A 57,671-nucleotide genomic window follows, 5' to 3' on the forward strand; every position below is an offset into this window, starting at 1 on the left:
CCTCTATATTAAAATCACTCGGTGGAGCACAAGGTATCACAATTGATCCTAGCATGGCTGCTCAACAAGGTGGTGAAGTACTCGCAAGTACTTTAGCTGCTCAATTTGATCAGTTAGGAGTTATCATTATTGCAATTTCGATGATGGGAATCTTACAGATAGATAAAGTCAACGGTATGCTAGCTTTTATTCTTACAAGACCGGTCACTGTAGTATCGTACATAGGTGGGAAAATAATTGCTAATTACATATTTGTTGCTTGTTCTGTAGTGATAGGTTACTTGATTTCGTATGTGTATGTTAATTTGTTGTTTACAAATGTTAACTTTGTGGACGCGATAATAGCTTCGTTGTTTTATTTGTTATGGGTTCTGTTTATGGTATCCTTCATTACGATGGTAAGTACTATTTTTAATAGCCAAGGCATTATTGCATTAATTTCAATTGTAATTCTACTAGGCTGTAGAATTGTACTAGGTTTGAGTTCTGTTACAGATTTTATGAATCCAGCAAGTATGAGTAAACATGCCATGGAAGTATTAATTACAGGAGCAGTGAATCCCAGTGTAATATGGAATGTTTTAGTGGTACTTATATGGATTGTACTAACAATCATTGTAACGATCTTTTGGATTTCTGGTAAAAGATTTAATAATGAATAATGACATTCTTGTGAAGGTGATAGCAGCATAATCAAAAACTCATGTCAACAGACATGGGTTTTTCTTTTTTTTCTAAGGTATACTAATCTCGTTATACCGACAAAAATATCCTAAAAACCAAGGAGGTGATGTTTCATGACAACGAATAACAAACCCAATAGGTTAATCACCGAGAAATCGCCATACTTACTTCAACATGCTCACAATCCAGTGGAATGGTTCCCTTGGGGTGAAGTAGCATTTGACAAAGCGCAACGAGTGGGCTGCAATTACATGGTTAGGACACAGATATGGCATTCTAAAGGAAGCTATTAGTGCTCATGTTATGGAAATGTATTTTGCTTCGGTTTCAACACTACTTCCTCAAATCGAGGGAGTTATTAGTGAAAAAAGTGAGTTGTCTGGATTTGCCAAGCAAACAAAGCTGATAGAGTCTATTAACAAGTTGCTGGATCAAGATGGAGAATTTTCACTTGATGATGCTGTTCGTGTTTTCTATACTGACTTCGTTCTGGATAGTTTTATCTTGGGTCAAGCAATTAAATCTCCATTAAGTAGACATGCAATAGCACATGTAGCTGATACTAAGTTTCATGGATGGCTGACAATAAGTGAAAATACTTATGAAGAAGATACGGAAAGCCTGCTTTTAGTTATAGCTGATATTAGGGCTTATATAGAGAATTAGGAAACCAAGCAAAAGGTTCGCATGGTCTATTGTATATTAGAGACGCTACAGACAAACAGAGTCATAACTGTTTCAAAGTGTATGTTCTAGCTAGAGGTAAAGTTACGGAAAAAGAAGATATGTATTTGTCGCCTTGTAACCCAACAATTGAAGATTAAGCTTATGATGTTATATATATGAGTAATTTTATAAGCATGTCTGACGCTAGGAGAATATGATGATTGAAAATGCTGAAAAGCGATTGTCTGAATATATAAGTTCATCAGAGAAGGTAATACCAATTGAAGAATTAGAAGAGGTAAAGCACTACTATAAACATGGCGAATATGAAATGTCTCTTGAGGGGCTAGTTATTGAGTTTATGCGTATCAATGCCGATCCACCTGAAAGCACGATTTTATTAAAGAGGTAGGTTAGCATAGCAATTTCATGTATTGGAGGATAAACAGTTGTTGAACCAAGCATTTGATGGTGGTGAAGTTGTCCAAAAAGATGGGGAGATATGGGTAAGGGGTGGAGCCTTGCAGGATATTTTTGTTGGTGAATATCTCTATTTAGATAATAACGATTCTCTAACATCAAAATATTTCATTAAACAAATAAAGACCTATGGCAAGTATATTGATGGACTTTATGCTCCAATGACAGGCGATTTGCTTGTAGAGGTTGAGGGTGAACTAAAGACAGGCGAACATATAGAATAACATGGATTTCATTAAGCTTAACGGGCATGATAATGTAATACGATATCCTATATCTGAGCAAACGAGCGAAAAAGCAACTAGCAGCGTCATGCAATTAACCCCTCCGAACAAATCGGAGGGGTTACGGCGTAATCAGCCACCTCGCCCACATCATACACATATCCTTAACTTTCGATTTTCCAAGTCCTTATTCTGAAAAGCAACCAACTCGGGGAACCGTTTGGTCAAGTTATACAAGAAATATTTGATGAGGATTGTCAAGGCTTTATAAGTGTGAAAGAGCTTCCTGTGTTGTCCAAGTAGCACTGGCAAAAGCTTTGTAATTCGTAACGGCTGCTTGAAAATCCCTTTCACTTAGCGTTGCTGTAGCATCGTATACAACAGCCGTTTCAAACCCATTTTCGATTAAATGCCTCATATGGGACTCTACACAAATGTTTGAAAGTACTCCTGCAAGAATCGTCTTCTCTATTCTATGTTGTCGTAACTGGTATACCAAATCATTTGTTTGTGGGCTAGCAATTTTGTGTGGAGTTGAAACGACGGTTCTCCTATCAAAAATATAAGGTTTTAAAGAATGAACAAAATCAGCTCCTGGAGAAGGTGGTGTATACGCATTTGCCTTTTGATACATTTGAAGTCCTAATAACATATTTTGTTCATTTCCAGTAAATTGCCAGCCATAATCATGAGGGTATAAATAATGCGGTGATATGAAAAGTTGGTATCCTTTATATAAAGCAGTTCTCATTAATATTTCGAGGTTTTGTATAGTGTTATTTTGCTCAATATTATCTTTTGTTAGATGATAGCCTTTCCCCCCAGGACTCATGAAATCATTTTGTGGGTCTGTGATTACAATGGCGGTATTATTGGGATGTGGTTTAAACACCAAAATACATTCCTCCCTCGCAGCTACTGCTAAAAAACATTATAGGCATTTTATATGTATTTGCAATTTGTTTTATGTCAGATTTTATAAATGAAAAATGTTAATAGCTTGCATAGAACGAAGGTACTTGTAAAGCTATCTATCGGGAAACGATAATCCAATAAAAGAGAAGTTTCATTGGGTTGAACCTATGGGGGAAGTTACATAGAAATTGCCTTTTTTTTGTATTGAACGCCTTGCAAGGCGTTTTTTCATTTCTATTGTAAAAGGAATATAATAATAACATTCCAAAAGTTAGGAAGGAAATGTAAAATGTCTAAACGGAAACCAAACTTACTTATAAACGAAAAATCCCCCTATTTGCTTCAACACGCATACAATCCGATCAATTGGCACTCGTGGAATAGTGAAGCTTTTGAGATAGCAAAACTAGAGAATAAGCCCATATTTCTAAGTGTCGGATATAGTTGTTGTCATTGGTGTCATGTCATGGCACACGAATCATTCGAAGACCAAACCGTTGCAGACATGCTGAACAAAGATTTCATCTCGATCAAAGTGGACCGCGAAGAGCGTCCAGATGTCGACCATATCTATATGGCTGTTTGTCAGGCGATGACAGGGCAAGGGGGTTGGCCGCTTACGGTGTTTTTGACACCTGAGAAGAAGCCGTTCTTTGCAGGGACGTACTTCCCGCGCAGCCGGAAATATAATCGGGCAGGGATGGTAGAGATCGTAGCCCAGATGGCAGCGAAGTGGAAGGAAGACGCGGAGCGCATTCGCGAGGTGGGTGAGCAGGTTATCCAAGAAACAACGAGTCGATTGCTTGAGCACCGCACAGGTGGTGAGGTGTCCGAGGAGACTTTGCATGAAGCTTTCCGAATCTATGAAAGCATGTTCGATCCTCAACATGGTGGATTCGGTAATTCACCAAAGTTTCCAACCTCTCATAATCTATCATTTTTACTTAGATATCATCATAAAACAGGCAACGAACGTGCGCTTAAAATTGTTGAAAATACACTGGATGCTATGCATCGTGGAGGCATGTACGACCACATCGGATTCGGTTTCTCCCGTTATTCGGTGGATGAAAAATGGTTAGTGCCGCATTTTGAGAAGATGCTGTACGACAATGCGTTGTTAATTATGACATACATAGAAGCTTTTCAGGTGACCGGTAAAGCAAAGTATGCAGAAGTCGCTGAGCAGATCATTACTTACGTTCTTCGGGATATGACGGATGAGGGCGGAGCCTTCTATTCAGCGGAGGATGCCGACTCGGAAGGGGAGGAAGGCAAGTTCTACGTCTGGACGCCGGATGAAGTGGAGGACATATTAGGGATTGAGGAAAGCGATCTATATTCCGAGCTGTACGACATTACGGAGTCGGGCAATTTTGAGGGGCAAAATATCCCGAATTTAATTGGAACGACGATGGAATCTTTTGCGAAGCGTAAGCAAATCCCACTGGATGAGCTGAAGCAGCGCATCGAGGCTGCCCGCGTCAAGCTGTTCGAGCATCGCAAGCAGCGCATCCATCCGGGCAAGGATGATAAGATTCTGACCGCGTGGAACGGTCTGATGATTGTTGCGCTATCCAAGGCAGCACGCGCCTTGGATAAGCCAGCTTACGCGGAGGCAGCTGCGAAAGCTGCGGAATTCCTCCTGCGCGAGCTGCGCCGCGAGGATGGGCGGTTGCTCGCCCGCTATCGCGATGGCGAAGCGGCTTTCCTCGGCTACGTGGACGACTACGCGTTCCTCGTTTGGGGCCTCATCGAGCTGTACGAGACCACGTTCGAGCTTCGCTATCTCCGTGAAGCGATCCAGCTGAACGCAGAGATGCTTCGTCTCTTCGGAGACGAAGAGAAGGGCGGGCTCTTCTTCTACGGCAGCGATGCCGAGCAGCTGCTCACCCGCCCCAAAGAGATCTACGACGGCGCAATGCCGTCGGGCAACGCTGCAGCCGCGCTGAACCTGCTGCGGCTGTCCAGACTGACCTACGACGCGAAGCTGTCGCAGGCAGCAGATGAGCAGCTCCAGGCATTCGCCGGAGCTGTCGCGTCCTACCCGCCGGGCCACGCGCTCACGTTGGCCGCGCTCGACTTCGTGTATGGCGAAGCCAGCGAAATCGTCATCGCCGGCGATCCGGCGAAGCCAGAGACGCAGCTCATGCTGCGCACGGTGCAGCGGCAGTACCTGCCAAATGTGCTGCTAATTCTTCATCCGCCTGGAGCGGCGGGTGAAGAAGTGCGCAAGCTCATTCCGCTGGTACAAGACAAGCTGCCGCTTGGAGGGCAGGCTACGGCCTACGTGTGCCAGAACTTCGCCTGCCAAGCGCCGACGCAGGATCTCGAGGAGCTCGAAAATCTCTCCTCGAAACACTGATAATAATTATCATTATTGGTTACAATGAGAATAAGGGCAAGGAAAAAAGAGAAGAGGCCCCCGACAGGGCCTCTTTTTACGCTCTGGATTTTCACTCTAACTCTTACGCTCTAGCTCTAACGCTCTAGCTCTAACGCTCTAGCTCTAACGCTCTAGCTCTAACGCTCTAGCTCTAACGCTCTAGCTCTAACGCTCTAGCTCTAACGCTCTAGCTCTAACGCTCTAGCTCTAACGCTCTAGCTCTAACGCTCTAGCTCTAACGCTCTAACTCTAACGCTCTAACTCTAACGGACTAAATCTTTCGCTCTAAATCTTAGACTCAAACGTCTTACAATCCGTTTCCTCAGAATTACGAGCTTGGTCATTGCCGCGGTGACTCACGACATAAATCGAGCTCGCATTGCATTTGTTTTCGTTAGCCCAATATTTGCAGGAATTCACTTCACAAAGAACATCTTTAGCCATGCCTCTTTCACCTCCAATACATAATATAGGGATCTTTGTTCGAAGAACAAAGTCTCTCCTTTTTGGGATCTTTGTTCGAAGAACAAAGTCTCTCCTTTTTGGGATCTTTGTTCGAAGAACAAAGTCTCTCCTTTTTGGGATCTTTGTTCGAAGAACAAAGTCTCTCCTTAATTAGGGTGGTCGAAAGAGGCCTATTTTTATACATAGCTGGTAGGGTTTATTATTCACCTTAGCAATGATTACCCACATATACATGGAGTAGCTACAAACTTCAAGGGGTTGAACCTATGGCTAAGGATGAGCTGCAACAATGTGTTAGGTGTAAATATGTCGCGGATAAAGAAGATAACTACTGCATTCGTTGTGGAGCACCGCTTAAGAATAAGTGTACCAAAGAGAAAACCTTGCTGCATAAAGGGTGCTACAAAGTTAACAAGCCGGACGCCAAGTATTGTTCGGGCTGCGGTACTGAAACCATTTTTAGCGAATGGGGTCTTATCTGATCTGCATAAAAAAAGACCACAGCAGGTTTAATCTGTTTGTGGTCTAATTTTTTGTCTAATTTTTTTTGGACTATTTTTTTATGTATTCATTCATTTATTCTGCAAAATCAATTTCCATAAGTCCGCTTGATCATATCCAAGCCGCCATGCAGCGACACCAGCGATGTCGTACTTTTTCGCCATGTCCAGACGAGCTTTGACCGTAGCCTCATCTTCCAACCAGAAGATATAGGTGAACCCATCCTCTTGGTACTCGATCCGATATTGTTCGAAGGTCTTGTCCCAAGTTTGTTTGGTTGATTTGGAAGCCAATAAAGCTGGGATGTCTTTCATCAACAAGGTTCGATTACTTTGCAAGGCACCGGCTGAATCCAGCTTCCATTCACGCACATAGTAAGGGATACCTAGAATGATTTTGTCCCGTGGAATGCCATAGGAAAGGAATTCTTGAATACCGCCATCCGTCCAAGGAAGCCCGGCAACGGACCCCGCAGATGTACTGCCACGCCAGAATTGATCGTAGGCCATGATGACGACGTAATCTACCAGACTCCCCAGCTTCTCATGATCGAATGCAGAAAGATGGTTCCATTTAACACTACCACGCGGCAGATCAATGGATACAACTAAGCTGTTCAAGTGAGCGTAGGAGGTCAATTTGGTCATGAAGGCTGTAAAAGCATTACGATCCGAACCAGCCAGGCTTTCGAAATCCACATTAATGCCCGGAACGCCAAGCTGGACAGAGCGGTCTACCAAGGCTTTAACGAATTTGTCTTGGGCAGCGCTATCCGCAAGGAATTGAGTCGTCAAGGTTGAGCTAAATTGGTTGCTGACTAGCGGAATAAACGGTGTATCCATTCTTTTGCAACCATTTGACGGTATCGGCATTGGATTGATCCTTCAAATTACCTGCTGCATCCGCAAGCTCGAAATAGCTCGGAGAATCAACATCAAGTCCGACCGTATTATTCAGATGCGCTTTAATCGCATCACCACCGGCCATGCCGTTCCAGCCCCATACCTGCAGCTTTTTGAAATTATCCCATAGGAAGCGATGATCGAGCGTTTGAACAGAAGAATTACTATATTGCACACTGTAACTTAAAGCTTCGGGAATCGTCTTGAATTCCCCAATGAGTGCTGTATTCTGAAACACTTGATATGAGGCGTAATTGTTCCAAATTTTGCGGCCATCCATGAAGATGGAGCTGTGTCCCCATAGACGTGCGTAGTCTGCTGCTTCATTCAAGGAAGCAAAGTCCTGCAAAAACGTATCATTCTGAAATACTTTATAAACTTTAAGATTGCTATAAACGGTTTTTTGCGTATTTTTATTAACGACGGAAGAATTTCCCCATTTGAGAGCTTCGTCAATAGCGTCCTCTAAGGATGCAAATTCCCAATTATTTGCTGAAAATGTACCTTGAAACACCTTATAAATAAGCTCGCCAGTGCGAAGTGCTTGCTTTTCCTCGCTTGAAATATTGTCCCAAATCCACTTATTACTGTTTAAATCAATAATATGAGCGCCGCCCCATTTCTTCGCTTCGGCAACGGCTTCGTTCAGTGTTAGATACTTCCATGAATCCTGCGTGATCTCATTTTGGTAGACCTGGAAATTAGGGTAGTTGTTCCACACCCAACCAGTGGATTGCAGGTCCCTAACACTTGCATTGGACCATTTCTTTGCTTCAGCGATGGCTGTGTCCAATGAGGCAAATTGCCATTCAGGCAATGTTACATCCAACTGAAAAACTTGATAGCGAGGGAAATTGTTCCATAGCCATTTACGAGTGCTAATTTCTTCGACATGACTATTCGTAAAGCCTTTTGCAAATGCTTCTGCTTGCCCATAAGCCGCAAATTCCATGAGTACATGATTGTATTGATAGACGCGATATTTCGTTGTTTTGTCCAAACTTGATTGAACTATACCTGCTGCCTGAACAGCATTTGGTACGCTCATTGATAATAATAGGGTGCCTGTGAGCATCCATTTCCCAATTTTCATCCATCACGCCTCTTTCTAGTAAACTACTTAATTGGACGTAGGATATGATAGTTTGGTTGCGATGGAAAATGTATGAAAATTAGTAGTCCCTTATTGATGTTGGACGATGGCACAACTTTCGAGTAACATGAGAAGTAATTAGACATTACCGTGATCACAACAAGGTGAGGGGAAGCAATCATGAAGCCGTATCCGGAGGCATATATCGATTATTTACTTTATTTCCATGCACAACGGGATTATTTTGAATGCCATGAAGTGATGGAGGAGTTCTGGAAGGAGCATCTTGGGGATACACGCAGCAGAACCTATGTGGCTCTTATTCAAATTGCTGTAGGTATGTATCATATTCGCAGAGGTAACCGCAATGGTGCTGTGAAAATGCTGCAAAGCGCGGGAAGGAATGCGGAAGCTCCTCATGTCCTTTCTTTGGGGCTAAACCCCGAGAAGCTTCAAGAGCTTCTTAACCAGGTTTGGTCTTCTATTGAGAAAGATGAATTTCTTTATGAGGATATTAATTTGCCTATTACTGACCCGGAACTTATAGAATTCTGCTTAAAAGAGTGCGACAGAAGAGGGCTGATATGGCAGAAGCCAAGCCTGATGGAAGATGAGCTGCTCATCCAAAAACATACGCGGAGAGATCGTTCAGAGGTAGTCAATGAAAGAGCAAGGCAGCAGCAGATCCGCAAGGAAAAGGGTGGCGCTAGATGAGTTCGGAAGGCAAAGTTCTAGTTGTAGATGACGAACCGAATATTGCTGAAGTCGTCAGATTGTATTTGGAGCATTCCAACTATGAGGCGATTATATTGCCTCGAGGGCAGGAAGTGCTTCGTACGATAATAAATGAAAAACCAAACTTGGTTCTACTAGATATCATGCTGCCTGATATATCCGGCTACGAGCTATGTGAGCAAATACGCAAAATGGAGGCCCCCTTTCATCAAACGCCAATCATTTTCCTCACGGCAAAAGGGGAGTCCATCGATAAGCTCAGAGGGTTTAATCTGGGGGTTGACGATTATTTGGTCAAGCCTTTCGATCCGAATGAGCTCATTGCCCGTATTAAGGCCGTGCTGCGCCGCACGATTCAAGTGCTTATGGAACTGTCTCAAACCCAGAATTCATCCCGCAAATGGCTGGAGATCGGCAATATAGTTATCGATCTTGAGCAGTATCGGGTCACAGTCGGTGGAAAACGGGTTGAGCTTACGCCGAAGGAGATTGAGCTGTTGTATTTCCTGACCAGCCATCCAAGCCGTGTATTTACACGAGAGGATCTTCTCGGTTATGTGTGGAATTTTGATTTTACAGGCGGTACGCGCACAGTGGATGCCCATGTGAAAAACTTGCGTAAAAAACTAGGACAGCATGACATGTGGTGCATCCAGACCCTGTGGGGAATTGGCTACTCCTTTGAGGTGGTTCAGCATGTTTAAACGTTGGTTGACGGGAAAGAGCAACAGCTTATATCTGAAAATTTTCCTGTCTTTTCTTGCGACTTGCGTGCTTTTTTTTGCTGGTCTTTTCCTGTTCTGGAATTACTATTTTACGGATTTATTTTATAAAGATAAGATCGAACTGATGGAGAAGCGTAATGTTGAAGTCACTCGCTTAATGAATTCTTTACAGGATGGAACGATCTCAACCCGAGAGCTGAAATATACGGTACGTATTTTAGCTAGAAGCATTAATGGACAAGTTTGGCTTGTTGACGACAAGGGGAATATTCTGAATGGCTCCTCGGATAGTGAAGGGAGAGCTATTCCTAAACAGATGGATACGCTCTTTATCGATGGTCTTCACGGTCATACCGGCTATGGAATGGTTGGCTTACCAACACCTGATGGACGAAATGTAAATCTGTTTACGTATCACGCCCCGTATCAACTAAACGGACAACCTATGGTCATCATTCTTCATTTTCCGGCTGGTGATATAAGTGAAGCCATTTCCGCAGTTCGCGTTAACATTCTGGTCCCCCTATTATTTTCACTGGTAGCTGTTGGGTTCATTCTGTTTTTCATTTCTCGCAAACTCGCAGGTCCGCTTCAACAGATGAATCGAGCCGCACTTGAGCTCGCGCATGGTGATTTCACGACACGGGTTCCGGTCACCTCACAGGATGAGGTAGGGCAGCTTGCTGCTAGCTTCAACTTCATGGTCGAACAGCTGGAGGAATGGGAAGGAACAAGACAGGAGTTTTTGACGAATGTATCCCATGAGCTGCGTTCTCCGTTAACTACACTTCGCGGTTTTATTGTGGCAATGAATGATAAGGTCATTCCTGAAGAGAAATATTCGCATTACCTGCATATCTGTGATCAGGAAGTTCAGCGGCTGCAGCGTCTTGTGACCGATCTATTAGATTTGGCGCAGATTCAAAACGGGGTCGATGTGTTCCGACTTAGGCCTGTATCTATCGCAGAAACACTTGAAGAATCCTTGGAACTGCTGAAGGCACCGATAGCAGCGAAGGAAATAAACTTTCACCTCATTCTTCCTGAGCCGGATAAGATGCCCTCCCAGGTTCAATTAGACCCTGATCGATTTGCCCAAATTGTACAGAATTTAATCTATAATTCGTTGAAATTCACACCAAAGGGCGGAACGCTAACGGTAGCTCTCGAAGAGCAGGAGCGCGAGGTTCATATGTATGTTCGTGACACAGGGGAAGGGATGACTGATGCCGAGTTAGAACGCATCTGGGATCGTTTCTATAAAGCAGATGAAGCTAGAACTTCGCGGTCCGACGTTAAGACAGGAACAGGTCTTGGACTTACGATTGTGAAGCATTTGGTTACTGGCATGAATGGAACGATACATGTTCGCAGTCGAGTGAGCGAAGGGACCGAATTTCGTGTTACTTTTCCTCGTATTACGTAGATCTTTCACAATTTTTTTACATCTAAAGCAAACTTAATTCATGATTATTTCGTATCCTGTTGCTGTTGGACAGGATTTTTTGTTTTGGAGGTGTATGTAAGGTGAAATACACACGGAAAATGGTGCTGTGTTTAACGCTCATTTCCTTCCTGCTAAGTGGTTGCAGTGGGCATATGCCATTGCTTGACAGCACTTCGGCATTGGCATCGCCTACGCCATCATCTGGGACAACTCCGCAGGAAGAACCCCCCGCTGAAGATGTCCAAAATCTTAGAGAGATGCAGCTCGTTATGTTGTTTCAGGGATTAATTCGAATGGATCGGCTTGACTCCCTAACCATAACGACCAAGCAGGCTGAGGCTATTCTGCCCTTTGTTCGCAAAAGTATGGATGAAGGAAGCATTACCGAGTCCGAGCAAAAACAAGTAATCAATGGCTTAACGCTTCCGCAGCGAACATTTCTGGATGAACAATCCAAACAAATGAAGAAGCGTATTGCGGCGCGGATGGACAATCTGGGTGAAGAGCTGTCCTCAGAAGAACGGGAAAAGCGAGTCAATGCGTTTATTCAAAAAAGAAAGGCGGAGCGCCAGGTTGAAGTAGGCATGACGGACCGTGGAAACGGTGAATTTCAGCTTTTTGACCAAAGAAGTATGGGAATCAGTGTAGAACAGCAGTTAATGGAGCTGCTTACGTCCAAACATGACTAAATTTAAGTAGCAAGTGATGAAGGAACAATCAAGGCTTACGCTGCAAGTTTTGGTTGAGCAAAAAAGTTAAGCATATGATTTCGAAGCCAGTTATCTGGCGAAAACTCTAAGGGGGAAGTCACTTCATGAAATGGTATCGCAGTAAGTGGTTCATTGTGATTGTTGCAGTAAGCGTTTGTGCAGGTGGTTCGTATGCTTACTTCGGTGGGAAAGGGAAGAAAGCAAAGGCTGCTGCTGTTAAAGAGGTGACGGTCGATGCCAAAAAAGGGAATATCCGCTTCTCCGTCTCTGGCACGGCACAGTTCGAGCCCAAGGATACACAAACGATTTCATCCACAGAAAATGCGAATATTAAATCCATTAATTTAACACGAAACCAAGCGGTTAAAGCTGGAGATGTGCTAATTGAACTAACGAGTACAAGCTTGGAAAGCGACTTGCAAGATGCCCAGCTGACTTATGAACAACTTGAGAAAGATTTGAATTCCTTACAGCAGCAGCAAGGATTAATGGGTGTTAAAGCACCTATTTCTGGTAAACTTACATACGCGAATAACATCGATTTAGGGTCGACAATCAATAAATCGACCAAAATTGCCACGATTGGTGATTTAAGTACATTAACCGTAACACTTCCATTCTTTGTGGAAGATGCTTCTCAGCTTCATAAGGGAGATCCGGTGGATATTACGTTAGATGGATTTATGATTACAAAAACAGGATCGATTCAAAGTATCTCCAAAGATCCAAAATCGGATGGAAAAGGCGGTAAACTGATCGACATCGAAGTTTCTGTCCCGAATGACAACTCCATGGATGCAGGAACGAATGTATCGGGTTCGGTTACTATCGGTGGGCGAACCATCGATTCACAAGGCAAGGGGGCCTTGGAGTATCTGAAGGTGACGACGATTTTGGCTGGAACGACGGGGAATATATCCAAATTGCCTTTCAAAACTGGGAACATGGTACATCAAGGAGATACGATCGCAACCTTCGCGAATGATACAATAGACGATGATATTCTGACGAAACAGTCTGCTCTTGAACGGCAGAAGCTTAAGGTAGACTCGGCTAAAGAGCAGGTGGATTCGCTCAAAATCGTTGCTCCCTTTGACGGCGTATTTTCAACCGACTTTGTGAATAAGAAAAATGATATTTTGAGTAATTTCAGGGTCGGCAGTAAGGTAACCAGTGGCACGCAGTTCGGAGCTGTTGCTAGCCTAGCGAAAATGCAGCTGCCCGTGCAAGTGGATGAGCTGGATTTACCCAATATTAAGACAGGGATGAAAGCTGAAATCAAGGTTGATTCTTACCCTGGACGCATATTCCCGGCTGAAGTGACGCAAATCTCTTCGGTGGGAACGACAACGAATGGCGTAACCTTCTATGATGTTGTCCTAGCCGCTGAAAATAAAGACAACATGTTGAAATATGGGATGACGGCAACTGGCGAAATTTTAATTCAAGATAAAAAAGACGTGATTTATTTACCGCCAGAAGCGCTGCAATCGCAAAAAGGGAAGCGTGTCGTTTCTTTGAAGAAAGCCGATGGTACGGTTGATAATGAACACGAGGTTAAAATTGGAATTCGCTCCAAAACGCAAATCGAAATCACCGAAGGTCTTAAAGAAGGCGATAAAGTTGTTCTGCCTGTCGTGAAGAGACAGCAGAATTTAAGCCAGGATGAAATTAATCGTTTGAGACAGCAGTTCCAGCAAAACGGTGGCGCTGGAGGCGCTGGTGGATTTGGTGGCGGTGCAGGTGGTGCTGGATTCCAAGGCGGAGCTGGTGGAGCAGGTGCAGGCGGTAACGGTGGTGCTGGGGGCAATACGGGAGCTACTCGGACTAACGGCGGTGGCGGTACCAGATAATACGGCCGGGAAAGGAGTTATTGCGGTATGAATATCATTGAACTGAAAGAGATTACCAAAACATATAAACGCGGGGAAGAAGATCTTCATGTTCTGCGCAGCATATCGCTTTCCGTTGCCGAGGGTGATTTTGTCGCCATTATCGGACCGAGTGGATCAGGGAAATCGACACTCATGAACACGATTGGATTATTGGATGTGCCTACGACTGGCAGTTATACGCTGGATGGCGTTGTGACCGAGAATATGGGTGATAATGCCCTTGCTGAACTGCGAAACCAGAAGATCGGCTTCATTTTCCAACAATTTAATTTATTGCCTCGTTTGTCAGCTATGGAAAATGTAGAGCTACCGATGATCTATGCTGGCATACCAAGGAAGGAACGGCGGGAGCGGGCTAACAACATGTTGAAGATGCTCGGGATGGGAGAGCGTGGTCATCATAAGCCGAGTGAACTATCAGGCGGCCAGCAGCAGCGTGTGGCCATCGCGCGGGCGCTTGCGATATCACCTTCGCTCATCTTAGCGGATGAACCAACCGGTGCGCTGGACTCCAGAACAGGCGAAGAAGTGTTGGAGTTAATCCTGCAGCTGAATGCGCAAGGTAATACCATCGTATTGATAACGCATGATCATCACATTGCCGACAATGCCAAACGTGTCGTTTCCCTTAAGGATGGCGTTATTATTGATGACTACCGGAATAACATTCAGATGAGCGCACAGCATGAGGTGAGCGTATGAAGCTAAGTGAACTCATTCGAATGTCGCTTCGTACGATCATATCGAGTCCGCTGCGAACATTTTTGACTATGCTAGGCGTCATTATTGGAGTGAGCTCAGTCGTAACCTTGGTATCGATAGGTCAAGGCACTTCAGAGCAAATCGCCAAGCAATACGAGAACATGGGGACGAATCTGCTTGTTGTCACCGCGACCGGGAACGGACGTGCAACGCAATTGAATTATGATGAGCTGATGAATTTCGAGAATTTTCCGGAGTTCCAGTCGATTGCGCCAACGATGACGAAGAATGGATCCAACGTTAAGTATGATCGTACGCAGGAGAAATACAACGTTATTGGAACGAACGATCGCTATTTTAACATTATCAAAGCAAATATTGACAAGGGGCGGAATCTCGCACCAGCTGATCTAGAGTTTCGCTCAAATGTCGCCATATTAGGTAGTGAAGTCGCTAAAACGTTCTTTGGTCAGTTAAACCCAGTAGGTGAAGATATCAATATCGACGGTGTCGTGTTCAATGTGATTGGAACTCTGAAAGAGAAGGGCTCCAATATTGGCGGAGCTTCCGTCGATAGTGCAGTGATTGTGCCTTTGGAAACAGCGAGACGACAATTTAAGTTGGGGCAAATTCGCACAACTTACGTCGAAGCACCGACGAAGGATGATATTTATACCGCTCAAGATACAATGAAGCAGTATTTGACGTACAAATTCAAAAGCGATACAGGCTTCGTCTTAACGAATCAGGATGAGCTGCTTAAAGCACGGACTGAAGCAACGAATACACTTACGAATCAGTTAGTGGCTGTTGCGCTAATCTCTTTACTCGTCGGTGGCATCGGAATCATGAATATTATGTTGGTTACGGTGAGTGAACGAACGCGTGAAATTGGGATTCGCAAATCGATTGGTGCCAAACGTCGAAATATTTTGCTGCAATTTCTGGTAGAAGCCGTCGTCATCAGCGGCATGGGCGGATTAATCGGACTTGCGTTAGGCATCGGTTTCTCGTATGCCCTGCCTTATTTCAGCCCGAAACAGACAACAAGCCTTTCCTTCGATATTGGTTTGTATTCCTTCTTATTTTCCGTTTTTGTCGGCGTTGTTTTTGGTTTGTATCCGGCAAATAAAGCTTCCAAATTGCGTCCTATTGACGCTTTGCGTTCTGATTGATGATATATGCTGATACTTACGATGCAAGTTTTTACTAAAGCAAAACTCAGTTGATGCTTACGAAGAAAGTTTTCTACAAAAACTCTTAGGAGGACTACCAGTGAATCAACAACGAAAGATGAAACGCTTGCTCAGCCGTTCGGCTTTATTACTAACCGCAGCAAGCTTCCTAACACTACCACTTGCTACATCGGCTTTCGCTGGGAAGGAAGGCGTGTTTCTCAGTGATTCTGTCTACTTTACTTTAGACAAGGTTACCTTGTCTGCCGGTGCTGAGGACGGCTCACTTCGTTTCTCATTAGGGCTGAACAATAACAGCAGCACTTCCGTAGATTTCAACAACTATGGCGTCAAAGTCATTGACGCGAACGGTGTATCTTACACCGCGAAACTAAGCGAGAAAGTAACAGCGCGTGTGAAAGCCGGAGAAACGGGAACCTTCAAGTTTACTTCTGAAATTCCTGCGGACCTGACTCCAGCTCAATTAAAGGTCGATATTTTCGAGTGGAACTATAATACAATGCAGGATGTTGGGGCTTTGTCCGTAGAAGCCGCGATGCAAGAATCGGGTCAGTCGGTGCTTCAACAAGCGGTTCTGAACTTGAAGGAACTTGACTCAACTTTCGCTGATGATGCGTTAGTTACCGCCCAATTAGGCAACAGCTACAAGGTTTATAAAGACGGTGCATGGATGGTATACACCGATCTTACGCTGGAAAATCTAAGCAGTTCAACAACCAAACTGCCAGATGGACTAGAAATGAATTTCCAAGATAGCAAAGGGCTGACTTATGGCGCTCAGTTTACTAAAGGGGCGGGTCTATCCTTGCTTCCGCAGCAGCCTGTTAAAGCCACCTTACAAGCAGCCGTCCCGGGATCGCTAGAAACGAACCGTTTGGCACTGCTTTTCTCGCCGAAAGGTAAAGTGAAGACAACGGTTTTGGGGTCTTTGAATGCAGAGAAGTCATTTGTTATTGGTAAAATCGGTGATCATACAGAGTATCCAAACTCAGATGTGAGCGGCTTGGCGATCTCAACTTCTTGGGCAGCAGCCAGTAAACAATCCGACGGGCTTCATTTGCAAGCGAATGTAACGTTAACAAATAATAGCGATGGCATTGTGACGATTCCGGACTTGTCTGCTGAGTTCCAAGCCCTTCGTGGCAGTGTGGCCGTGAGCTCTAGTGATAATGCAGTTCGCACGTCTTATTTATCACCGAATGAGTCAACGACATTCCGTTTCTCCGGCATTTTGCCTGCGGGACTGAACACAGATGCCCTGCAGTTGGTCGTACTTGAGAAACAGGAGGCCGCTGCTACGACGACACAACCAAGCAATGCGACTGGCACTACAGATACAAGCAGCAAACAAGCGTCAACCCTGCCAGTATCGGTTACGACACTTGCCGGAGCTGGAGATGGCGGAGAAGTTTCATCTTATGCCGCTGCGCAAGCGTATACGATCGGCACTCCGTTTAAGCTATCAGCAAGTAATCTCATTGACTCCAATATCGATCTCTCCCTTGTTGAGTTCGGGATGAGCGAGAACTCTGACTTCGGCTTCAAAACGGTTGTTGCCAAGTATAAGCTGACGAATAAAGGAACCTCATCATTAACGATTCCGGACTTCCAAACGGATCTGACCAGCGCTGAAGGCTACACCTATTCAGGTGTCCGGCAGTCGGCGGTCGCGAAGACCATTGCACCGAACACAAGCTATGTATTGAGTTATTCTTACCTATTGCCTGCTAGTGAGAAAGCTGATCAGCTTGCACTTAACGTTTACGATGCTAACCGCTTGGCAGTGGGTTCCTACAAAACGGCTATTCAACCCATACCAAGTACAGGCGCTGTATCCTTGTATCCATTCAGCATCGACTTGAAGGATTATTCTGTGAGTGCCACGTATAATAAAGATTCTTCCTATGGGTATCGCTTGCGTGTGGATCTGGATGTCAATAGGCAAGATCAGGTCATTACGGATGCAAACTTCTCAACACTTGATTTCGAGGTTGTTGACTCAGAAGGGCGCGTGCTTAGCTCGAAGTCGATGAGTTTTACAGGGCAGCAGAAGATTATGTCCGGCGTTCAATTTATTGATTTCGGCACGATCAAATCGGAACAATTGAGTTCTGATATAAGCATAAATCTGTACGAAGTAGTTGCAACACCGAATGGTGACGCCAAACGTTTAGTCAAAACGCTGAAAATGTAGCGTAAAGCTTAGATGAAAAATAAAAAGGTGCTTACCCGTAATAAGGGGTAGGCACCTTTTTATTGTTTTAGGAAATTAGGATCAATCCATTTTATATCCATCCGAGATCAAGTCGAGACGGCCTGTTTCCGGATCAATAATGAGACCGTGAACAGGTAGATTCTTAGGAAGTAAGGGATGGTTTCGTATGATGTTAACGCTTTTCTCAATCCCTTCCTGTACATGTTTGAACCCCGTCAACCAACGGGACAAGTCGATGCCGGAGTGGCCGAGTGTCTCTATAACGTCATCCGAAATACCGCGTTTTTTCGCATTGGCGATGACATCGGCGGAATTCAGTCCGGTCATCCCACAATCATAATGCCCGATGACGAATATTTCATCCGCTTCTAACTGGTAGACAGCGACGATAATACTCCGCATAACACTTCCGAAAGGATGAGAGACAATCGCTCCCGCATTTTTAATGATTTTGGCGTCACCATTTTGGAGATTCATGGCTTTGGGCAGCAGTTCGACCAGCCGCGTATCCATACAGGTAAGAACGACCATCCGTTTGTCTGGAAATTTCGTAGTCAAAAACTCTTGATACTGCATCGTTTCTACGAATTCCTTATTATAGTGCAAAATTTCGCTAATCAAAGACATGGTTTCCCTCCAGGTAAGTTGATGTGCTGCTTGTCTCTATTTTTAGCAGCTTTATCTTTTGTCGACTAAGCTCATACCCGCATTATAAATTTGATTATTACTCTTAAGTATATAGGATTTATGTCCTTCATGGTAGTCGATTTTCATGTTTTCTTCAAAAAAGATCTCATCCTTGGCTTTATAAATGAGCTTGAAAGTATCAGTTTCAGCGGTAAGATCATCATTATTTGCTTGGGAAACTAACCAAAGGGTAGGTACTCCGTTAACGGAGCAGCCGCAGTCTTCTGTATCAAAAACTAGCTTTAAGATAGCTTCATTCTGGTCAGAAGTAAATGGTGTCAATCTATGAATTGCTGTATCGGTAAACGTGATTTTCACAAAAGTCATCTCCTTCAAATGTTTGCACAAATAGGTTTCTTGCCTAAGCTTATTATTATTCTATCATACCCCAGCATAAATTTGATTCTGAGTAGGGGACGAAGTATGATAAAATAAGAAACTTTTGGGAGGAGATTAGAGCATGAGTGTGCAAGCAGCCCCAGCAAAGCTGGAATCTTTCAAGGCCTATGTCCGCAAAATGAAGCAGTACGAGGAGGCCATCGCCTTAATTTATTGGGATATGCGTACCGGGGCTCCAAAAAAAGGAATAGAAACTCGTTCTGAAGTCGTTGGAGAGCTATCTACCGAAGTTTTCCGTATGTCTACATCCGATGAGATGGGAAGTTATTTGGACTTTTTCATGCAGCCTTCCGAACTGGAGAAGCTAGATGCCATTTCCAAAAAAATGGTCGTAGAATGCAAAAAAGAATATGATCGCAGTAAAAAAATACCGGCCGAGAAATATCAGGCCTATGTCGTCCTTACCTCTCAAGCGGAATCCGCATGGGAAGATGCAAAGCATAACTCCGATTGGGATTCGTTCCAACCATATTTGGAGAAAATCGTAGCTACAACTCAAGAGTTTATCGAGCTGTGGGGCTACGAAGGCAATAAATACAACACCTTGCTAGATATGTATGAACCTGGGATGACAGTTGAGAAACTAAATGAAGTATTCGGTGCGCTGCGTGAAAAAGCGGTTCCCTTACTTCAACGTATTCAAGCTTCAGCCAATCAGCCTAATCGATCCTTTTTGGATCAACAATTTGAAATTAGCAAGCAGAAGAAGTTCTCACTTTCCATTTTGAAGCAAATGCAGTATGACTTTGAAGCGGGCCGACTAGATGAAACGGTGCATCCTTTCGCGACAGCGCTGAATCCAGGTGATGTTCGGATCACAACACGCTATTTGCCAAATGACATCACATCTGCTTTGTTCGGAACGATTCATGAGGGTGGACATGCACTGTATGAGCAAAACATTTCAAAAGACTTAGTTGGTACAAATCTGTGCACAGGCACATCGATGGGGATCCACGAGTCACAATCCCGCTTCTGGGAAAATGTAATCGGCCGCAGTAAAGCGTTCTGGGATCGCTACTATGGCGAGCTGCAAACGACGTTTAGCGGACAAATTGATGATGTGGATGTGGATTCCTTCTATCGCGCCATAAACCATATAGAGCCTTCATTAATCCGTATTGAAGCCGATGAATTAACTTACAACTTACATATTATGATTCGCTATGAGCTGGAAAAAGGGTTATTCAACGGTACAATTGCCGTAGCTGATCTGCCTAAAGCTTGGAATGCCAAATACGAAGAGTATTTGGGCGTGGTTCCTGCGAATGACGGCGAGGGTGTACTGCAGGATGTGCACTGGTCTGGCGGTGCATTTGGTTATTTCCCGTCCTATGCACTCGGTAATATGTACGCGGCGCAATTCACGCATACCCTTCGCAAAGAGCTTCCGAATTTCGATAGCTTGATTGCAGAAGGCAATCTGGTGCCGATCAAGGAATGGCTAACGGACAAAGTGTACCAACATGGTAAGCTTTTGACACCGAATGAAATCATTCGCGAAGTGACGGGTGAAGAGTTGAATCCCGAGTACCTGGTTCAATACTTGGAAGAGAAGTACCAAACGGTTTACGGTATTTAATTGATCTAAAGCAGCATCTTGAGGCAGGAATATTGCCTTAGGGTGCTGTTTTTTTATATGGTCTATTTGCCCCCTTTGAGTCTAAAATAGCTGCACAATTTGCAGGTAATTCTCTCCAAAGCACATTCGCACATAATTTTGAAGCACAAAATGCATATAGTGTGTAATCAAAAAAACAATATTAACCGACTTCTGGGCTCCTGCATAGGATACATTACTACTTTTATCGGAGGGACGTCCATGAACAATCGGAAAAGATGGGGATTCACATTATCCGCCGTCCTACTGCTCAGTGTAATCGTTTCGGCGTGCGGAACGAAAAGCGAAGAAACAACAAAGGTTCGAATTGGTGAAGTCACGCGATCTATCTTTTATGCACCGCAGTATGTGGCTTTATCGCAAGGGTTTTTCAAGGATGAAGGGCTAGATGTTGAATTGACCACCACACCAGGTGGCGACAAGACAATGACGGCCTTACTGTCAAACGCCATTGATGTAGCTTTAGTTGGATCGGAAACTTCGATCTACGTGTCTCAACAAGGCTCGGATGATCCGGTTATTAATTTTGCTCAGCTGACACAAACGGACGGTACCTTCCTAGTTGCTCGGAAGAAAGTCGATAAGTTCGACTGGAACTCGCTCAAAGGCTCTGTTTTCCTCGGTCAGCGAAAAGGCGGCATGCCTCAGATGGCAGGCGAATTCACGTTGAAGAAGCACAACATCAACCCACAAAAGGATCTCCAGCTCATTCAGAATATCGAATTTGCAAATATCGCATCCGCTTATGCATCGGGAACAGGGGAATATGTACAGCTCTTCGAACCGCAAGCTTCCATTATTGAAAAAGAAGGCAAGGGCTTCGTTATGGCTTCCTTCGGTGTGGAGAGCGGACACCTGCCTTACACGGTATTTATGACCAAACAAAGCTTCATGAAGGCAAACTCAAGTACCGTTCAGAAGTTCACGAATGCGGTACAACGTGCTCAGCTTTGGGTTGCAGCGAAAAGTGTCGATGAAATCACGAATGCGGTTTTGCCATATTTTAAAGATATCGATGTAGAAATTGTAAAAAGTGTTGTCAAGCGCTACAAGGATCAAGGATCATTCGCGACGGATGGCATTGTGGATGAACAAGAATGGAACAATTTGCTAGACGTGATGACTTCCGCCGGTGAGTTGAAAGAAAAGGTAGCTTGGAAAAAGCTAGTGAACAATACCTATGCAGAGAAAGCGAAATCGAACGTAAAACCATAGTAATCAGTATTAGGCATGTCGGTGAATCGAACAAGAGGGGAGTACCAACATGGATACAGCTGTGACTGTAAAAGACGTGACGCAAGTTTATGTTACCGAGGAGCGAGCTACACTTGCTGTCGAGCAAATCAATTTTGCCATTCAGCGGGGTGAATTCGTTAGTCTGATCGGTCCAAGCGGCTGTGGGAAGACGACTCTCTTGTCGATCATTGCCGGGCTCATTCGTCCGACAGTTGGTACTGTAACTGTTGCGGGAGGGATCGTAAATGGTCCATCGACAAGGGTGGGTTATATGCTTCAGCAGGATTATTTATTCCCATGGCGGACAATAGAAGATAATGCTTGTATGGGCTTGGAAATTACAGGAACGTTAACCAAAGAGAAGAAACAGGGTGTGCTTCATTTATTGGATGAGATGGGGCTGCTCGGCTTCAAAGATTATTATCCCGCTCAGCTATCCGGGGGCATGCGTCAGCGAGTCGCATTAGTACGAACATTAGCAACAGAGCCTGAACTGCTCCTGTTGGATGAACCGTTTTCTGCGCTCGATTATCAAACCAAGCTTCAGTTGGAGGATTTGGTTGTAGAGACTCTTCGTGCGAAGAAGAAAACAGCTCTTCTCGTGACTCATGATATCTCAGAGGCAATTGCGATGAGTGATCGTATTATTGTGCTGGATCCTAATCCGGGTCGAATTCGCAAAGAATTTATAATTTCGCAGGAAATTCGGTCTTCCGTCCCTCTCGCAGCGCGGGAACTTCCCGATTTCCATGTACTCTTTCGATTGATTTGGCAGGAGTTTGGGGGCGTGCATCATGAGTGATGGTCAGCAGCAGGCGCGTCTCAACGAAAATGCGGACGATACGCTTATAAATCAAGTTCATCAGCAATTTTTAGCTGCAAGGAAAAAGAAAACGAACTATATAAGGCTTGTTCAACTAGCCATCCTACTGATGTTTTTTTCCTTCTGGGAAATGGCTGCCCGATTAAAATGGATCGATGTGCTGCTTTTTAGTTATCCAACGAAAGTTTTTAAGCTGCTCTGGGATAAACTCCTTGATGGCAGCCTCCTCCCGCATGTGGGCGTAACGGTCGTTGAAACCATTATCGGCTTTGTGTTAGGCACTTTGTTCGGTACGGCGTTAGCTGTTGTGATTTGGTGGTCGCCGTTTCTCTCCCGCGTGCTTGATCCTTATATTGTCGTGCTGAATAGTATGCCTAAAGTAGCGCTTGGACCGTTATTTATCGTAGGTTTGGGTCCAGGCTTGCTATCGATTATTGCAACTACGCTATCGATAACAGTTATAATCACAACCCTAGTCGTGTACGGGAGCTTCAAAGAGGTGGACCAGAACTATGTGAAGGTCGTCACTTTATTTGGGGGTAATCAGCGAAAAGTGTTCTTAAAGGCCATTCTACCCGCATCATTCCCCGCCATCGTCTCGACTTTGAAAGTGAATGTAGGCTTGGCATGGATCGGTGTAATCGTAGGCGAATTCCTTGTATCGCAAATGGGTCTTGGTTATTTGATTATATACGGCTTTCAAGTATTTAATTTTACGCTGGTTATCTCTACCTTGTTCGTCATTGCGATTGTGGCTACAGTCATGTATCAAATTGTGTCCAATTTGGAAAAAAGAATGACAAAACATCGATAAGGCTTGCCACTTTTTGCCCAAAATGAAATAATGAGCCCATAGTTAAAACCAACAAAGAGGTGAAAAAGCTATGGGCTTTCGTGTGCTCAAAACAGCGCTAGCAGTCGTTATAGCGATGTATCTAGCTCACGTATTCGAGATAAAATCGCCTGCCGCAGCTGGACTTCTTGCTATTCTAGGTATAGAAGTGACGAAGAAAAAAGGGATTCGAAGTGCACTTCATCGGATCGGAGCTTCCATGCTCGCGCTTCTTACAGGCTCTCTACTTTTTATGGTATTGGGGTTCCATGTGTGGGTTGTCGGTATATTCATCCTCGTCGTGTTTCCCATCCTGCATCGGCTGCGGATTACAGAGGGTGCTGTGACCGGGGCCGTTGTTATGCTGCATCTCTTCGCCTATGAAACTGCCGGGTGGACGGCGGTTCTGAATGAAATGCATCTTCTGCTCATTGGATTGGGTACAGCGACACTCATCAATATTGCCTACATGCCTAAGACAGATAAAGCGATCGAGGCGCATAAGCAAAAAATCGAGGCGCTATTCTCGGATATTTTCGTGAACATGGCTAAGCATTTGAGAGACAATACAGTTGTGTGGGATGGCAAGGAGCTTTTGGAAGTAAGTGAAGAGATTGATCAAGGCGCAGGGCTTGCTAAACGAACTATGGAGAATACACTCATTTTCGGAGGAGACCCCTACTTGCAGGTATATTTTTTTATGAGGGGTGAGCAGTTGGAGTCGATCCACCGGATGATCGATCTCGTTGCCCAAGTGTATCAAACTTTGCCGCAGGGGGAGTGGGTGGCAGCGATTCTTGAAGATATTAGTCAAACTGTTAAGGAAGACTACTATACTGGTGATGCGGAGAAAGAATTGCAAGTTCTGGATGCTCGTTATAAACAACTGCCGTTGCCGGAAAGTCGAGAAGAATTCGAGGTGAGATCTGCCATTTTACAGCTTAACAGGGAGCTTATGCAATATTTATCTATAGCCAGAAAGCAAAAAAAACAGCGCCCAGAGGCGGGTTGACTCTTAAAGATATGAGTATTTTTATATCGTAAAAATAATATAAAATAATTGTCACTCTAGACTGCTGTCCTGCATACACTTGTAATGAATGATTGTATGGAGGAGGTTGAAAGGATGTCATTAGATAAAGATTTGCAAAGCAGAGAGATCATTACAAAAGCTGTCTGCGGTAAAGGTCGCAAATTTTCGCATGTAAGTCATACCGTGACTCCGCCCTTTTCTCCGACCAGTATATTGGGCGCTTGGATTATTAATAACCAATTCGAGGCGATCCAATCCGGAGATGGCGTAGAGGTAGTTGGTACTTATGATATCAACATCTGGTATTCTTACGATCGTAACACCAAAACAGATGTAGCAAAAGAAACCGTTTCTTATGTAGAAATTGTTGGACTAAGTTATCTGGACAAAAAACATAGGCCAACAACTGCTGAAGTATCTGCTGTCGCAACGCAAGAGCCGAACTGTGTGGAAGCAAGTATCTCTTCTAGCGGCGACAGCGTAGTCATTCGGGTGGAACGGGAGTTCCAAGTTGAGTTGGTCGCTGAAACGAAAGTCTTCGTCATTGTTAGCCCCTACGGCCCCAATGACTTCGACGACAAACATGTAGATTTCGATGACAACGGCGATGGAGATTTCGAGGATCTGGACGCCGATCTGCTTGAGGACGAATTGGATTAAGGAATCCTATACGCCAGTGTATGCAGGTGAAAGAGGTTCGGCAGAGGGCATTTGCCCTCTTTTTTGTTTTATTTTAATAAATGGGCAGATTGATCAGATGCAAGGACTGTGAGGATGGAATGAGAACGGAGAAGGGGCAAAATGGATGGAAACATTCTTACTGCACGCACAGGAAAAAGAGGCGCTGGAGCTAGCGAATCTCATCCGCATACCCAGTGGTTCAAGGCTGCCGGTCGATTGGCGAGGCCAGGTCATCATTCATTGGGGAGCTGCTCATGATGAGTGGCCGCTGAAGCCGGCGCTGCAGCCGATCAGGGCGATTCTTAGGGCTCAGATGCGTTTGAAGCGGGAAGAACTGCTCCATTTGCACGGCATCAAGACTGTAGCTTGGCATAATGGCCGAAGTGCAAAGGATGAGCGATTGGCATTCACACATAAATATAAGGTAGCTGTATTTCATTTGCAGACATTGGTTGTTTATGAGAAGAAGGAGACGCTTCTGTTGTCGGAGAAAGCTCTCTATGATCAAAGACAATTAAATGCCAGTTCGGCTTACATAGAAATTACGCCAGATCGTGCCAATTTTCATGTCCGAAGGGCTAGCCGTGAGTCTATAAAAGCTGTCTATGCGCTCGGCCTAGACTATGGCCTTGTCACCATAGGTGTATTGCCTAGCGGGCACACCTTGGTATTGGATGTGGATCCCGTTCCGAAGCTGAACGGGAAGCTGGCACAGGTGTTCGCGGAGGCGATCGATCGCTATGAGATCGCCATCGCGAAGGAGCTGCGGCGCAAGGAGCGGGCGATGCTCGGCAGCGATCCCGAGTTCCTGCTGCTCAGCCCGCAGGGCAAGGTCGTCTTCGCCGACCGCTTCCTGACGCGGGACGGCGAGGTCGGCTGCGATGCCGTCGTACTCAGCGGGCATCGCGTGATCCTGCCGCTGGCGGAGCTGCGCCCGCAGCCAAGCACAGACCCGCGCGAGCTGGCGAGGAACCTGCGATCTACGATGCAGCTCGCCGCGCGGAAGATCGACGACGAGAGCCTCGCTTGGCTCTCGGGCGGCATGCCGGTGGGGGGCTACCCCCTGGGCGGACATATCCACTTCAGCCGATGCTGGCTGAATGGGCATTTATTGCGCGCGCTCGATAACTACCTCGCGCTGCCCTTGATCTTGATCGAGGGCGATACGACACGGGAGCGCCGCCCTCGGTACGGCTTCCTTGGCGACTTCCGCAAGAAGTCGCACGGGGGCTTCGAGTACCGCACCCTGCCGAGCTGGATGCAGTCGCCTGAGATCACGCGCGGTGTGTTCGCGCTAGCCTCGCTCATTGCTGACAACTACTGGCTGCTGCCTAGGCAGCCCTTGCAGGATCCGGATATTCAAGCGGCCTACTATCGTGGGGATAAGCAGCGGCTTCAAGCCACGGTTGAGAAGCTTTGGCAGGATCTTGAGCAGTTGAAGGGCTATGACCTATTCGCCGCCGTTTTGGAACGTCTCCGAGTAAGAATCATGTCAATGGAGCCCTGGAACGAAAGAGCTGATTTTCGCAAAGCTTGGAAAATTGCACCCTACCATCGTAAAGAAGCTTTTGAAGAACAAATCATGTTATAATAGTGTATCTATAAGAGATTTGAAATGGTTTTAATCTGTGCATGGGAATTCACGTTTCGATGCTTCAGTTACAGTTGGATAAGAGCCTCCAGAAGCTGCTATTTTACATATAAGTGAAGCAAGTTGATGGATAGCAGTCTTTAGGGGCTCTTATATCGAGAAATCATTGGAAAATGGAGCGTATCTGTTGAGATAAGAGTCTTTAGAAGCTTCAAATTCTTTTTTGCACACTTATGAAAATGAAGTTTGGTAGTTTCATAGATGTTGACAATGAATATAGTGATTGGTTGGAGGAACGCAAGGTGGCCCAATATACGCCGATGATTCAGCAATACTTGGCCGTGAAGGCGCAAGTCCCGGATGCTTTTTTGTTTTTTCGTCTGGGTGATTTCTATGAAATGTTTTTTGATGATGCGATCAATGCTTCACGAGAGTTGGAGATTACGTTAACAGGTAGAGAAGGCGGCGGCGACGAGAAAATCCCTATGTGCGGTGTCCCTCATCACGCGGCGGACAATTACATGTCTCGGTTAATCGAGAAAGGGTATAAAGTCGCCATATGCGAACAAGTTGAAGACCCCGCTGAAGCCAAAGGTGTCGTGCGGCGTGAGATTGTTCGTATCGTTACGCCCGGGACCGTTATGGATAGCAAGCTGTTAGGCGAATCGAGCAACAATTACATCGTTTCCCTAGTGAGTCAGGAACACGGTTATGCCTTTACGGCATGTGATATTTCAACGGGGGAGTTATATACAACACAGCTTTCTAACTCATGGGAACTCGTCGTAGATGAACTCAATGTCTACAACCCTTCGGAGATCATTACGGATAAGGACTTATTAACGACAATTCGGGAAACTGGCCTCACTTGGGGGCGCAGTACGGTGCTTACGGAATGGACGCAAGCGGATGAAAAGCTGCTGGATGAGCATTTTGCTGAGGATGCCGCACTGCTTGCTTTATCCGCTTTGAACCGTCAAGGTGTTGCCTTGCTGCTTGCTTATTTAAAAGAAACGCAAAAACGAGCATTGACCCACGTGAAGCATATCAGAGTATATGAGTCCGATCAATTCATGACGATGGATCCTTTTACGCGTAGAAATCTTGAACTCGTAGAAACGGTACGTGAACGCGCGAAAAAAGGTTCTTTGCTTTGGCTGCTGGACAAAACAGTAACAGCGATGGGCGCTAGGATGCTGCGCCGATGGATCGAAAAGCCGCTCATGAGCGTATCACGCATCGAAGAGCGTCTGGAAGCTGTCAATCTACTCTACAATCAGCTCATTATCAGAGAAGATGTGAAACAAGCGTTGAAGGAAGTCTACGATTTGGAGCGTTTAGTTGCACGTATTTCCTACGGGAATGCGAATGCTCGCGATATGATCGCTCTCAAGCACTCCTTGCAGCAGGTTCCGCTGCTTCAAGAAGTATGTGCAGCTTCCGGCTCCGAGACGCTTCGCAAACTCGTCGAAAATATGGATGCCTGTGAAGATGTTATGTCGTGGATTGCTAGCGCCATTGAGGACGAGCCTCCTGTATCCATTCGGGATGGCGGAATGATCCGCGAAGGCTACCAGCCATACCTGGATCAACTCCGGGAAGCAAGTAAGAACGGGAAGCAGTGGATCGCTGAGCTCGAGCGTCAGGAGCGGGAGGCGACGGGGATCAAGTCGCTCAAAATCGGCTACAACAAAGTGTTCGGTTACTTTATTGAGGTCACCAAAGCGAACATGTCCGCGCTGCAGGAAGGCCGCTACGAACGCAAGCAGACGCTTGCGAATGCCGAGCGCTACGTAACGCCGGAGCTCAAAGAGAAAGAAGCGCTCATTCTGGAAGCGCAGGATAAAATGGTTGATCTGGAGTATGAGCTGTTCACGGAGCTTCGCGACCGGATCTCTGAACATATCTCCAGATTACAGAAACTGGCGGAAGTGATCGCTACCGCCGACGTTTATCAGTCGCTGGCCACGGTCAGCGCGGCGCATCACTACCGCAAGCCGGAGATCGGCGAAGGCTTCGATCTCGAGATTGAAGAAGGCCGCCACCCTGTGGTGGAGGCGGTCATTCAAGACGGCTCGTTCATCGCGAACGAAACGAGCCTGCTGCTAGATGAGGGCCGCATTCTGCTTATTACCGGACCGAACATGGCCGGTAAGAGTACATATATGCGGCAGGTCGCCGTGATCTGCCTGATGGCGCAGATCGGCTGTTTCGTACCTGCCAGATCTGCGCGCATTCCGGTCACCGACCGCATCTTCACGCGGATCGGCGCTGCCGATGATCTGATCGGCGGTCAGAGTACGTTCATGGTCGAGATGATGGACATCCAAGTGATGACCGAGAAGGCGACGAGCAAGAGCCTCGTCATCATCGATGAGCTTGGCCGCGGCACCTCGACCGGGGAAGGGATGGCGATTGCGCAGGCGGTCATCGAGTTCCTGCATGACCGTATCGGCTGCAAGACGCTCGTTTCGACGCATTTCCACGAGCTTGCGCATCTGGAAGAAAGCCTCGTGCATCTGCGCAATCATTGCATGGCTGTGAAAGAGAGCGGCAGGCAGGTGACCTTCCTGCGCAAGCTCATTCCCGGGGCAGCGAGTACGAGTTACGGCATCTACTGTGCCGAAATCGCTGGGCTGCCCGATGCTATCATTCAGCGCTCCTATGAGCTGCTGAATGGGTTTGAAGAGCGGGCGGCGGGCGCTGCGCAGATCGCCGCAACGACGGCTGCCGTCCAACCGGCGGCAGCTCCCGTACAGCAGCTGTCCCTCTTCGCGGAGGACAGCGCGGCAAACACGGCCGTCAAGAAGAAGCAGCCTGACGGCAAGTCTCAGCTGGTGCTTGATCAGCTGAAAGGGATAGATTTAATTAATATGACGCCTCTGCAGGCGCTCAATTTAGTATATGAATGGAAGCAAAAGCTGCAATAGCTTGTTTCGTACGTTCTTTGGTTTCGCAGCATTTTTGCAACATTACAGCCTAATCATATATATTCGAGGAGAGACGCACATGAAAGATCAACCAAGAATGAAAACAATGAAGGTTACCCTAGCACTGGCGTCGGCTCTTATGACGGTTCTCCCCTTGAATGCGTTGGCACAAGAAGATTTACAAACACAGCAAGTCAGAGAAATCATTGGCAAGCTGCATGTGAGTGGTGTAACGGAAGAAGCGCTAGCTAATCAAAGCATTAAGCAAATGGTAGAAGGTCTGAAAGATCCATATACCGTCTTTTTCAGCCAAGAAGAGTACGGTCAGTTCTCCAGCTCCTTAGAAAATAATTATGTTGGCATGGGCGCTCGAATCGGAATTGATGACAAAGGCGTGTATTTATCCGAGGTTTTTGCAGGTTCATCTGCTGAATCAGCCGGCTTGCAGCGTGATGACTATGTCCGTGCCGTGGATGGGGCTCCTGCTTCTACAACCTCTATTGATGATGTCAGAAACAAAATCGTTGGTGTAGCGGGGACGAAAGTTAAAGTTACCGTTCAACGCGGCGACAAAGAATTAACCGTCGAGATTACTCGTAAAGGGATCAATGTACCTGAAGTGTATAGCAAGAGCTTTACGAATGGTGTTGGTTACATTCAAATAACGGATTTTTCAAGCGATGCGGACGAGGATTTTGGTAAACAACTTACGGATCTGCAGGCAAAAGGTTTGAAATCTTTGATACTAGATGTTCGTAATAATCCAGGAGGTCTTGTGGATACGGCTCAGAACATTGCCAAGCATTTTGTCAAAGAAGGCGTTCTGATTCATACAAGAGACCGCAATGGTGTGGATGATCCGGTGTTGATCACGGGCGGAACGGAATTGTCTATTCCTGTTTACATTTTAGCCAATGAGTATAGCGCAAGCGCTTCGGAAGTGCTGTCAGGCGCTCTGCAGGACTACAATGTTGCCAAAGTGATCGGTATGCAAACGTATGGCAAAGGAAGTGTACAACAGCTTTATCAATTGGATAAAGACAGTGCGCTGAAAGTGACGGTTGAAGAGTACTTAACGCCGAATAAGCGTAAAGTGAACAAAGTTGGGATCACACCGGACATTAAGGTGGACGGGGCTTCTGCCCAACTGATTACCGCTCTACAGACAGTTGGGATCACAGACATTAACGTTGAGATTTCCAAGCACAGTGTGACTTATAATGGCGTGGAAATAGGAAGTGGATTCGGTAATTTCCGTGAAAACGGAAAATTATATGCATCAACGCGCGGCCTAGCGGCACTTGTTGGCGCTACGATTACATGGAACGAGGCGACACGCACAGTCGATATTTCCGATAATAAAGGAACGCATGCCATTCCTGTAGAGGCTGACAAGCTAATCATTGAAAATGGGACTAGCTACGTCAATGTTGATCTTTTCGATGATTATTTTCCACAGCTGCAAGTGAAGGATCAAGGGGAGAATGTTTCCATCCGTGCTGTAAAGGGGAACTAAGAATTATGGGCAAAATCCAGCTCTTAAGCGAACATATTGCGAACCAAATCGCTGCAGGGGAAGTGGTTGAACGACCTTCTTCTGTGGTGAAAGAACTCGTCGAGAACTCGGTGGATGCCGGTAGTACTCGGATTGATGTGACGATTGAAGAGGGCGGTCTTCAGCTGATTAGGGTGTCCGATAACGGCTCTGGAATGGCTTTGGAAGATTGCGAATTAGCTTTCCAGCGTCATGCGACGAGTAAAATCTCAACAAGTAAAGACTTATTCTCGATACGAACTTTAGGCTTCCGTGGCGAGGCTTTACCGAGCATAGCGTCCGTATCTAGGCTAGAGTGCGTCACTAGCTCTACGAACGATGGACTAGGGCGGAAAATTTCCATTGAAGGCGGCACGATTCGCAGTGTCGAAGAAACGGCTGCTTCACGCGGAACAGAGGTGTCGGTGAGGGAATTATTTTATAACACACCGGCGCGGTTAAAATATATGAAAACGATCCAGACCGAGCTTGGCCATATTTCTGATTATTTGTATAGATTAGCGCTGGCTCACCCTGGTATCGCCTTTTCGTTGAAACATAATAGCAATCTCCTGCTTCAAACGTTGGGCAACGGAGACTTGCTACAGGTCATCGCCGGCATTTACGGTACGGCAATTGGCAAGCAAATGCTTCCTATCCAAGTGGAAAGCTTGGATTATACGATCACGGGCTTCGTGGCGAAGCCCGAAATGACCCGCGCGAACCGTGGCGGCATCTCGACCATTGTGAATGGCCGTTACGTGCGCAACTTCGCGCTGAATCAAGCGCTGCTGCAGGGATATCACACCCTGCTGCCAATCAATCGCTACCCGGTGGCTGTTCTTCACATCGGGATGGATCCTGCCTTAGTGGATGTGAATGTGCATCCATCTAAGCTTGAGGTCCGCTTCAGTAAAGAAGCGGAGCTAACCGCGTTAATCGAAGCCGAAGTGAAGCGGCTATTTGGAAGGCAGGTGCTGATCCCGCAAGGGATGAAGCCTGCAGCGCCTAAGGGCGCATACGTACAGGAACAGCTGGACCTGACAAGAACGGTTGAGCCAGCAGCTGGCTCAAGCGCATCTACTCCGGCAGCTTCATCTGCGATACCTATACCGCTTCCTGATTCTACGATACAACGTGTATCCGTGGATTCAGAGAGCACGGTTTTGCCGCAAGTGAAGGAGGCTGGAACATCGTATCGACCAGAATCGGTGTCAATTTCCCGGCCACCAGCCGTAGAGCCGCAAAGAAGCTCGACAGCCCCTGCAACTTCTGGAACTTCGTATTCGAGCCGTCCATCATCGCCATCAAACAACAGCTACACATCTACTGCTGGAAGCAATCCCAGAAGTATGTCCATTCAACAGCAGCGCCGGACGAACGAAGCGTTCATGGACCTACTGCCCTCCAAACAGGAAGGTGAGGCTCCCACGCTTCCCGCTTTTCCAAGATTGGACCCGATCGGTCAAATGCATGGCACTTATTTGGTCGCCCAAAACGAAGAAGGCCTGTTCCTGATTGATCAACATGCTGCGCATGAGCGAATTAATTATGAATATTATTACGAGCGTTTTGGCAATCCTGCTGAGGCAAGCCAAGAATTACTCGTTCCTATTACTTTGGAGTTTACACCTTCAGAAGCAGGGATTATTGCTGAGAAGCTGTCTCTTTTTGAGCAGGCAGGCGTGTATATGGAGGCTTTTGGAGGGAATACGTTTCTCGTCCGTGCGCATCCACACTGGTTTCCTTCGGGAGAAGAGAAGGGAATCGTTGAAGACATGTGTGAGTGGGTCCTCAGTGAGAAAAAAGCTGTAGACATCGCCAAACTAAGAGAAAAGGCGGCTATTATGTGCTCTTGCAAAGCATCGATCAAAGCGAATCAAGGACTAAGTGTTCTTGAGATGGAAACGCTGATCGACCGTCTATCAGGCTGCCGTAATCCCTACACATGCCCCCACGGACGGCCAATAGTCGTCAGTTTTACGACTTATGAACTGGAAAAAATGTTTAAGAGAGTGATGTAAACCCGTGTTAGTGACAACTTCGTATAATCCGTCCAGTGGTTTATTGGACAAAGCAGCGCGATTGGCTGTTGTGTATGACGGCCGAGTCGTGCCCCGAAGAAAGTATTCTTTGGAACATCTTAGGAATAATTATAAAGATGATTCCCTCCTGCTTGTGACCAGGGATGAGATCAGGTACTATGGAGATGACCAACCTGCGTATTTTTTTCATCCAAGTATGGCCCTCGTTCGTGTCAAACGTATGCAGCGAGGCGAGACCGATTTATTAATTGAGGCTTCCGGTACAGGAATTGGCGATCATATCGTGGATTGTACAGCAGGTTTAGCGTCGGACTCTATCGTGTTCTCCTTTGCTGTGGGCCCACAGGGAAGCGTCACGGCACTTGAAAGCGAAAAGATTCCAGCTATGCTGATTCAAGAAGGTTTAGCCGTTTATGAATCGGAAATTCCCGAGCTTAACGAGGCTATGAGGCGTATCACGGTAAGAAAGACTCATCACCTCGCGTATTTGCAGCAATTGGCATCGCAAAGCGTAGATGTTGTCTATTTTGATCCGATGTTTCGCAGTCCGATTGAGGAATCTCAAGCGATCTCTCATCTTAGACGCAATGCGAATGATGAAGCTGTCACTATGGCATCTATCGAAGAGGCTAAAAGAGTTGCACGCAAGAGCATTGTGCTCAAAGAAAACAGAGACAGTAAAGAGTTTGCCCGGCTCGGGTTCGAGCATATATTGCGATCGACGACCAAAACAACGTATGGAGTGATTCGACTGTGTTAGCCCCATCAGCCAAGCCGAAATTACTCGTGCTACTAGGTCCCACGGCAGTTGGTAAGACCAAGTTAAGTTTAGAAGTCGCTCAGAAGTTTGGCTGTGAAATTATTTCCGGAGATTCCATGCAGGTGTATCAAGGTATGGATATTGGAACAGCCAAAGCGAGTGAAGCTGAGCAGAAGCTTGTTCCGCATCATTTGATTGATATTCATGATCCTTCCTATCCCTTTTCGGCAGCGGAGTTTCAAGAGCGTGTAAAGGCTCTGATTCTGGACATTCATTCGCGTGGGAAGCTTCCATTTATTGTTGGAGGTACAGGCCTTTATATTGAGTCTGTGTGTTACGACTATCAATTTACGGAAGTTAGTATGGATGAAGTGTTCCGCCAAGAGCAGGAAGCGTACGCCACTGAGCATGGGGACGAGGCGCTGCATCAGAAGCTGCGTGATATTGATCCTGAGAGCGCTAACCGACTTCATGCCAATGATCGTAGACGCGTAATACGAGCTCTTGAGATTTACTATATCTCAGGTGAAACGATGACATCCCATTTGGCGTCCCAGAAAAAAGAGTCTCCCTACGAACTATGTATCATTGGACTGACCATGGATCGGGCACAGCTGTACAAGCGTATTGAGGAACGTATCGACGCGATGATGCAGGAGGGGCTTATCGAGGAAGTTCAATCGATCCTAGCCGCAGGCTGTCCAAAGCAAGCGATTTCCATGCAAGCTCTCGGTTATAAAGAAATCGTCAGTTATCTGGAAGGCGAATTGAGTTTAGAGGAAGCGGTAACACTGCTCAAGCGTGATACGCGCCGATTTGCCAAGCGCCAATTGTCATGGTTTCGGCATATGAAAGACATTCATTGGGTGGATGTGACGGAATCAGCAAATTTTTCTGCCCATTTCCAAATTATTAATGATATACTAGCAGGAAAGTTTGTACATAAAATTGAATATAATTAACAAATACACCAATAGAAAATAGCGCCTTCTGGCGATAGTTTCATTCCATTAAGGGGGACCACTGATGAACAGATCCATTAATATTCAGGACAATTTTCTTAATCAACTACGTAAAGAAAGCATTCCCGTTACCGTATATTTAACGAATGGGTTTCAAATCAGAGGACTAATTCGCGCTTTTGACAACTTCACGATCATCATTGACAGTGAAGGCCGTCAACAAATGGTTTACAAGCATGCCATCTCTACCTTTACGCCGCAACGACCTGTTTCTTTAATGGCGGCTGCTGAAGCTTCGGAATAATCCGTACTCGTATGTTTTGTTTTGCAACTTTTTTATGGACTGAATCGTCTAACCGAATAGATACTTATGGGAGCAACCTTGTTTAAGGTTGTTCTTTTGTTGGTTACTACAATAGAGAAATGAACAACGAGGGAGTCGATGGATTTGGAGAAACCTACGAACAAGAAAACAACTGCGAATACAAAGACGAAATCACAAGGAAGCAACAAAGGCTCGAAAAAAAAGGGATTTAATGTTCGTCAATTTATAATGGGTTCGATTATTGCTGCCATTCTGGCTATAATTTGTGCAATGGGTATTTATATCGTCGTTATTATGAACGGCTTTAAGATTCTCGATAACAACATAGATAAGATTGATACGGCAAGTGAATCGACGCTCATTTACGCGCAAGAAGAAGGAAAAGATAAGACTGCAACGGAAATTGGTAAAATCTATAAAGGTGAAAATCGAGAAAGTGTGAATATCAAAGATGTTCCGGAGCGATTAAAGCAAGCCTTCATTGCAACGGAAGATCGTCGGTTTAACGAGCATGCGGGCGTTGATTTAAGATCCATTGGGCGTGCGCTTGTCAAAGATATTATTCATATGAGCGCTGTAGAGGGTGGAAGTACAATTACCCAGCAGCTCGCTAAGAATGTGTTCCTGAGTTCCGAAAAAACAGCTTTTCGTAAAGGGACGGAAATGTCGATCGCATTTGCTTTGGACGAACGGTTTAGTAAGGATGAAATTCTTGAAAAATATTTAAATCGTATTTTCTTCGGCAGTAACGCTTATGGCATTAAAGCGGCAGCCAAGGTGTATTTCGGAAAATCCAACCTGAACGAATTAGAGGTATGGGAAATGGCAACGCTAGCTGCTTTGCCAAAAGCGCCATCGAGATATTCGCCATTGCAGCATCCGGACTTATCAAAGGAACGCCGTGCTGTTGTTCTTAAGCTGATGACCGATCAAGGCTATATTACAGAGGCTGAGCGTGCGAAAGCAGCAGCTGTGGATTACGCTCCGCCTGCAACGGCTAGTCAAGGCACGAAAGATTACGCGACTTTCTTGGATTATGTTGTAGATGAAGCTGAAAGTATGTATGGCATCGAAGAAGATGAATTGCTGACTAAAGGCTACCGCATCTATACGACAATGAATCCGAAAGCGCAAAAAGTGATGGAGCAGACTTATGCGAATCCAAGCTTTTTCCAGAAGGATGCTTCTGATGGCCAAAAGATTCAGAGCTCCATGGTTATTGTGGATAACAAAACAGGCGGGTTGATGGCATTGATAGGCGGCCGGGATTACAAACAAAGAGGCTTCAGTCGAGTGTATTCCAAAAGACAACCAGGCTCTTCGTTCAAGCCAATAGCGGCTTACGGTCCAGCGCTGGAAAGCGGGAAGTATACTCCGTACTCCATGATGGATGACACGCAGACGTCTTTTGGTAACGGGACTTACTCCCCCCGTAACTATGACCGTGTGACGCATGGGCAAGTACCGATGTTTGAGGCGGTTAAAAAGTCCTATAATTTGGCCCCTGTTTGGTTATTAGATCAAATTGGCATACCAGAGGCCAGAGCCTTTGCTAAAAAAATTGGCGCGCCCATCAATGAGCAAAAAGATAATAACCTATCCATAGCATTGGGCGGACTTACGGATGGCGTTTCTCCATTGCAAATGGCGACAGCGTACACAGCTTTTGCTAACCAAGGATTGCAAAATAAAACGCATGCGATTCTACGCATTACGGATGCGCATGATAAAGAAATCGTCGCTTATAAACCAGAGAAGAAACAAGTTATCCAACCTAAAACAGCCTACTATATGACGTTGCTGCTTCAGGGCGTTGTAGAACCAGGGGGTACTGGTACCAAAGCGAAGTTCAATCGTCCTGTAGCCGGCAAAACGGGTACAACTGGGCTGGACATCAAGGGCATTGAACAATATGATCGTGATGTTTGGTTTGTCGGCTATACGCCGGAGTGGACAGCAGCCGTTTGGGAAGGCTTTGATAAAGTAGATGCGAAGCACTATGTTACAATCGGCAGCGGAAGCCCGTCGGCTATCTTTAAGGAAGTAATGTCGAAGTCGCTGGAAGGTCGACCTGTGACGAACTTCGTGAAGCCTGATAGCGTGCCTAATTTAACGGAACCGCCAAAAGGGATTACGGATTTAACAGCTTTATACGTATCTGAAACAAAGATGGTTAAACTAACATGGACATCGCTGGGTGAAAAGATCGCATATCAAATATTCCGGAAAGGAGCTAGTGAAGCAGAGCCGAAGATGTTGATCCAAACGCCAACAGCTGGTATTGATGATTCCTCCATGAACAGCGGAGAGACATATCAATATTACGTTGTACCGATTAATTTGGATTCAAATACTGAGGGAGCCAAGTCCAATGTAGCTTCTGTCGAAATACCGAAGGATGGCGCACTTCCTGACGGTACCAAGCCGTCACCTTCACCATCGGTCTCGCCGTCCACATCACCTGGTAAGGATCCATTAGAGCCAACGCTCTCACCGGGTACGAGGCCTACGCCATCGCCAGGAAGCACCAATAAGCCTGGCGCAAGTCCGACTCCAAGTTCCAGCATCAGTCCAAGTGCTACCCCTACCCCATCTCCGGCTAATAAGCCGGTTGATGGTTCAGAGGAAAAGCCGAAGGATGGCAAGCAAGACGGGGGACCGATTATTGTGCCGAAGTTATAGTATTTTTTAGCTCAATCTTGCTGAGTAAAACGATACTAGACCCGCATTCCGCGGGTCCCACACTAAACCTACATACTATTGACGGAGGAATTTTCAATGAACTTGCATTTCAACATGCTTAAACCAACAAAGCTTCTCCCGCTCACGTTGATCGCGTTAACTTTATTCGTATCGGCCTGCGGCAACAAGCCTACTGAATCTGCCGGCGGCACAGCAACACCTAAGAGCGGCGCTACGGCACCTGCTGCTTCTTCTGCAGCATCCCCAGCGGCATCGCCAACTGCAGCTCCTAAGCAATGGAGCAAAGCGCCAGATATGACGATCGATCCGAACAAAACTTATCAAGCTGAAGTAACAACGTCCAAGGGAACATTTACCATAGATCTTTTTGCAAAGGAAGCTCCGAAGACCGTTAACAATTTTGTGTTCCTGTCCAAAGAAGGCTTTTATAACAATGTGACGTTTCACCGCATTATCAAAACGTTCATGGTTCAAACAGGAGATCCACTTGGAACAGGCAGAGGCGGTCCCGGCTATAAGTTTGCAGATGAGCTGAAAACTTCGCATAAATATGAACCTGGCATTGTCGCGATGGCGAATTCTGGCCCCAATACGAATGGCAGTCAGTTTTTCATTTGTTCGGGAGAAGATTGTGCGAAAAGTTTAAATCCACAACCTAACTATTCGATTTTTGGCAAAGTGACACCAGAGGGCATGGCAACAATAGCTAAAATTGCAGAAACACCTGTTGAGATGGGTGGCGAATCCTCACCAAGCAAGCCAAAAGAAAAAGTAACGATTAACGCAATCGCCATTAAAGAAAAATAGAATATCATATTCTAAACAGTGAAGGATGGATAGGAGAGAAAACCGCGTGAAACAACCATGTTTATTGTTCCATGGATTCACCGGTGGACCTTATGAGGTTGAGCCGTTAGCACGGCATTTACGTGAACGCGGGCAGCTTTGTGAGGTTCCGCGACTTCCGTGGAACGGAGAATCCAGTCATCAATTAAAAGTAGGACATTGGGAAGATTGGGTACGCGAAGCTGAAAAGCATGCAGAGAGAATGATGATCCAGTATGGATCATTTGATATGGTAGGCTTCTCGATGGGAGGTCTGCTGGCCGCTTATTTATCCGTACGATATCCGGTTCGTAGACTGATACTTTTGAACACGGCAGTCATTTATGTTAGCCCTAGAAGAATGCTGGATGTCATTCGAGATGAATGGAAATATCAAAGGAAAATCAGCTTTATTAAAGCGAAAGCCACGCCGCTGCGAGCTACCTGGCAGTTTACGCGACTTGTACGCCATTTGAAACCAGAACTAAGTCAGGTAAGCATACCAACACTTATCGCTCAGTCTGAAAAAGATCAAGTTATTCATCCGCAAAGTGCGCGATACATCTATAGTAAGCTAAAAGGACAGCGCGAGCTCCATTGGCATTCCAGATCAAATCATTTGATATGTCTGAGTGAGGATGCAGGCACGTTGTTTCGTCAAGTTAGTGCATTTTTGGATAAGGAGTAGCAAGGATGACTGTACAGCCAAACATGAATAAGAAACAAAGAGCCATCACTCCAACACCGAAAAAACGCCGACGAACTGAGCAAAAATCTACGTTCAACCGTGTGCTTGTGAAAGTGTTCCGAATCGTGGTTACCGTTTTCCTCTTGCTTGTCGCTTGGATCGTTTATATCCAGTGGAAGGTTCAAATCGCTCCTGATCAAACGCTGCCTAAGCAAGTTGACGTTGGTATCGTTCTAGGCGCTTCCTTGCGCAAAGATATCCCGAGTCCTGGTCTCCAGGAGCGTCTAGATTTGGCTATTGATCTTTATAAAGAGGGACGGTTCAAACAACTGATCGTCTCCGGAGGTCTGGATCATAACGGATCCAAACTAACCGAGGCGGAGGGAATGCGTAATTATTTGGTTAAAAAAGGGCTTCCGGCCAAAAGCATTTTGATAGAGCCGCGGGCGACAAGTACCTATGAGAATTTGCTTTACAGCAAGCAAATTATGGACGAGCAAGGTCTTGTGAGTTCGATTATTATGACCCATCAATTTCATGGTTCTCGTTCACTCGATATCGCGGAAACGATCGGCTTGAAGCAGCCTCTCATTTCATCAATGAAGTCAGAGGTGCTCTTCATGCCATACCATGAAGCGAGAGAAACGCTAGCTTATACGAAATGGTATTTGACCAAGCTGTTGTTGATGGCAGGCATATGAGATAACAAAGAAGCATGACCTGTAAGCGGGAGTTACCCACTTGCTGGTCATGCTTTTTTTTATTGTGCCTTGGTTATCCGTTTACAATGGCTCCACCGTTCACATGTAAGATTTGACCAGCCATATAGGATGAATCCTCACTTGCAAGGAAAACATAGCTGGCAGCGAGTTCACCTGGCTGACCGGCACGTTTCATTGGTGTAGTTGAGCCGAACGTGGCAACTTCCTCTGCGGTGAATGTAGAAGGAATGAGAGGCGTCCAGATCGGACCTGGAGCTACGCCATTTACTCGTATGCCTTTTGGGTTCAGCTGAAGAGATAGAGAGCGTGTGAAGGTGACAATGGCCCCTTTCGTAGCGGAATAATCGAGCAGCTGCTCATGACCATGATAAGCGGTAATAGATGCCGTGTTGATAATTGCGCTTCCGGATTTCAGGTGGGGTAGTGCAGCCTTGGTCAAATAAAAGAAAGAGAAGATATTGGTTCGAAACGTCCGCTCCAACTGCTCCGAAGTGATATTCTCGATGCTAGGCTGAGGATGCTGTTCTGCTGCATTGTTCACTAAGATATCAAGTTTGCCAAACTTCCCAATAGCTTGCTCAATGATTTGCTTGCAGAAATTCTCATCGCCAATGTCTCCCGCGACATGCAGACACTTTCGTCCTGCCTTTTCCACATGACGCTGTGTTTCCTCCGCATCCGTATGTTCGTTCAAATATACCAATATGACGTCTGCACCCTCTTTGGCATAGGCAATCGCGACCGCGCGGCCAATTCCGCTATCGCCTCCTGTAATCAGGGCGACTTTATCCTTAAGCTTGCCGGCTGCTTTATACCCAGAATGCTCAAAGACTGGAGGAGGATTCATCTGCGACTCAATGCCAGGCTGCTGGTTCTGATGCTGTGGCGGAAATGATGGTTTCTTTTCTGTTGCTGTTGCCATGTGTTGTTGCTCCTTTCATCCTAGGCAAATTCTTTGTTAGGATGATACAAGGGGCTGCAAATCATACTTAATTCGGTAATGATAGTCATATCTGGCTTGGTAACCAAGCTTTTCATACAATGCTACCGCTGGTTTATTGGAAGTAACAACCTGTAAATACTGCATGGTAGCTCCGTGCTCCAAACTCCATTCCGTTAGTGCGTGCATGAGGACGTACCCGAGTCTTTTGCCACGGTGGTCTTCATGGATAACGACGTTTACAAAACCTGCCCACTCGCCCTCTACAATCGCTGTACCTAACGCGATGATTTGGTTATTTTGTTTCAGCTTCAGGAACCCTTTCGGAGCTGGCATTCGCTCAAATAGACCGCTATAGAAACCTCTGCGCTCTTCGGGAAACTGTTCAAGCATGAGGAATAAGTCAAGCCACTCTGCATCTGCTTTTTCTGCCCAGTCTATCTGAATAGATGATTTATTTTGCATCATCTTATTTTGTGCGTTTTCCGATACTTGCTGACCAGATGCGGTCATCATTAAACATGGTGTATCAATCGCATATCCTTTTGTTTGAAGAAATTCATCCAGACCTTCAGGGGAAGCGTTGCTAATATGAAAAATTGCGGGTAAACCAAGTTCTTGATAGAATTGCTCTATTTTCGCAAGCCAATTAGGATCATTTGGATATTCGCCTATGGCAAGCAAGCTGTTTGCACGTTTAGTGACACCTCGGGAGGCCCGTAGAAGCCAATTGTCAATGGAAGTGGAAGACTCGGCAGGCCACGTGTTTGAAGCCACCGTATCGATGGCGATATAAAAGTTTGTTTTTTCGTTCATTTCTAGCGCTCTCCTCCACAGGTTAGTTTCCAATATTATAAATATTTTTATAGAGTTATGTATATAAAAATCGCGCTCCGCCAAAGTGGAAAAATATCATCCTTTGATGTAAGCTATGAAACAACAGGAGGAGGATTTTTTTGGAATTTATCATTCGTACTGCACAATTAGAAGATTACGAAGCCGTGAATGCCATCATTCGAGTAGGGCAGGAAGAACATGCGGATGCATTGCCTGAGCGTTTTGACAGGTTAGATCACGTTGTTGCAATGGGTTGGTACCGAAGTTTTTCAGATCAACAGAATAAAGTGATTTTAATCGCGGAGAAAGAGGGCTTGGTCATTGGGGCAGCTATGCTGGAAATGAAGAAATCTCCTACCTATGAAGCACTAGTTCCTCGAACCTATGCGTATTTAAATGAACTGGCCGTCTCACCGGACTATCTGCGTCAGGGCATTGGTACAAAGCTATATGAAGCAGCTAATGCCTGGGCTAGGGAGCGTTCGGCTGCTTCACTTGAATTAAACGTATGGGAATTTAATGAGCGTGCCATTGCTTTTTATAAATCCTTAGGGATGTTTACCTTAAATCGCACCATGACGACAGAGATATGATCATAAATGAAGGAGGATGATTATGCTATTTATCGATAATGAAGGAATCACAGATCCCCGCATTAATTTAGCCATTGAGGAATATGCCTTAAGACAACTCCCTAATGATGAGAGTTACTTACTTTTTTACATCAACGAGCCGTCCATTATTATTGGCAAAAATCAAAATACACTCGAAGAAATCAATCCCGAATATGTCAAAGAGAATAACCTTCATGTGGTTCGGAGACTATCGGGTGGCGGAGCCGTGTATCATGATTTGGGCAATCTGAATTTCAGCTTCATTACACGGGATGACGGGAACTCTTTTCACAATTTTCAAAAGTTTACTGAACCCGTTGTTGAAGCACTGCGGAAGCTTGGTGTTGAAGCGGCTTTAACGGGCCGCAATGATATCCAAGTAGGTGAGCGCAAAATTTCGGGCAATGCACAATTTGCTACAAAGGGCAGAATGTTCAGTCATGGAACACTACTCTTCGATTCTGAGATCGAAAACGTTGTATCTGCCCTTAAGGTTAATCTTGATAAAATTCAGTCCAAGGGCATTAAATCGATTCGCAGCCGGGTCGCTAACATAATAGAGTTCCTGAGCGAACCTATTACAATGGAGGAATTCCGAAATAAGCTGCTTGTAACTATTTTCAGTGCTGAGGAGTCGGAAGTTCCCATGTACAAGCTTTCTGAGGAGGACTGGGTCCTTATTCACGAACTATCTGAGGAACGCTATCGGAACTGGGACTGGAACTACGGGAAATCACCCAAAAGTACAGTGCAAAACTCCAAACGCTTCGAAGGTGTTGGTACAATAGATGTGCGTTTAGCTATTGAAGAAGGTCATATACATGATTTAAAAATATATGGAGACTTCTTCGGAGCTAGTGATGTAGCAGAACTAGAGGAAACGCTGCGTGGTTCGCGGTATGAAGAGTCTGCCGTACGAGAACGGCTGTCAGGTGTGGAATTGCAGCGTTACTTTGGTTCGCTGGACTTGGAGTCTTTTGTGGTTTTAATGATGTTAAATTAGTGCAAGAAGGGGGGGCTTCCGATGACAAAGCTTTATTTAATTCGACATGGGGAAACGATGTGGAATGTGGAGCGCCGAATGCAAGGTCACTTGGATTCACCACTTTCTTCTTTAGGTGAGCAGCAAGCCTCCTGGTTGTCAAATGCTTTGAGGGATGTTCACTTTGATGTTCTATATGCGAGCAGCAGCGGTCGTACATTGCAAACGGCGAATATCGTGAAAGGCTCACGTGAATTGGTGATACATGCCTCGGATGAGTGGAAAGAAATGAATCTGGGTGCTTGGGAGGGGAGGATTTCGGCAGAAATTGCAGATTTGGATCCTGACAACTTCCATGCATTCTGGCATGCGCCTGAACTGTATAGACCAACGCAAGGTGAGTCATATGCTGATTTACAGGCTCGCGTTATACCAGCCATTGTGCAGCTGCTAAAGGAACATGCGGGCAAAACAATAGGCTTAATTTCACACACAGTCACGTTGAAAATTATCATGGCTTACTTCGAGCGAAGAGCTCTAGCAGACTTGTGGAACCCGCCCTATTTTCATCCTACTTGCTTAAGTCTTGTCGAAATGATTGATAACGAGCCTCATATCCGGCTTCACGGGGATACGTCCCATTTTCAAGATGAAGCATTTGGTTTCTAACATACATCAACTGGAGGAATTATTTATGATCTTAGAAGTTGCCATCCTTCCTGTAATTGCAGGGAAAAATGCGGAGTTCGAAGCGGCGTTTCGCCAAGCGTCATCCATTATTTCATCGATGAAAGGATACATTTCTCATGAGCTGCAAACGTGTATCGAGGATAGCAACAAATACTTGCTGCTCGTTCACTGGGAAACTCTGGAGGATCACACCGTAGGCTTCCGTGGCTCTGATGAGTATCAAGAATGGCGAAAGCTGCTGCATCATTTCTATGACCCATTCCCGGTTGTCGAGCATTATACGCTGTCACAAAAGTATCATTAACGGCTGTCACGGTCTAAAATGCATCAAACGAGCGTAGGATGGATTGATACGAACCATCAAACCATCCTGTAAACGAGGTGATCCTCATGAGTGGTCGAAGCTTGCCATCCAGACAGATCAACATCGTCTTACGGCAGCCAGAGCCTGGCATGCATAGGCGAGCCGTTGATGGAGTAGGCAGCCAGACTCACGCTTCGCCGCTAGCCGATGCCGAGCCGCAGCTCACAGGAAAGAAGACGCCTCTCGAGGGTCCGCTTTCGGATGTTTTCAAAGAGCTGAATCAACTGATTGGCCTTGATAATGTCAAAGAGCTGGTGCATGAAATTTATGCGCTTTTACAAATTTCGCAATTTCGCGCAGAAGCCGGCCTTCTCAGCAATGCGCACGTGTACCATATGATTTTCAAAGGAAGCCCCGGAACGGGTAAAACGACTGTGGCTAGACTGATGGGCCGCATGTTTCATGCCATGGGTGTTCTTAGTAAGGGTCATTTTATTGAGGTGGAGCGTGCAGATCTGGTAGGAGAATACATTGGACATACAGCTCTTAAGACTCGCGAGTTGATGAAAAAGGCGATGGGCGGCATCCTTTTTATCGATGAAGCCTACAGTCTTGCACGTGGAGGAGATAAGGATTTTGGCAAGGAATCCATTGATGCACTGGTCAAAGGTATGGAGGACAAGAAGAATGAGTTCATCCTTATTCTAGCAGGGTATAGCGACGAAATGGAGCAATTTTTGGCTACGAATCCGGGACTTCCTTCAAGATTTCCCATTCAAATTGATTTCGAGGACTATCCGATTGAACAATTGATTCAGATTACTGAGCTTATGGCTAAGGACAGAGAGTATATTCTTCTTCCTCAAACCATAGTGAAGCTAAAACAGCATTTAACTGATGAGAAAGCCGCCACATGGCGTGCATTTAGTAATGCTAGGTATGTTCGAAACATTCTGGAGAAAGCGATGCGGCATCAAGCGGTAAGGCTGCTCAGTCAATATGTAAACGCACCTTCCAAATTAGAATTGATGTCAATAAGACCGGAAGATATGAAATTTAAATGAAATTTATAAAGCTATTTAACTTATTTAAGTTAAATGGCTTTTTTTTCTTGGATAAAACGATTGACAGATTGGTTGAACGGAGTAGAATAGACAGAGTGATTAATTTCAATGATAATGATTATCAATATTAACGAGATGGAAGTTAAGTTTTATTTTCCGATAGGGAGTTGTGATTCATGCGTAAAGTCATCTTAGTGAGTTGGATAGCGCTGCTAATGCTGCTATCTATTCCTTTAACAGTAAGTGCTAAGGCAGAGGATGATCTGGCCAAGGCTGATGAAGGAATTGTCCGCGCCATTCAAGCTGCAGAAAGCGGCAAGATGGAGGAAGCTACCCAATTATTCGAATCGTTTCAAATTAACTGGTTGTCCTATGAAGATGGGATTAAGGAGCGCTCGCTGGCAGCCTATCAGAAGATTGAGCAAGCAATGGGTGAAGTTTCCTTCCAAACACTCAAACAGCCAATCGATTCTCAGAAGTTGGTTGCGGGTTTAAATGATCTTCATCATTTAAACAAGAGTTTCATTGATGGCAATCTGGATGCTTTCGGTAAAGTGGCTCAGAGTAGTGGGGATATAACTGTGGGTTCATTGGTGGCTTTGCTGGAGAAAGCGGCGGACCAAATGAAGCAGAATGATATCGAAGGTGCATCCGCAAGTATCCAAAAGCTTCGAAATTCCTGGTTGCAAATCGAAGGTATTGTGCTTACACAATCCTCATCTGTCTACACTTCGATGGAAAGAGACATGGTTACTGCTTACGCGCAGCTGTCTGCTGTACCTGTTCAAGCTGGTGAGGCTTCCGCAACAATTGCGCGAATGCACGCTGATTTGCAGCCATTAGCGGCCAAAACAAGCTACACCATGCTGGATGCGACGACTATTTTGCTCCGCGAAGGTCTGGAAGCTTTGTTAGTTGTGATTGCCTTACTTGGTTTCCTGAATAAATCGGGTCATGGTGATAAGAAACAATGGATTTGGTATGGCGTACTCGGAGGCTTGCTCGTTAGTATGGCGCTTGGTATTGTCGTTCAACAGTTGTTTTCCGCAAGTGCATTTGGGAACAACAATTTCTTAATTGCTGGATGTACGGGGATTTTCGCCGCTGTCATGCTGCTGTATATGAGCTACTGGCTGCACAGCAAATCTAGTGTCTCTAATTGGCAAAAGTACATACGGGATCAAAGTGTAAAAGCTTTGGCTACCGGAAGTCTAGTTTCTCTCAGTTTGCTTGCTTTTCTTGCTGTTTTCCGTGAAGGCACAGAAACGGTCCTCTTCATGATCGGTATGGCGTCTTCGATTTCCTTAAGCTCTCTTGTTGGAGGCATTGGGATTGGTGTTGTCATCCTGCTAATAGTAGCTTTCTTAATATTAAAAATTGGCCTGCGCATTCCAATGCGTCCATTCTTTCTAGTTTCAAGCTTCTTCGTATTTTATCTTTGCTTTAAATTTGCGGGGATGGGTGTACACGGGCTTCAATTGGCAGGCTATTTACCTGCAACGACAGCTTCTTGGTTGCCAAGCTGGGACTTTATCGCGCTGTATCCAACGTTAGAGAGTGCTATACCGCAATTTATTCTCCTGATATCCGCGTTGTTCGCAGTCATCTGGGACCGTCGTAAAACGATTCAAATGAGAAATATGGCATTATCTAAATCATAAATTAGAGAAAAGTGGAGGAACTACCCCATGAACAAACGTCAACAACTTATCATTTTAGCAGCTGCAACAACACTTGTACTCTCAGGCTGCGGTAAAACAGAAACAACGGAAGTGACCAAAGTACCAGTCAAAGAAGGCTCAGCAGCGCTTCTTACAAGTCTTGATCAGTTGAAGGGTCAACTGGACACAAGTAAGGTTAAAGATCCGAAGAAGCAATCCACCCTACTTGAGAATCAGTGGGCTAGCTTCGAAGATGAAGTAAAACCGAAATTTCCAGAGCTGTATTTTAAAGTAGAGAAATTTCTCACTCCATTAGAAGCAGGATTGAAACAAGACAAGCTGGATTATGCGACATTAACTGCACTAAATAATAATTTGAAAGCAGCAATAACGGAGCTCAGCGCCTCACTCGATGATAATAAAGGTGCAGTTAATAAAGATGTCATCGCCGCATCCAAAGAGCTGCAAGAGGCTGCTAAAGCATATAATAAATATGTTCAGGAACAAGGGAAACAATTAGTCGCTGGACTCGAACAGCTGGATGCTGCTGTGAAGAGCGGCGATCTGAAAAAGGCACAAGAATCCTATGGACAATCACGGATGCCTTATGAGAGAATTGAGCCTATTATTGAGACTTTTAGCGAACTAGATGGTGTAATGGATGCTCGTGTGGATGATTTTAAGAATGAAAAGGATCCTGATTTCACTGGGTATCATCGTATAGAGTATTTGTTGTTTGTTAAAAAGAATGTGAAGGAAGCTGAAGCTTTTTCCTCACGTTTACTAGAAGACGGCAAGAAGATACAGCAAGCAATCGCGGCAACTACCATTGAACCTTCTGATTTTATCGCGGGTGTCGGCGAATTGATGGAAGAAGCACAAGCCACCAAAATTACAGGCGAAGAAGAACGCTGGAGTGGAGCTACTATACCTGTTATCCGAGCTAATGTGGAAGGCGCGCAAGCCATCTATGATCTAATAAAAGTTGAGCTGAAGAAGAAAGACGCCGTGCTAGATGAGAAAATCAGCAAAAGCTTAGCCACGGTTATCGAAACCATGAACACACTTTCACCTGTTGGTGCTACCTGGAACGATTTCGGCAAAATGGAACAAGCCAAACAAATTGATTTGAAAAATAAACTGGAAGCACTTGCTGAGCCGTTAGTGAAAATGCCAGGAACGTTAAGTAAATAAGGGAATGGAAAGGAGAACAACGGTATGGGGGATAAAATGAATCGCCGCGCTTTCTTAGGAATGACTGCGGCAGGTGCTGCAGGCGTTGTCATTGGGGATCTGCTTGGGAAGGCACAGAAAGTGATACCTACAGCTTCGAATAAACAACTAGGTACTGCAACCGCAAGCGCAGCGGATGAAACCATCTCATTTTATGGTGCTCATCAAACCGGTGTTGTGACTCCGGCCCAGAACTTTGCGAATGTAGCTGCATTTGATGTGACCACGCAGGATGTGAAGGAGCTAAAGGAGCTTTTGCAGCTATGGACCGAAATGGCAGCGACTCTCATGGAAGGCAAGCCTCTTGCGGCTGAGCCTCAGGAGGGTAAATTCCCACCGTTGGATACAGGGGAGCAAATGGGCCTCGATACGGGTAAATTAACGATTACCTTCGCTGTTGGTGCGTCTTTGTTTGAAAAAGATGGTGTCGATCGATTCGGACTTCGTTCTCGTAAACCTGCTGGTCTCACGGAAATGCCTATCTTCCATAAAGATTCGCTCCAGGATCAATTAACACATGGAGATATTGTCATTCAGGCTTGTGCAGATGATCCGATCGTTTGTTTCCATGCGATTCGCAACTTTTCCAAAGCTGCTCGTGGCGTCGCTCATTTGCGCTGGCAGCAGACCGGACAGTTGGGCATAAAGTCCCAAGGGACGAAGCGGAACTTGTTCGGCTTCAAGGACGGTACGGCTAATCCAGACTTGCAAGATGAACAATTTATGAAGAATAATGTTTGGGTCGAGGCGGGAGACGGTGCATCTTGGTTTGCTGGAGGCACCTACATGGTTGTACGCCGTATTCATATGCGGATTGAAACATGGGATCAACAACCATTTTCGGACCAAGAAGAGATTATTGGACGTCAGAAGGTTTCCGGAGCACCGATGGATGGACATGCAGAATTCGACAAGCCTAATTTCGCTGACGATAGCAAAGGGGAGGTTACAGCACTCGATTCTCATATCCGCCTTTCAAATCCACGCACGGGAGAGAATTCAGAGCGTGAACGCATTTTGCGCCGCGGGTATAATTTCATGGATAACCTCGATAACGTTGGCCGAATCAATGCTGGTCTGTTATTCGTTTGTTTCAATCGGAATATCCAAACGCAGTTTGAATCCATTCAGAAAAGATTGACGAATCCGAAACTTCCTGACAAAATGCTTTCCTATACGGACACAACGGGTGGCGGCTATTTCGCTGTGCTGCCGGGTGTTCCATCTAAGGGTTCATATTTAGGACAAAGTTTATTTACTTAAAATAGGTGGAAAGCTACCGAGAGGCCTATGGTCTTTCGGTATTTTTGTGTCTTCAGATGGGAACACCGTTATAATCGAATTTTCCGTTCCTGCAAATTGACTTTCCCAAGCATTTCCTACACAATGATGAAGGAATACGCCCACATGGGGGCTATTTCGATCGTTTGAATGCAGCGTAAAGGAGACAAACTTATGAAAACTACTTCACATATGGTTGAGAAAGAAATCGATGACCGCGCGGTGCTTGTTAGTCTAGTCACTCAGAAACAGAAGAAAAATGAATTATTAGCAGAATACTCGCTGCAAGAGCTGGTTAAGTTAGCAGAAACAGCAGGTGTGCTTGTTTTGGAGACGATGACACAGAACAAAGAAACGAAGGATTCCAAATGGTTTATTGGTAAAGGGAAAGTTGAAGAGCTAAAGTTGCGTTTAGAAGAGCTTGGCGGGAATACGGCTATCTTCGATCAAGAGCTATCGGGTGCTCAAGTCCGTAACTTAGAGGCTGCCTTAGATGTGAAAATCATCGACCGGACGCAGTTGATTCTGGATATTTTTGCCCAGCGTGCCAAAACACGTGAAGGTATTATTCAGGTTGAGCTGGCGCAGCTTAGCTACCTGCTACCAAGGTTATCCGGACAAGGTAAGAACTTGTCACGTCTTGGTGGCGGTATCGGGACGAGAGGTCCCGGGGAATCGAAGCTGGAGACAGATCGTCGGCACATTCGCGGCCGTATTGACGAGCTGAAGGCGCAGCTGGAAGAGGTCGTCCGTCATCGGACTTTGCATCGTGAACGCCGTAAGAAGACCGGTGTGTTTCAAGTTGCCCTTGTTGGTTACACGAATGCAGGGAAATCAACTTTACTGAAACAATTGACTCAAGCTGACGTCTATATTGAGAATCAGTTGTTTGCAACGCTGGATCCGACTTCGCGGACGATGGAATTGCCAAGCGGTAAAGAGATTGTTCTCACCGACACCGTAGGCTTCATTCAGAACCTGCCGCATGATCTTGTTGCCTCGTTCCGTGCTACGCTGGAAGAGGCCAACGAGGCCGATTTGATCCTTCATGTCGTCGATAGTTCAACGGAAATGAGAAATGAGCAAATGCGCGTTGTCGCTGAAGTTTTAGAAGAGTTGGGTGCACATCAAAAAGAACAGCTAACCATTTACAATAAAATTGATCTTTGCACGCAAAAAGATGTGGAAATGCTTTCGACCGAAGGTGAATTTTTGAAAATCAGTGCGTATAACCCTGATGATCTGGAACGCCTGCGAGTCGCCATCCAAGAGAAGCTGATGGGTGAGAGTAAAGAGTTCCGCATTCCGGCTGACAAGGGAGACATCATTTCCCTTATGTACCGAATTGGCGATGTCTTGGAGACGGATGTGGACGGGGAAGATATGCTGTTCAAGGTCCGTGTGAACAAGGATGATTATGTCAAATTGGCCTATCAATTAGTGGCTTATGATCAACATGCTCAGCAAGAGGCTCAAGATGGTGAGGGAGAGATTTACTAATTATGCAATTCGGGGATAAAGTTATGGCATTAATGGAGAGCGCAGAACGCCAGATAGAGAGCGCTTTTCGCCAGATAGAGAAAACGATTGACCTTAATCAATGGAAAGTGATTAGCGCTTTCCAAAAACATAAGGTAAGTGATTACCACTTTGCTTCTTCGACAGGCTATGGCTACAATGATCGCGGCAGAGAGGTGCTCGATCTTGTCTATGCGGATGCGATGGGGGCAGAAGCAGCACTCGTACGCCCTCACTTTGTCTCAGGTACGCATACGATCGGCACAGCTTTGTTCGGTGTTCTGCGACCAGGCGAACATCTACTTTACATAACGGGTAAGCCTTATGATACGTTGCATAAGGTCATTGGAAAGCCTAGCGACGGTATGGGATCGCTGCAGGACTTTGGCATCGCGTACAGCGAGGTTGCGCTGACTGAGGAAGGCGCGCCAGACTGGTCGGCCATCGCGGCTGCCATTCAGCCGAACACGAAGGTGATCGGCATACAGCGTTCGCGCGGCTACTCGTGGCGGCCTTCGTTTACGGTGGAGCAAATAGGTGAAATGGTCCGATTCGTCAAGGAAGTAAACCCGGCCCTGATCGTCTTCGTCGATAATTGCTACGGCGAGTTCACCGAGCTGCAGGAGCCGACGCAGGTTGGCGTCGATCTCATGGCCGGCTCGCTTATCAAGAACCCCGGCGGCGGTATCGCCCCATCCGGAGGCTATATTGCCGGGCGGCGCGACCTTGTGGAGCTCGCCGCTTACAGACTGACCGCCCCCGGTATTGGGGGCGAGGTCGGTGCTATGCTCGGCGCCACGCGAGCGATGTTTCAAGGGCTTTTCCTTGCCCCTCACTTGGTGGGGCAAGCCGTCAAGGGCTCGGTCTTCGCCGCCGCGGTGTTCGAAGAGCTGGGCTTCGAGAGCCATCCGCGTTGGCAGACGCCGCGAACGGATCTGATCCAAGCGATCCGCTTCACGTCGGTGGATCACTTGATCACGTTCGTGCAGGGCATCCAGAAGGCGGCTGCCGTGGATTCGCACGTTGTGCCGGAGCCGTGGGATATGCCCGGCTATGAGCATCCCGTCATTATGGCGGCCGGGACGTTCATCCAAGGCGGCAGTCTGGAGCTGTCCGCGGATGCGCCGATACGTGAGCCTTATATCGCTTATTTGCAGGGCGGGCTTACCTACTCACACTGTAAGTTAGGGGTACTAACAGCAATCCAGCATATGGAAGACAAGGGATTGTTATGAAAAATAAGACTGTGAACAAACCTGACACTCCTTGACACATTCTTGTTACAAAGGTACAATAAGATTGAGGTATTTACTGACCAGGAGTGATTAGCATGAGTGATGAGATACGTAGAAATATGGCGTTATTCCCGATCGGGATCGTCATGAAGCTGACTGATTTAACCGCAAGACAAATTCGTTATTATGAGCAGCATGAACTTATTATTCCAGCTAGAACAGCTGGTAATCAACGTCTGTATTCGTTTAATGATGTAGAACGACTTCTTGAAATTAAAGATTTAATTGAAAAAGGTGTGAACATCGCTGGGATCAAGCAGGTTCTTATCCCTGTCGATAAAGATTCCGAAGATGCAACGATTTTGAATGAACACACAGAAGTTAAGCGTAAAGAATTAACCGACTCCCAACTGCACAAAATGCTTAAGCAGCAGTTGATTGGCGGAGGTAAACGCCCTGATCAGGTTTCCCTGATTCAAGGTCAGCTTTCCCGATTTTATAAATAGCATTACTTAATCGCTTGTAAATTGAGAGGAGACTGCACACGTGAGCTACAACAACAATTTTTCCAAAGAAGACATCTTACGCATTGCCAAAGAAGAAAATGTTCGGTTCATTCGTTTGCAATTTACAGACTTGATGGGAAGCATCAAGAACGTAGAAATTCCTTACAGCCAACTCGAAAAAGCGCTCGACAACAAAATGATGTTCGATGGTTCTTCCATTGAAGGTTATGTGCGTATTGAAGAGTCTGATATGTATTTGTATCCTGATTTGGATACATGGGTTATTTTCCCATGGGTAACCGAGAGCAAAGTGGCGCGTTTAATCTGCGATATTTATATGCCAGATGGCAGACCGTTCGCAGGTGATCCGCGTGCCATCTTGAAAAAAGCGTTGAAACAAGCCGAAGAGATGGGCTTTACGGCAATGAACGTAGGTCCGGAACCAGAATTCTTCTTGTTCAAAACGGATGAAAAAGGCAATCCAACAACGGAACTGAATGACCAAGGTGGTTATTTCGATTTGGCTCCGATGGATTTGGGCGAAAACTGTCGCCGCGATATCGTGTTGACGCTTGAAGAGATGGGCTTTGAAATTGAAGCATCCCACCACGAAGTAGCGCCAGGTCAACATGAAATCGACTTTAAATACGCAGATGCGATTAAAGCGGCTGACCAAATTCAAACCTTCAAGCTCGTCGTCAAAACCGTTGCTAGACAGCATGGTCTGCATGCGACCTTTATGCCTAAACCTTTGTTCGGCATGAACGGTTCCGGTATGCACTGTCACCAATCGTTATTCAAAGGTGATGTAAATGCTTTTTATGAAGAGAACGATAAATTAGGTTTAAGTAATGTGGCTAGACATTATATGGCGGGTGTACTTCGTCATGCACGTTCTTTTGCTGCGATTACGAACCCTACAGTTAACTCTTACAAACGTCTCGTACCTGGATATGAAGCGCCTGTATATGTAGCATGGTCGGCAAGTAACCGTAGTCCGATGATCCGTATTCCAGCGTCCCGTGGATTAAGCACTCGCGTTGAAGTTCGTAACCCGGATCCGGCTGCTAATCCATACTTGGCTCTTGCTGTTATGCTTGCTGCTGGACTGGATGGCATTAAGAACAAAATGCAGCTTCCTCCTCCTACAGATCGTAACATCTATGTTATGACCGAAGAGGAAAGAGAGAGCGATGGCATCCCAACTTTGCCATTGAACTTGAAACAAGCTTTGGACGAGCTGCTTCGCAATGATGTGATCTGCGATACACTTGGCGAACATGCTCTGGCTCATTTCTATGAACTTAAAGAAATCGAGTGGGATATGTACCGTACACAAGTTCACCAATGGGAAAGAGATCAATACCTATCCCTTTATTAATCGCTTAGTAAGTTGATATGGATGCAACAATTAGATACGAAAAGCCCGTCAGCCTTCAGGAATGTTTCTGAACTGATGGGCTTTTTCACGCGAAGGAGATCATAAGAATGATGGACAACTTTCAAATTAATTTGGAAAAGTATGCTGAACTTGTAGTCAAAGTAGGGGTTAATCTCCACAAAGGCCAGGATCTGATGATAGAGTCACCGATTGAATCCCTAGAATTGACTAGAATTATCATAAAGAAAGCCTATGAGGCGGGGGCGAATTTTGTCCAAGTGCACTGGCAGGATGATGTGATAACTCGAAGTAGATTCGATTATGCCAATGAGGAAGCGCTTGATTATTACCCAGAGTGGTATACGAGTATGTTAGAACGCTTTGTAGAAAACGGTGGAGCTTTACTGAATATCAAAGTGCCGGATCCTGATTTGTACGCGGGTATTGATGCAAGTCTGATTTCTAGAGCATCCAAAGCCATGGCTACGGCTAGATCAAAGTATCAACAATATGTGAGAACAAGCAAGTTCAGTTGGTGCTTAATCAAAGCGCCTACGGTGGCGTGGGCATCCAAAGTGTATGCTGATTTGCCTGAAGAACAGCGGATCGATGCGATGTGGGAGGCCATTTTCCGGATAAACCGCGTTTATGAAGATGATCCGGTAGCGGCTTGGCGAGTTCATATGGATCAATTGAAGCGCGTTCGCAGCGTGTTGAATGAGAAGCAATACGAGGCACTTCAATATCGAGCGGCAGGAACAGATTTGCGCGTTGAACTGCCGGAGGGCCACATTTGGCTTGGCGGTGATACGGAGAACGCAAGTGGAATACGATTCGTAGCAAATATGCCGACCGAGGAAGTTTTCACAATGCCTAAGCGAACAGGAGTTCATGGGACTGTGTCAAGCACCAAGCCATTGAATGTGAATGGGGCGCTTGTGGATCAGTTTTCGTTCAAGTTTGAGGACGGGAAAGTTGTGGATTATCAGGCAGAAGTCGGCTATGAGCATCTAACTAGGTTGCTAGATATGGATGAGGGCGCCCGGTATTTGGGAGAAGTTGCTCTCGTACCTTTTGATTCGCCGATCTCTAATCTTGACCGCATTTTCTACAATACGGGCATCGATGAGAATGCATCCTGCCATCTGGCCTTAGGCAGCTGCTACCCGATCAATTTGCAGGATGGCGTATCTTTATCAAGCGAAGAGCTAAAAACTCGAGGTGGGAACACCAGTTTGATTCATGTTGATTTCATGATCGGGACGACTGATCTTGAGATCGATGGTATCCGTGGTGATGGTACCGTTGAACCTATTTTCCGTCGTGGAAATTGGGCGCTTGCATTTTAGTTGATAAATTAGCTGGTTTTTTAGCTTGATTTCTAAGGTGGAAGTTCTTATGGGTTTATTAAAGGGCATAGAGAACAGATAGAAGATGGATGACGGAAGATAGAAGATAGAAGACAAAATTCGTGTTTCTATTGGAATAATCCAATGGAATTGACTTTTAGGCCGCCAAATCCCTACTATCACTGGATTAATCCAATGGAAGTAGCAGGCAGAATGCGAAATTCATAAAGTGGGAGCTGAATTTTCCAAATATGACTTTTGGGACAGCCCCATTCCTTTAAACTGAAGTAAGTAGGGGCCGATTATTGCCTAATAGAAGCCAATAGAAACTTCTAAAAGCGCAAAATGCGATCCAAATGACGTAATAGCAGTCTATTAAGACTCTTATCTGAATCCAGCTCGGCTTCTTGGTTAAGACGGGATTAGAGGTTATACTATAAACTTTGAAAATCTATACTTGGATCAGATGCTCATCTATGCTTTAAGTTTACCCATTTGATCCGTAGCTTCATACGACCAAGGCTGTTTACATCGAAAAGAACCGAGGGACTATTGTCCTCTCGGTTCTTTCTCATTGGTATTGTATATAGAATAAGGGCTGTAGGGCTATTACATATCCCGGAACAAACCAATGACGCGGCCAAGAATCGTAACATGTTTCAAAAGGATAGGCTGCAAAGCTGAGTTCTCCGGTTGAAGTCGAATGTGATCCTTTTCCTTGTAAAAGCGTTTCACCGTTGCTTCATCATCTTCCGTCATTGCTACAACAATGTCTCCGTTATTCGCGGTTTGCTGTTGCTTAACGATGACATAGTCGCCATTATGAATACCGGCTTCGATCATACTGTCACCCATAACGCTAAGCATGAACACATTGTTATCTCCTACCATGCTGACAGGAAGAGGGAAGTAGTCTTCTATGTTCTCTGTTGCTGTAATAGGCACACCGGCAGTTACTTTACCAACGAGAGGCACGCGAGCTACAGAAACCGCAAAATGCGTTTCAGCACCGTCAAGTCCTAGAATTTCAATAGCACGAGGCTTTGTAGGATCTCGACGAATCATACCTTTCTTCTCAAGACGCTCCAAATGACCATGTACGGTAGAACTAGAAGCTAGTCCAACAGCTTCGCCGATTTCTCTAACGGAAGGCGGGTACCCCTTATCTTTCACTTCATTCTTAATGAATTCCAATATAGCTTGTTGACGCTGCGAAATCTTACTCAATAGTTATCACTCCAATACTGGGAATCATTACCCAAAGTATAACATAGAACCCGAGTTCGTACAAACATAAGTTCGAGAAAAGGGTTGACTCAAACATGTGTTCGTGTTATTCTAATACCAGAACAAATGTTTGGGAGATGATTACTCATGTATATGACTTATTCAAACACTAACACAACACACACACCTCATAGATCTGCTAGCACATCCAAAGGGATGACATTTAATTCTAGTTATACAAAAGCGATTGTTCGCTTCATTTTATTAGCAGTTATTCTTGGTACAGTGTTTTCATTCGGTGCTATTGTTCAAGCCTATGCAGGGGATGGGGCTGCAAACGCAACAACCCCAGTTTCCGTGATGCCTACTAACATTACTTCGAAAGCAGTCGTACAAGCTCAAATCGTTATTCAACGAGGAGACACACTCTGGGATGTTGCTTCCACACATAAAAAAAGAGATGAGAACGTTCGTTCCTATATGCATAAATTAAAGACAATCAATCATTTAA

At 45.6% G+C, this 57,671-nt stretch carries 56 protein-coding genes (2 of these 56 running past the window's edge); 47 read left to right on the forward strand and 9 right to left on the reverse strand.

Annotation, left to right across the window (positions count from 1 at the left end; genetic code table 11):
- The 6 genes from QFZ77_RS19780 to QFZ77_RS19800 form a co-directional block, all read left to right on the forward strand.
- Positions 1–662: the 3' portion of an ABC transporter permease gene (locus QFZ77_RS19780; protein WP_307442049.1), read on the forward strand. Its footprint begins 127 nt before the window's first position; the window shows 662 of its 789 coding nt (coding positions 128–789); the start codon falls outside the window, past its left edge; its stop codon occupies positions 660–662.
- 135 nt (positions 663–797) lie between these two features.
- Positions 798–977, forward strand: coding sequence for a DUF255 domain-containing protein (locus tag QFZ77_RS19785; RefSeq protein WP_307442051.1), 180 nt, complete (start codon positions 798–800; stop codon positions 975–977).
- Positions 904–1,350, forward strand: coding sequence for a hypothetical protein (locus QFZ77_RS19790; protein WP_307450112.1), 447 nt, complete (start codon positions 904–906; stop codon positions 1,348–1,350). The genes QFZ77_RS19785 and QFZ77_RS19790 overlap by 74 nt, the downstream gene beginning before the upstream one ends.
- 29 nt (positions 1,351–1,379) lie before the next feature.
- Complete coding sequence (locus tag QFZ77_RS37860; RefSeq protein ID WP_373462624.1) at positions 1,380–1,508, forward strand: Imm7 family immunity protein; 129 nt, start codon at positions 1,380–1,382, stop codon at positions 1,506–1,508.
- A 56-nt stretch (positions 1,509–1,564) separates the two neighbouring features.
- Positions 1,565–1,762, forward strand: coding sequence for a hypothetical protein (locus tag QFZ77_RS19795; protein ID WP_307442054.1), 198 nt, complete (start codon positions 1,565–1,567; stop codon positions 1,760–1,762).
- Between the two features lie 37 nt (positions 1,763–1,799).
- Positions 1,800–2,054: a hypothetical protein gene (locus QFZ77_RS19800; protein ID WP_307442055.1), complete on the forward strand. Its 255-nt coding sequence runs from the start codon at positions 1,800–1,802 to the stop codon at positions 2,052–2,054.
- A gap of 265 nt (positions 2,055–2,319) precedes the next feature.
- Here QFZ77_RS19800 and QFZ77_RS19805 read toward each other — a convergent pair whose 3' ends face one another.
- Positions 2,320–2,946 carry a cysteine hydrolase family protein gene (locus QFZ77_RS19805; RefSeq protein WP_307449661.1) on the reverse strand — a complete coding sequence of 209 codons (627 nt, stop codon included), beginning with the start codon at positions 2,944–2,946 and terminating at the stop codon, positions 2,320–2,322.
- A gap of 312 nt (positions 2,947–3,258) precedes the next feature.
- On the opposite strand from QFZ77_RS19805, the gene QFZ77_RS19810 reads away from it, so the two are divergent.
- Complete coding sequence (locus tag QFZ77_RS19810) at positions 3,259–5,334, forward strand: thioredoxin domain-containing protein (RefSeq protein WP_307442057.1); 2,076 nt, start codon at positions 3,259–3,261, stop codon at positions 5,332–5,334.
- 306 nt (positions 5,335–5,640) lie between these two features.
- On the opposite strand, the gene QFZ77_RS19815 is transcribed toward QFZ77_RS19810, so the two are convergent.
- Entirely contained in the window at positions 5,641–5,799 is a 159-nt protein-coding gene (locus tag QFZ77_RS19815; RefSeq protein WP_307442060.1) for a DUF1540 domain-containing protein, read from the reverse strand.
- Positions 5,800–6,086: 287 nt separating this feature from the next.
- Here QFZ77_RS19815 and QFZ77_RS19820 point away from each other — a divergent pair, with 287 nt between their 5' ends.
- Positions 6,087–6,302, forward strand: coding sequence for a hypothetical protein (locus QFZ77_RS19820; RefSeq protein ID WP_029193210.1), 216 nt, complete (start codon positions 6,087–6,089; stop codon positions 6,300–6,302).
- Positions 6,303–6,392: 90 nt separating this feature from the next.
- Here the strand turns inward: QFZ77_RS19820 and QFZ77_RS19825 are convergent, their stop codons facing one another.
- Positions 6,393–7,163 carry a glycosyl hydrolase family 18 protein gene (locus QFZ77_RS19825; RefSeq protein WP_307442062.1) on the reverse strand — a complete coding sequence of 257 codons (771 nt, stop codon included), beginning with the start codon at positions 7,161–7,163 and terminating at the stop codon, positions 6,393–6,395.
- Positions 7,123–8,316 (reverse strand): hypothetical protein, encoded by a 1,194-nt coding sequence (locus QFZ77_RS19830; protein ID WP_307442063.1) that lies wholly within the window; start codon positions 8,314–8,316, stop codon positions 7,123–7,125. The genes QFZ77_RS19825 and QFZ77_RS19830 overlap by 41 nt, the downstream gene beginning before the upstream one ends.
- Before the next feature lie 180 nt (positions 8,317–8,496).
- On the opposite strand from QFZ77_RS19830, the gene QFZ77_RS19835 reads away from it, so the two are divergent.
- From QFZ77_RS19835 to QFZ77_RS19870, 8 genes are all read left to right on the forward strand, one after another.
- Entirely contained in the window at positions 8,497–9,030 is a 534-nt protein-coding gene (locus QFZ77_RS19835; RefSeq protein ID WP_307442064.1) for a DUF309 domain-containing protein, read from the forward strand.
- On the forward strand, positions 9,027–9,755 hold the full coding sequence (locus tag QFZ77_RS19840) for a response regulator transcription factor (RefSeq protein ID WP_307442066.1): 729 nt from the start codon (positions 9,027–9,029) through the stop codon (positions 9,753–9,755). The genes QFZ77_RS19835 and QFZ77_RS19840 overlap by 4 nt, the downstream gene beginning before the upstream one ends.
- On the forward strand, positions 9,748–11,202 hold the full coding sequence (locus tag QFZ77_RS19845) for a sensor histidine kinase (protein WP_307442067.1): 1,455 nt from the start codon (positions 9,748–9,750) through the stop codon (positions 11,200–11,202). Before QFZ77_RS19840 ends, QFZ77_RS19845 begins: the two co-directional genes overlap by 8 nt.
- Positions 11,203–11,303: 101 nt before the next feature.
- Positions 11,304–11,912, forward strand: coding sequence for a hypothetical protein (locus QFZ77_RS19850; protein WP_307442068.1), 609 nt, complete (start codon positions 11,304–11,306; stop codon positions 11,910–11,912).
- Between the two features lie 125 nt (positions 11,913–12,037).
- Positions 12,038–13,786, forward strand: coding sequence for an efflux RND transporter periplasmic adaptor subunit (locus QFZ77_RS19855; RefSeq protein WP_307442069.1), 1,749 nt, complete (start codon positions 12,038–12,040; stop codon positions 13,784–13,786).
- A gap of 27 nt (positions 13,787–13,813) precedes the next feature.
- Positions 13,814–14,530, forward strand: a complete 717-nt coding sequence (locus tag QFZ77_RS19860; protein ID WP_216625563.1) for an ABC transporter ATP-binding protein — start codon at positions 13,814–13,816, stop codon at positions 14,528–14,530.
- On the forward strand, positions 14,527–15,705 hold the full coding sequence (locus tag QFZ77_RS19865; protein ID WP_307442070.1) for an ABC transporter permease: 1,179 nt from the start codon (positions 14,527–14,529) through the stop codon (positions 15,703–15,705). Before QFZ77_RS19860 ends, QFZ77_RS19865 begins: the two co-directional genes overlap by 4 nt.
- Before the next feature lie 100 nt (positions 15,706–15,805).
- Complete coding sequence (locus QFZ77_RS19870) at positions 15,806–17,920, forward strand: hypothetical protein (protein WP_307442071.1); 2,115 nt, start codon at positions 15,806–15,808, stop codon at positions 17,918–17,920.
- An 81-nt stretch (positions 17,921–18,001) separates the two neighbouring features.
- Here the strand turns inward: QFZ77_RS19870 and QFZ77_RS19875 are convergent, their stop codons facing one another.
- Both QFZ77_RS19875 and QFZ77_RS19880 read right to left on the reverse strand, forming a co-directional pair.
- Positions 18,002–18,568, reverse strand: coding sequence for a beta-class carbonic anhydrase (locus QFZ77_RS19875; RefSeq protein ID WP_307442072.1), 567 nt, complete (start codon positions 18,566–18,568; stop codon positions 18,002–18,004).
- A 51-nt stretch (positions 18,569–18,619) separates the two neighbouring features.
- Positions 18,620–18,946 carry an iron-sulfur cluster biosynthesis family protein gene (locus QFZ77_RS19880; RefSeq protein WP_307442074.1) on the reverse strand — a complete coding sequence of 109 codons (327 nt, stop codon included), beginning with the start codon at positions 18,944–18,946 and terminating at the stop codon, positions 18,620–18,622.
- 142 nt (positions 18,947–19,088) lie between these two features.
- Here QFZ77_RS19880 and QFZ77_RS19885 point away from each other — a divergent pair, with 142 nt between their 5' ends.
- From QFZ77_RS19885 to QFZ77_RS19965, 17 genes are all read left to right on the forward strand, one after another.
- Positions 19,089–20,609, forward strand: coding sequence for a carboxypeptidase M32 (locus QFZ77_RS19885; protein WP_307442076.1), 1,521 nt, complete (start codon positions 19,089–19,091; stop codon positions 20,607–20,609).
- Positions 20,610–20,849: 240 nt separating this feature from the next.
- Positions 20,850–21,863 carry an ABC transporter substrate-binding protein gene (locus tag QFZ77_RS19890; RefSeq protein ID WP_307442078.1) on the forward strand — a complete coding sequence of 338 codons (1,014 nt, stop codon included), beginning with the start codon at positions 20,850–20,852 and terminating at the stop codon, positions 21,861–21,863.
- A gap of 49 nt (positions 21,864–21,912) precedes the next feature.
- Entirely contained in the window at positions 21,913–22,686 is a 774-nt protein-coding gene (locus QFZ77_RS19895) for an ABC transporter ATP-binding protein (protein ID WP_307442079.1), read from the forward strand.
- Entirely contained in the window at positions 22,679–23,521 is an 843-nt protein-coding gene (locus tag QFZ77_RS19900) for an ABC transporter permease (RefSeq protein WP_307442080.1), read from the forward strand. Before QFZ77_RS19895 ends, QFZ77_RS19900 begins: the two co-directional genes overlap by 8 nt.
- 70 nt (positions 23,522–23,591) lie before the next feature.
- The gene (locus QFZ77_RS19905) at positions 23,592–24,551 is read left to right on the forward strand and encodes an aromatic acid exporter family protein (RefSeq protein ID WP_307442081.1); all 960 of its coding nucleotides are present in this window, start codon (positions 23,592–23,594) and stop codon (positions 24,549–24,551) included.
- 114 nt (positions 24,552–24,665) lie between these two features.
- Complete coding sequence (gene cotE / locus QFZ77_RS19910; RefSeq protein WP_307442083.1) at positions 24,666–25,232, forward strand: outer spore coat protein CotE; 567 nt, start codon at positions 24,666–24,668, stop codon at positions 25,230–25,232.
- Positions 25,233–25,377: 145 nt separating this feature from the next.
- Entirely contained in the window at positions 25,378–26,844 is a 1,467-nt protein-coding gene (locus tag QFZ77_RS19915) for a putative amidoligase domain-containing protein (protein ID WP_307442085.1), read from the forward strand.
- A gap of 302 nt (positions 26,845–27,146) precedes the next feature.
- Positions 27,147–29,774 (forward strand): DNA mismatch repair protein MutS, encoded by a 2,628-nt coding sequence (mutS, locus tag QFZ77_RS19920; protein ID WP_307442086.1) that lies wholly within the window; start codon positions 27,147–27,149, stop codon positions 29,772–29,774.
- A 79-nt stretch (positions 29,775–29,853) separates the two neighbouring features.
- Entirely contained in the window at positions 29,854–31,290 is a 1,437-nt protein-coding gene (locus QFZ77_RS19925) for a S41 family peptidase (protein ID WP_307442088.1), read from the forward strand.
- A 5-nt stretch (positions 31,291–31,295) separates the two neighbouring features.
- Complete coding sequence (gene mutL / locus QFZ77_RS19930) at positions 31,296–33,332, forward strand: DNA mismatch repair endonuclease MutL (RefSeq protein WP_307442090.1); 2,037 nt, start codon at positions 31,296–31,298, stop codon at positions 33,330–33,332.
- A gap of 4 nt (positions 33,333–33,336) precedes the next feature.
- Complete coding sequence (locus QFZ77_RS19935) at positions 33,337–34,113, forward strand: class I SAM-dependent methyltransferase (RefSeq protein ID WP_307442092.1); 777 nt, start codon at positions 33,337–33,339, stop codon at positions 34,111–34,113.
- Positions 34,107–35,075 (forward strand): tRNA (adenosine(37)-N6)-dimethylallyltransferase MiaA, encoded by a 969-nt coding sequence (miaA, locus tag QFZ77_RS19940; RefSeq protein WP_307442093.1) that lies wholly within the window; start codon positions 34,107–34,109, stop codon positions 35,073–35,075. Before QFZ77_RS19935 ends, miaA begins: the two co-directional genes overlap by 7 nt.
- Positions 35,076–35,139: 64 nt before the next feature.
- Positions 35,140–35,379, forward strand: a complete 240-nt coding sequence (gene hfq / locus QFZ77_RS19945; RefSeq protein ID WP_307442094.1) for an RNA chaperone Hfq — start codon at positions 35,140–35,142, stop codon at positions 35,377–35,379.
- A gap of 144 nt (positions 35,380–35,523) precedes the next feature.
- Positions 35,524–38,082, forward strand: coding sequence for a transglycosylase domain-containing protein (locus tag QFZ77_RS19950; RefSeq protein ID WP_307442096.1), 2,559 nt, complete (start codon positions 35,524–35,526; stop codon positions 38,080–38,082).
- 96 nt (positions 38,083–38,178) lie between these two features.
- Complete coding sequence (locus QFZ77_RS19955; protein ID WP_307442097.1) at positions 38,179–38,910, forward strand: peptidylprolyl isomerase; 732 nt, start codon at positions 38,179–38,181, stop codon at positions 38,908–38,910.
- A 46-nt stretch (positions 38,911–38,956) separates the two neighbouring features.
- Positions 38,957–39,616, forward strand: coding sequence for an alpha/beta hydrolase (locus QFZ77_RS19960; protein WP_307442099.1), 660 nt, complete (start codon positions 38,957–38,959; stop codon positions 39,614–39,616).
- 5 nt (positions 39,617–39,621) lie between these two features.
- Complete coding sequence (locus tag QFZ77_RS19965; RefSeq protein WP_307442100.1) at positions 39,622–40,317, forward strand: YdcF family protein; 696 nt, start codon at positions 39,622–39,624, stop codon at positions 40,315–40,317.
- Between the two features lie 73 nt (positions 40,318–40,390).
- Here the strand turns inward: QFZ77_RS19965 and QFZ77_RS19970 are convergent, their stop codons facing one another.
- Positions 40,391–41,260, reverse strand: a complete 870-nt coding sequence (locus QFZ77_RS19970) for an SDR family oxidoreductase (protein WP_307442101.1) — start codon at positions 41,258–41,260, stop codon at positions 40,391–40,393.
- A 36-nt stretch (positions 41,261–41,296) separates the two neighbouring features.
- Positions 41,297–42,094 (reverse strand): GNAT family N-acetyltransferase, encoded by a 798-nt coding sequence (locus QFZ77_RS19975; RefSeq protein WP_307442103.1) that lies wholly within the window; start codon positions 42,092–42,094, stop codon positions 41,297–41,299.
- A gap of 140 nt (positions 42,095–42,234) precedes the next feature.
- On the opposite strand from QFZ77_RS19975, the gene QFZ77_RS19980 reads away from it, so the two are divergent.
- The 13 genes from QFZ77_RS19980 (at position 42,235) to QFZ77_RS20040 (ending at position 55,933) form a co-directional block, all read left to right on the forward strand.
- Positions 42,235–42,708, forward strand: coding sequence for a GNAT family N-acetyltransferase (locus QFZ77_RS19980; protein WP_307442104.1), 474 nt, complete (start codon positions 42,235–42,237; stop codon positions 42,706–42,708).
- Between the two features lie 22 nt (positions 42,709–42,730).
- Entirely contained in the window at positions 42,731–43,732 is a 1,002-nt protein-coding gene (gene lplA / locus QFZ77_RS19985; RefSeq protein ID WP_307442105.1) for a lipoate--protein ligase, read from the forward strand.
- 21 nt (positions 43,733–43,753) lie between these two features.
- A complete protein-coding gene (locus QFZ77_RS19990) occupies positions 43,754–44,380 on the forward strand; it encodes a histidine phosphatase family protein (RefSeq protein ID WP_307442106.1) in 627 nt (208 codons plus the stop codon).
- 25 nt (positions 44,381–44,405) lie between these two features.
- Positions 44,406–44,705: an antibiotic biosynthesis monooxygenase family protein gene (locus tag QFZ77_RS19995; protein ID WP_307442107.1), complete on the forward strand. Its 300-nt coding sequence runs from the start codon at positions 44,406–44,408 to the stop codon at positions 44,703–44,705.
- An 86-nt stretch (positions 44,706–44,791) separates the two neighbouring features.
- Positions 44,792–45,769 carry an AAA family ATPase gene (locus tag QFZ77_RS20000; protein ID WP_307442109.1) on the forward strand — a complete coding sequence of 326 codons (978 nt, stop codon included), beginning with the start codon at positions 44,792–44,794 and terminating at the stop codon, positions 45,767–45,769.
- A 176-nt stretch (positions 45,770–45,945) separates the two neighbouring features.
- Positions 45,946–47,430, forward strand: coding sequence for an FTR1 family iron permease (locus tag QFZ77_RS20005; protein WP_307442110.1), 1,485 nt, complete (start codon positions 45,946–45,948; stop codon positions 47,428–47,430).
- Positions 47,431–47,457: 27 nt separating this feature from the next.
- Positions 47,458–48,624 carry an EfeM/EfeO family lipoprotein gene (locus QFZ77_RS20010; RefSeq protein ID WP_307442111.1) on the forward strand — a complete coding sequence of 389 codons (1,167 nt, stop codon included), beginning with the start codon at positions 47,458–47,460 and terminating at the stop codon, positions 48,622–48,624.
- Positions 48,625–48,648: 24 nt separating this feature from the next.
- Positions 48,649–49,926, forward strand: coding sequence for an iron uptake transporter deferrochelatase/peroxidase subunit (efeB, locus tag QFZ77_RS20015; RefSeq protein WP_307442112.1), 1,278 nt, complete (start codon positions 48,649–48,651; stop codon positions 49,924–49,926).
- A 192-nt stretch (positions 49,927–50,118) separates the two neighbouring features.
- The gene (hflX, locus tag QFZ77_RS20020; RefSeq protein ID WP_307442113.1) at positions 50,119–51,444 is read left to right on the forward strand and encodes a GTPase HflX; all 1,326 of its coding nucleotides are present in this window, start codon (positions 50,119–50,121) and stop codon (positions 51,442–51,444) included.
- A gap of 32 nt (positions 51,445–51,476) precedes the next feature.
- The gene (locus QFZ77_RS20025; protein WP_373462754.1) at positions 51,477–52,697 is read left to right on the forward strand and encodes a methionine gamma-lyase family protein; all 1,221 of its coding nucleotides are present in this window, start codon (positions 51,477–51,479) and stop codon (positions 52,695–52,697) included.
- Positions 52,698–52,792: 95 nt separating this feature from the next.
- A complete protein-coding gene (locus QFZ77_RS20030; RefSeq protein WP_047676992.1) occupies positions 52,793–53,203 on the forward strand; it encodes a MerR family transcriptional regulator in 411 nt (136 codons plus the stop codon).
- Between the two features lie 40 nt (positions 53,204–53,243).
- The gene (gene glnA, locus QFZ77_RS20035; protein WP_047676993.1) at positions 53,244–54,584 is read left to right on the forward strand and encodes a type I glutamate--ammonia ligase; all 1,341 of its coding nucleotides are present in this window, start codon (positions 53,244–53,246) and stop codon (positions 54,582–54,584) included.
- 110 nt (positions 54,585–54,694) lie between these two features.
- Positions 54,695–55,933: an aminopeptidase gene (locus QFZ77_RS20040; RefSeq protein ID WP_307449664.1), complete on the forward strand. Its 1,239-nt coding sequence runs from the start codon at positions 54,695–54,697 to the stop codon at positions 55,931–55,933.
- Between the two features lie 609 nt (positions 55,934–56,542).
- Here QFZ77_RS20040 and lexA read toward each other — a convergent pair.
- Entirely contained in the window at positions 56,543–57,160 is a 618-nt protein-coding gene (gene lexA, locus QFZ77_RS20045; RefSeq protein WP_047676998.1) for a transcriptional repressor LexA, read from the reverse strand.
- A 147-nt stretch (positions 57,161–57,307) separates the two neighbouring features.
- Here lexA and QFZ77_RS20050 point away from each other — a divergent pair, with 147 nt between their 5' ends.
- Positions 57,308–57,671: the 5' portion of a LysM peptidoglycan-binding domain-containing protein gene (locus tag QFZ77_RS20050; RefSeq protein WP_307442120.1), read on the forward strand. The gene runs 44 nt beyond the window's last position; only the first 364 of its 408 coding nucleotides appear in the window; the start codon lies at positions 57,308–57,310; the stop codon falls past the right edge of the window.

Source organism: Paenibacillus sp. V4I3 (genome assembly GCF_030817215.1).
Taxonomy (GTDB): domain Bacteria; phylum Bacillota; class Bacilli; order Paenibacillales; family NBRC-103111; genus Paenibacillus_E.

Coding starts and splice junctions, on each gene's coding strand:
- QFZ77_RS19825 (WP_307442062.1), bottom strand. CDS start 7,163: ATGGATACACCGTTTATTCCGCTAGTCAGCAACCAATTTAGCTCAACC.
- QFZ77_RS20025 (WP_373462754.1), top strand. CDS start 51,477: ATGGAGAGCGCAGAACGCCAGATAGAGAGCGCTTTTCGCCAGATAGAG.
- QFZ77_RS19795 (WP_307442054.1), top strand. CDS start 1,565: ATGATGATTGAAAATGCTGAAAAGCGATTGTCTGAATATATAAGTTCA.
- hflX (WP_307442113.1), top strand. CDS start 50,119: ATGAAAACTACTTCACATATGGTTGAGAAAGAAATCGATGACCGCGCG.
- QFZ77_RS19885 (WP_307442076.1), top strand. CDS start 19,089: ATGAGTGTGCAAGCAGCCCCAGCAAAGCTGGAATCTTTCAAGGCCTAT.
- QFZ77_RS19925 (WP_307442088.1), top strand. CDS start 29,854: ATGAAAGATCAACCAAGAATGAAAACAATGAAGGTTACCCTAGCACTG.
- QFZ77_RS19875 (WP_307442072.1), bottom strand. CDS start 18,568: ATGTCTTTGATTAGCGAAATTTTGCACTATAATAAGGAATTCGTAGAA.
- QFZ77_RS20030 (WP_047676992.1), top strand. CDS start 52,793: ATGAGTGATGAGATACGTAGAAATATGGCGTTATTCCCGATCGGGATC.
- QFZ77_RS20000 (WP_307442109.1), top strand. CDS start 44,792: ATGAGTGGTCGAAGCTTGCCATCCAGACAGATCAACATCGTCTTACGG.
- QFZ77_RS19860 (WP_216625563.1), top strand. CDS start 13,814: ATGAATATCATTGAACTGAAAGAGATTACCAAAACATATAAACGCGGG.
- QFZ77_RS19975 (WP_307442103.1), bottom strand. CDS start 42,094: ATGAACGAAAAAACAAACTTTTATATCGCCATCGATACGGTGGCTTCA.
- QFZ77_RS19835 (WP_307442064.1), top strand. CDS start 8,497: ATGAAGCCGTATCCGGAGGCATATATCGATTATTTACTTTATTTCCAT.
- QFZ77_RS20010 (WP_307442111.1), top strand. CDS start 47,458: ATGAACAAACGTCAACAACTTATCATTTTAGCAGCTGCAACAACACTT.
- QFZ77_RS19840 (WP_307442066.1), top strand. CDS start 9,027: ATGAGTTCGGAAGGCAAAGTTCTAGTTGTAGATGACGAACCGAATATT.
- QFZ77_RS19970 (WP_307442101.1), bottom strand. CDS start 41,260: ATGGCAACAGCAACAGAAAAGAAACCATCATTTCCGCCACAGCATCAG.
- efeB (WP_307442112.1), top strand. CDS start 48,649: ATGGGGGATAAAATGAATCGCCGCGCTTTCTTAGGAATGACTGCGGCA.
- cotE (WP_307442083.1), top strand. CDS start 24,666: ATGTCATTAGATAAAGATTTGCAAAGCAGAGAGATCATTACAAAAGCT.
- QFZ77_RS19995 (WP_307442107.1), top strand. CDS start 44,406: ATGATCTTAGAAGTTGCCATCCTTCCTGTAATTGCAGGGAAAAATGCG.
- QFZ77_RS19900 (WP_307442080.1), top strand. CDS start 22,679: ATGAGTGATGGTCAGCAGCAGGCGCGTCTCAACGAAAATGCGGACGAT.
- QFZ77_RS19965 (WP_307442100.1), top strand. CDS start 39,622: ATGACTGTACAGCCAAACATGAATAAGAAACAAAGAGCCATCACTCCA.
- hfq (WP_307442094.1), top strand. CDS start 35,140: ATGAACAGATCCATTAATATTCAGGACAATTTTCTTAATCAACTACGT.
- QFZ77_RS20040 (WP_307449664.1), top strand. CDS start 54,695: ATGGACAACTTTCAAATTAATTTGGAAAAGTATGCTGAACTTGTAGTC.
- QFZ77_RS19855 (WP_307442069.1), top strand. CDS start 12,038: ATGAAATGGTATCGCAGTAAGTGGTTCATTGTGATTGTTGCAGTAAGC.
- QFZ77_RS19905 (WP_307442081.1), top strand. CDS start 23,592: ATGGGCTTTCGTGTGCTCAAAACAGCGCTAGCAGTCGTTATAGCGATG.
- lplA (WP_307442105.1), top strand. CDS start 42,731: ATGCTATTTATCGATAATGAAGGAATCACAGATCCCCGCATTAATTTA.
- QFZ77_RS19820 (WP_029193210.1), top strand. CDS start 6,087: ATGGCTAAGGATGAGCTGCAACAATGTGTTAGGTGTAAATATGTCGCG.
- QFZ77_RS19955 (WP_307442097.1), top strand. CDS start 38,179: ATGAACTTGCATTTCAACATGCTTAAACCAACAAAGCTTCTCCCGCTC.
- QFZ77_RS19890 (WP_307442078.1), top strand. CDS start 20,850: ATGAACAATCGGAAAAGATGGGGATTCACATTATCCGCCGTCCTACTG.
- QFZ77_RS19915 (WP_307442085.1), top strand. CDS start 25,378: ATGGAAACATTCTTACTGCACGCACAGGAAAAAGAGGCGCTGGAGCTA.
- QFZ77_RS19865 (WP_307442070.1), top strand. CDS start 14,527: ATGAAGCTAAGTGAACTCATTCGAATGTCGCTTCGTACGATCATATCG.
- mutL (WP_307442090.1), top strand. CDS start 31,296: ATGGGCAAAATCCAGCTCTTAAGCGAACATATTGCGAACCAAATCGCT.
- QFZ77_RS19895 (WP_307442079.1), top strand. CDS start 21,913: ATGGATACAGCTGTGACTGTAAAAGACGTGACGCAAGTTTATGTTACC.
- QFZ77_RS19785 (WP_307442051.1), top strand. CDS start 798: ATGACAACGAATAACAAACCCAATAGGTTAATCACCGAGAAATCGCCA.
- QFZ77_RS19810 (WP_307442057.1), top strand. CDS start 3,259: ATGTCTAAACGGAAACCAAACTTACTTATAAACGAAAAATCCCCCTAT.
- QFZ77_RS19830 (WP_307442063.1), bottom strand. CDS start 8,316: ATGAAAATTGGGAAATGGATGCTCACAGGCACCCTATTATTATCAATG.
- QFZ77_RS20005 (WP_307442110.1), top strand. CDS start 45,946: ATGCGTAAAGTCATCTTAGTGAGTTGGATAGCGCTGCTAATGCTGCTA.
- QFZ77_RS19845 (WP_307442067.1), top strand. CDS start 9,748: ATGTTTAAACGTTGGTTGACGGGAAAGAGCAACAGCTTATATCTGAAA.
- QFZ77_RS19815 (WP_307442060.1), bottom strand. CDS start 5,799: ATGGCTAAAGATGTTCTTTGTGAAGTGAATTCCTGCAAATATTGGGCT.
- QFZ77_RS19990 (WP_307442106.1), top strand. CDS start 43,754: ATGACAAAGCTTTATTTAATTCGACATGGGGAAACGATGTGGAATGTG.